Genomic DNA, 51,758 nt, shown 5'->3' with positions numbered 1-51,758 from the left:
CAGCATTTCCTTGCCGCCGATCGGCGAGGTGTCCACGATCCGCGCCGCGACCGCATTGAGGATCGAGCTTGCCTGCGGCGGTTGGCGCGCCAGGCTGACGTCGCTGGCTGCGATCCGCACCCGCCGTCTTTCGCCGAGCGAGACCGGCGGCGACGGCACCAGCAGCCGCGCGCCCGCGATCCGCAGCGTCACCAGGCCGTATTCGGTGTCGTAGCTCTCGACCGCCGCGTCGAAATTCACCGCAGCATCGCGCGCGACCGCCAGCGGCAGCTTCGGATCGCTCTGCAGCTCGGTGAGCGGGCCGACCGCCATGACCTTGCCGGACTGCATCAGCACCAGATGATCGGCGAGCCGTTCGATTTCAGTGATGTCGTGGCTGACATAGATCACCGGCAGCGACAGCCGTGCGTGCAGCCGCTCCAGGAACGGCAGGATCTCGTCCTTGGTCAACCGATCGAGCGCCGACAGCGGTTCGTCCATCAGCAGCAGTTTCGGCTGCGACAGCAGCGCCCGCCCGATCGCGACGCGCTGGCGCTCGCCGCCGGACAGATTGCGCGGCGACCGTTCGAGCAGCTTCGCCAGGCCGAGCAGCTCGATCACCTCGTCGAAGCCGACCGCGCCGACGTGAGCTTTGCCGAATTCCGGCGGCGCGCCGTAGAGCAGATTGGCCTTGACAGACAGATGCTGAAACAGGCTGGCTTCCTGAAACACGTAGCCGATCGGCCGGTGATGCGGCTTCAGGAAGGTCGCCTCGTCCTGCCACACTTCGCCGCCGACTTCGCAGCGACTGCCGGGCAGATGCTGCAGCCCGGCCAGACAGCGCAGCACGCTGGATTTGCCGCAGCCGGACGGCCCGAACAGTCCGGTGATTCCGGTGGCCGGCACCGTGAAGGCGGCATCCAGCGTGAAGCCGCCGAGCTGGCCGTGAAACGCCGCCCGAATGCTGGGAGGTGACAGCGCCCTCATCCTCTGATCCGTGCGGTTCGCTTTTCCAGCGTCATCATGGTGAGAATCACCACGAAGGCAAACGCCGCCATACCGCCGGCCAGGATGTTGGCCTCGCGCCACTGCGAAGTCTCGACGTAATCGTAGATCGCCACCGACAGCACCTTGGTGCTGCCCGGGATGTTGCCGCCGATCATCAGCACGATACCGAACTCTCCGACGGTGTGGGCGAAGCCGAGCACGGCGCCGGCCAGAAAGCCCGGCCGGGCCAGCGGCACCGCCACCGTCCAGAACGCCTTCAGCGGCGAGGCCCGCAGCGTCGCGGCGACTTCGAGCGGACGATCGCCGATCGCATCGAACGCGTTGCGGATCGGCTGCACGACGAACGGCATCGAATAGATCACCGAGCCGAACACCAGACCGCCGAAAGTGAACGCCAGGGTGCGGCCGCCCCACAGCGACGCCAGCGCGCCGCCGGGACCGTCGGGGCCCATCAGCACCAACAGATAGAAGCCGAGCACGGTCGGCGGCAGCACCAACGGCAGCGCCACCACCGCGGCGACGCCTTCCTTCCACCACACCTTGGAGCGCGCCAGCCACCATGCGATCGGCGTGCCGACGATCAGCAGGATCACCGTGGTGATCGCCGCCAGCTCGATGGTGAGCCACACCGGCTGCCAGATATCGGGGGGAAGATTGGTCATGGCCTATCCAACCGTCATTGCGAGGAGCGAAGCGACGAAGCAATCCAGCCCCGTGCTTGGAGCTGGATTGCTTCGCTGCGCTCGCAATGACGGGAGAGAGCGCATTGCGAACGTCAGCTCGCCTTCGGCGTGGTGACTTCGTAGCCGAACTTCTCGATGATCGTCCGCGCTTCGGGGCCCTTCAGAAAGTCGAGGAACGCCTTGGCGGCGGCGCTGTTTTCGCCCTTCTTCAGCAGCACAGCGTCCTGGGTAATCGGCTTGTACAGATTCTGCGGCACCATCCAGCGCGAGCCGTCCTTGTCATTGATCACCTGCGACAGCGCCACGAAGCCGATCTCGGCGTTACCGGTCTGCACGAACTGATAGGCCTGGGTGATGTTGGCGCCTTCGACCAGCTTCGGCTTCAGCTCGTCGTACAGCTTCAGTGCCTGCATGGTCTCGACCGCGGCGGCGCCGTAGGGCGCGGCGGTGGGATTGCAGATCGACACCTTGGCGATCGTCGCCTGCTTGAGGGTTTCTTCGCCCTTCACCACGCCCGGCGACTTGCTCCACAGCACCAGCTTGCCGACCGCATAGGTGAACACGGTGTCCTTCACGCCGAAGCCTTCGTCGGCGAGCTTCTTCGGCCGCGCCGAATCCGCCGACAGGAACACTTCGAACGGCGCGTCCTGGGTGATCTGGGTGTAGAACTGGCCGCTGGCGCCGAACGACAGCACCAGCTCGTGGCCGGTCTTGGCCTTGAACGCAGCGGCGATCTCCTTCACCGGCTCGGTGAAGTTCGCGGCGACCGCCACCTTGGCGGAATCGGCGAACGCCGGAGCAGATGCGAGGCCGGCGGCGAAAGCTGCGCCGAACAGGGCGAGCCTGAGAGTGACGATGGTCTTCAAGGGATGACTCCTATTAGTTGCTCAATTGGTTTTCTTCATTGCGAACACCCGGATCGGCGCTTCGCGCCGTCGTCGGCTTTCGCCTCCTCGCAATGATGCCGGATAGATCATGCGCGCGCTCAGTCGATGGCGACGATGACGTGCGCGGCGTCGAACACCGCGCACGCCGGATCACCGGGGGCCAGCTTGAGGTCGCCGGCGCTGCGCGCGGTGACCGAGGCCGCGAGCGTCTTGTCGCCTCCGATGTCGAGCACGATCTCGGCATTGACGGCCGAGACGTCGGCGCGGCGGACGATGCCGCACACGCAATTGCGCGCCGACACCAGGGGCGGCTGGTGACCGGGCGCGATCATCACGAATGGCGCCTTGATCAGCACGATCGCTTCGCGGCCGACCACGAGGCCGAGGCTACGCACGCTCTCTGCGGTCAGAAGTGCATAGATCGTAGTGTCGGGCGACACCGTTACGGCGACTTCGGCGCTGAGCGTATCGGCCTTGATGTCCGAGATGACGCCGCGGAGGGCGTTGCGGGCGCTGGTCTTCATGAAGAATCCGGAGACGAGATTGATCGGGGTGATGCCGCTGCCGGCGAGTTCGGGTTCGAGGTTGCGGAACACCCGGGTCATCTCGGCTTCGAGCCGCCCGAACGCTTCGATCACCTTGATGCCGGTCGGCGTGAGCTGGGCGCCGCCGCCGGCCTTGCCGCCGGTGCGGGTTTCCAGCAGCGGACGACCGAACAGGTTGGTCATCGCGTCGAGCGCATCCCAGGCCGCCTTGTAGCTGAGACCCGCCGCCTTCGCGCCAGCCGTGATGCTGCCCTCGCGGGCGACGGCCTGGAGTAGCCGAATACGGTCGCGCCCGACTCCGGAGATCTCCTTCGTCTTCAGGGTGACAGTGGCCTCGATCGACATTCCAAACGCCCTCGTCATTTCGTCGAGCTAGTCGTCATGTGTCAGAACTATATAACGGTAAAACTGATCCGGCCAACCTCAACTAAGGAGACCACAGCTATGAAAATCAGCGCCCGCAATCAGCTCAAGGGCACCATCGTCGACGTCGTGAAGGGTGCGACCACTTCGCATGTCCGCATCGACATCGGCGGCGGCGCGATCGTAACGGCTTCGATCACCAATGAATCCGCCGACGAACTGAAGCTCGCCAAGGGTCAGGCGGCGGTGGCGGTGATCAAGGCTTCGGACGTCCTAGTCGCCGTCGACTGACGCGTTCAGGGGCGACCACAGCGACATCACGTCGCGCCCGCCTCTCATTTCAGCGCCTCGCAGACGCTGACAGGGGGGCGGGCTCCGCGCCGCAAGCCGCGGCCGTGCAGCTTCTCCCACCAGAGATCGAGCGCACGCCGATCGCAGCGCAGCCGCACGCTCATGCCGTCGGCGAACCTGATCCAGGCGTCGAAGCGATGGCTCGGCACCGCGATCACCAGCGGGATGTCGGCGCTGAGCGCCTCGACAATCAGGTGCAACAGCCCTTTGCCTTCGCTTTCCTGCTGGCCGAACCGATTGATGATCAGCAGATCGGCGCCGCCGGCCATCGCGCCCGCCACGCGCGCGCCCGCATCCAGCAGCCGCCCGGGATCGAGCCGGCAACCCTGCGCCAGCGGCCCGAGATCCTGATACAACGTCACTTGCTCGCCGGAATGCACAAGCCGTGCGGACAGCCCGCGGGTGTCGTCCCCGCGCGGCCCGATCTGGACCAGACCGACTGCGCGGTATCCCCGCGAATTGAGATCGGCGGCGAATTCGCCTAGCACCCGATCCGGGTCCTCGCCGCGCTCATAGACCAGAGCAGCCAGATCGCATTGAGAGTCGAAGGTCATCGGCCCATCGCCGCAGTCTGGCGGCGCTCCGCTGTCGAGTGAGCACGAGCGGCGGGCAGACACCTCTGCGCTCCGCTATCGTTGTATATGACAGTATACAACGAGCCCGCGCCAGCAGAAATTCTGCTTTCGGACCAATGGAGAGGATGCGATCGAAGATCGTATGCAAAAGCAACTAGCGCCGCCTACTCTTTGAGCGATGCGTAATTTTATTGCTCGTTGATCCATATTTTTTGCGCTTTGATGCGCGTCAAATCAGGGGTTCCCCCTGCGTGCTACTGCACCGCACACAACGCAACGTCTCTGCCGGCGAGGCCCCCGATACCTCGCGAGCAGTCAATCTAAAGGCCACGAGGAGGTTCTGCCCGGCCGCTGCTCAGCAGCCGCCCGGCATCGACACACCTTTCCCCAGACATGGCCACACAACACGGCGGGTTCGCTCCGCCGATCCAACGCAGACACGCAAGAACGGACGGACCCCATGAACGCAAAATATCCTGGCATTCCCTCAGTGATCCACGGCAACGGCGCGGTGGCGCAGGTGATGGGGCATGTCTGCGGCGGCGTCATCGGCTACCCGATCACGCCTTCGACCGAGATCTCGGAAATCTATGAGGCGTTCCGCTCGTCCGGCGGCTGCAACGTCTGGGGTAAACACCCGTTCTTCTTCGAGCCGGAAGGCGAGCACTCGGCGCAGTCCGGCGCCCTCGGCGCGGCGCTGACCGGCGGCAAGTTCGTCTCCAACGCTTCCTCAAGCCAGGGCATCCTGTACGGCCTGGAATCGCACTACGTTACCGTCGGCAAGAAGGTCGGCGGCTTCGTGCTGCAGGTCGCCGCGCGCGTTGTGTCGAAGCATTCGCTGAACGTGATGGCCGGCCACGACGACGTCTATGCGCTGCTGTCGTCGGGCTACACCATCCTGTTCGGCTCCAATCCGCAGGAAGCCGCCGACCTCGCGGCGATCTCTTATAAGGTCGCCGCCACCTCGCTGATCCCGGTCGCCAACGCGATGGACGGCTTTGCCACCTCGCACATGCTGTCCGAAGCGCTGATGCCGGAGCCGGAGCTGCTGCGCGAATTCCTCGGCGACCCGGCCGGCCGCATCAAATGCCCGACCGTGGCGCAGGAGATGCTGTTCGGCGCCAAGGGCCGCGTGTTCCAGCTCAAGCAGTATCTACTGCGGCACGAGGCCGACTTCATGCCGACCGACCTCGCTTCGCTCAGGAAATTCCTCGACGACAACGCCGACACGATCGAGACCGATAACGCCGGTACCATCGTGGCAGAGACGCTCGCCTACGTGCCGGAAGAGCTGCGCGGCCAGTGGAAGCGGCAGTGGATCAACGCGCCCGAAAAGGGCACCCGGCAGCTCGTGCCGGCGCTGGTCGATATCGACAATCCGGGCCTGACCGGCGGCGTGCAGAACCAGCCCGACTTCCAGGCCGGCGCTGTCGATCACCGCACCCACTTCGCCAATGCGGTGCCGCGCTTCGTCACCGAAGCGATGGCCGAATACGCCGCGCTGACCGGGCGCGAATACAAGCCCGTGATGACCTATATGTGCGACGACGCCGAGCACGTCGTGGTCGGCCTCGGCTCGGTCACCGACGACGCCGAAGCGGTCGCGGCTTATCTGCGCTCGCAGGGCAAGAAGGTCGGCGTGGTGTCGATCAAGATGCTGCAGCCGTTCCCGGAAGCCGAACTGGTCGAGGCGCTGGCCGGCAAGACCGCCGTCACCGTGCTGGAGCGCTCCGACGTTACCGCGCTGACTCAGTTGGTCACCCAGGCGCTGTGCAAGGCGCGCGAAAACGGCGACGCCGGCATGCGTCATGCCGGCATCCCGGCGCTCGCCAAGCTGCCGAAGATCACCACCGCGATCTTCGGCCTCGGCGGCCACGACCTGCAGCCGCGCGACCTGATCGCCTGCTACGCCAATATGGAGAAGCAGGACTCGGCGCCGTTCGTGTATCTCGGCACCAAGTTTTTCACCGAGAACCCGTCGCCGCGGATGGAAGCGCTGCAGAACCGGCTGAAGGCGGCGTATCCGGAAACCCAGTTCATGGCGCTGCCGACGGGGCAGAACCCGAACCTGCTGCCGCCCTCCGCGTTCCGCATCCGCTTCCACTCGATCGGCGGCTACGGCACCATCGCGTCGGGCAAGCTGCTCACCGACATCCTGGCCGGCGCGCTCGACATGCATTCGAAGTCGGCGCCGAAATACGGCTCGGAAAAGAGCGGCGCGCCGACCAACTACTACATCACCTTGTCGCCGGAGCCGGTGAAAATCACCAACGCCGAGCTGGAAGACGTCGAGATCGTGATCTCGCCGGACCACAAGGTGTTCGTGCACACCAACCCGCTGCGCGGGCTGGTCGAGGGCGGCACCTTCATTCTGCAGACCAACCTGACGCCGCTCGAAGCCTGGCGTGATCTGCCGGCGAAGGCCCGCCAGACCATCCGTGACAAGAAGATCAAGTTCTATGTGATCGACGCCTTCGCGGTGGCCAAGCGCCACGCCCCGACCGCCGAACTCGAAACCCGGATGATGGGCATCGCCTTCATTGGCGCGGTCTGCGGCAATGTCGACCGCGTGGTCGCCGACGCCTCGCAGGAGGCGATGCTGAACAAGATCCGCCAGCAGATCAGCAAGAAGTTCGGCGCCAAGGGCGGCGACATCGTCGAAGGCAACATGGCGGTGATCCGCGAGGGTCTGGAGGCCACCCACCAGGTCGATGTCGACGCTCCGGAATTCAGCGAGGACGCCATCAAGGCCGCCCCGAAGGCCAAGCGCGACGCTTCGATCTCGGCATCGATGTGCCGCGCCGCCGCGCCGGCCTCGGCGTCCGGCTTCCTCGATCCGCAGTACTACGACGACGTGCTGGCCGGCCCGTTCCGCGACGGCACCATTGCGGAAGCGCCGGTGCTGCCGGGCATGGGCATGTTCATGCCGGCCGGCTCCGCCGCCGCCAAGGACAAGGGCCTGTTCCGCCGCAACGTGCCGGAGTTCAAGGCCGACCTGTGCACCGGCTGCATGGAATGCGCGCTGGTCTGCCCCGATGCCGCGATCCCGAACGCGGTGCACGACATCCATGAACTGCTGCTGACCGCGATCAAGCAACTCGACATCGCGCCGGCGCAAGCTGACGCGTTGAGCGAAAAGGTGCCGGCGCTGACCGAGGCGATCCGCGAAGTCTATCGCGGCGGCAAGGACGACAAGCCGTTCGCTGACATCGTCGCGCAGGCCGCGGAGGCGCTGCAGCTCGACAACGCGACGCTGAACCGCAACTTCGGCAAGCTGTCGGCGGCGCTGTCGGTGTATCCGGTGGCCCGCACCCGGCCGTTCTTCGACGCGATGGAGAAGAGCCAGCCGGGCACCGGCGGCCTGTATTCGGTGAGCGTCGACCCGTGGAAGTGCTCGGGCTGTCTCGAATGTATCGACGTCTGCGGCCCCGGCGCGCTGATCGATCGTGAGCAGGACGAACCGATGCTGGAGCAGCTCCAGGCGCGGTTCGAATTCCTCAGCCGCACCCCGAACACCCCGGCGCGGTTCACCGAAAGCGCGACCAAGCCGGAAGGCGAGACCAAGCGCCTGATGCTCGATCGCGCCAATTACTACGCGACCACCGGCGGCCACGGCGCCTGCCGCGGCTGCGGCGAAGTCACCGCGATCCGTCTGGTCACCTCGACCAACCACGCCATCCACGACAAGCGCCGCAAGGACCACATCCGCGAGCTGGAGACCCTGATCGATCAGCTCAACGCCAAGCGGGCGCTGGTCGCCGGCGACGATGCCCGCGCCGCCCGGATCGACCAGACCCTGAAGACGCTGGAGAAGCGGCTGTATCTCTATGAGAGCGGCCCGACCGGCAACGGCCCGTCCGGCATGGTGATCGCCAACGCCACCGGCTGCTCGAGCGTCTATGCGTCGACCTTCCCCTTCAACCCCTACACCGACCCGTGGGTGAACAGCCTGTTCCAGGACACCCCTGCGGTGGCCAAGGGCATCTTCGAAGGTCTCACCGCCAAGGCCTCGGAGGACTTCCGGGCGCTGCGCGTCGCCAAGCTCGAACTGGCCGACGCCTATGATGCGGCCAAGCACGACGGCTACTTCCGCTATTTCGGCTGGAGCGAATTCACGCCGGAAGAGCGGGCGATGCTGCCGACCGTGCTGAGCATGGGCGGCGACGGCGCCACCTACGACATCGGCTTCGGCGCGCTGTCGCGTCTGCTCGCCACCAAGACCCCGATCAAGGTCGTGGTGCTGAACACCGGCGCCTATTCCAACACCGGCGGCCAGACCTCGACGGCGAGCCTCACCGGCCAGGACAGCGACCTGTCGCGGTTCGGCATCGCCCAGCACGGCAAGCAGGAATCCCGCAAGGAACTCGGCCTGATCGCCTCGTTCCATCCGAGCGTGTTCGTGGTGCAGACCGCGACCGCGCTGCAGGGCCACTTCCTGAAGAACGTGATGGAGTTCCTGAACCACACCTCGTCGCCGGCGGTGCTCGACGTCTACACGCCGTGCCAGGCCGAGCACGGCATCGGCGACGCCGTCGCCAACCGCCAGGCGCGTCTTGCGGTCGAAAGCCGGATGAATCCGGTGTTCGTCCACGACCCGCGCAAGGTCGGCAAATTGGAACGCGCCTTCAATCTTGACGGCAACCCCGAGGCCGATCAGGACTGGGCGACCAAGACGATCGAATATGTCGACGAGGGCGGCAAGCTGCAGCTTCTGAAGGCCAAGCTAACGCCGGCCGACTTCGCCCATACCGAAGTCCGCTTCCGCAAGCAGTTCAAGCCGCTGAAGAAGGATGCGGACGCGCTGCCGATCGACGAATACGTCGCGCTCGATCCGGCCGCGCGAGCCGGCAAGACGCCGTTCATCTACGCCACCGATGCCGACAAGAAGCTGATCAAGCTGTCGGTCGGCGAGACCGTGGTGGCGCTGGTCGAGGAACGGCGCAAGTACTGGCGCACCCTGCAGGTGCTGGCCGGATTCGACGTCCGTGCGCTCGACGACAGCCACCGCGCCGAACTCGAGGCGCTGCAGCACCAGTACGACGAACAGGTCAAGGCTCGCGAAAGCTCGCTCGATCAGATCGCGCGCGGCATGAGCGAACTGGCGGCCTCGTCGAATGCGCCGGCGGCCGGCGGCTTCGGCGCGCTGATGAACGGCTTTGCGGCGGCTCCGGCGGCTGCAGCACCGACCAACGGCGCAAAGGCGGCAGGCGGCAACGGCGCCGAGCCGATCCACATCGACGATGCGGACCTCGGCAAGTGCACCAACTGCAAGAGCTGCTACCAGGACGTGCCGGAAGTGTTCGAACTCACCAAGATCGTCGTCGACGGCGCCCCGAAGGACGTCGCCCACGTCATCCCGGGCGTGTTCAGCAAGCTCAAGGTCACGCCTGAACTGTCGGCCAAACTGAGCCGCGCAGCGGCCAATTGCGATGCGGAGATCATTCGATGAGCGAGGTCACCGGAACGGTCTCCAGCGACGTGCTGCGCTACCAGCAGGCGCGCAGCACGCTGGAAAGCTCCAAGAGCGAACTGGAAGAGCTGCAGAACAGCGAGGCTGTCGGCGTCTTCCAGAAGCAGCTCGCACTGCTGCAGAAGCGCCTGGTCAACGATCCGGCGTCGCTGCGCAACATGTTCATCGCCGATGGCACCCAGGCCATCGTCTGGGAATTCCAGCAGCCGGAGCTGGGTGAAGCCTTCACCACCACGCTGTGGAATCTGCTCGCCCGCGGCGACGACATGTCGACGATCCTGCAGCGCTTCATCTGGGCGCTGCCGCTGAAGTTCAAGCGCAAGTTCATCAAGGCGATCGACGTGCATCTGCGCGGTCGCTACCCGATGTTCGAGAACCTGTCGGAAGGCTGGCCGGGCGAGGCGTTCATCCCGCCCTACATCCGTCCGGCGGAAGAGCGCGCGATCGACTTCGAACTCGTGAACCAGGGCTATCTCGGCTACCAGTCGATCGGCTACAGCCTGCGCGAGTGCGAGCTGTTCGTCTGGCTCGAGGTGATGCGCGACAAGCAGTGCGACGACAAGCCGTGCGAACTCGGCGTGCTGATCCAGGGCAAGAAGGAGCCGAAGGGCGGCTGCCCGGTGAAGATCCACATCCCCGAGATGCTGGACCTGCTCGGCAACGGCAAGCATCGCGAAGCCCTGGAGCTGATCGAGAGCTGCAACCCGCTGCCGAACGTCACCGGCCGCGTCTGCCCGCAAGAACTGCAGTGCCAAGGCGTCTGCACCCATACCAAGCGGCCGATCGAAATCGGCCAGCTCGAATGGTACCTGCCCGAGCATCAGAAGCTCACCAACCCGAACGCCAATGAGCGGTTCGCCGGCCGGATTTCGCCGTGGGCCGCTGCCGTGAAGCCGCCGATCGCGGTGGTCGGCTCCGGTCCGTCGGGACTGATCAACGCGTACTTGCTGGCGGTCGAAGGCTTCCCGGTCACGATCTTCGAGGCATTCCACGACCTCGGCGGCGTGCTGCGCTACGGCATTCCGGAATTCCGCCTGCCCAACACGCTGATCGACGACGTCGTCGAAAAGATCATCCTGCTCGGCGGCCGCTTCGTGAAGAATTTCGTGGTCGGCAAGACTGCGACGCTCGAAGACCTCAAGGCCGAAGGCTTCTGGAAGATCTTCGTCGGCACCGGCGCAGGCCTGCCGACCTTCATGAACGTGCCCGGCGAGCATCTGCTCGGCGTGATGTCGGCCAACGAGTTCCTGACCCGCGTCAACCTGATGCGCGGGCTGGACGACCGTTACGAGACGCCGTTGCCTGAGGTGAAGGGCAAGAACGTGTTCGTGATCGGCGGCGGCAACACCGCGATGGATGCGGCGCGCACCGCCAAGCGGCTCGGCGGCAACGTCACCATCGTGTATCGCCGCACCAAGAGCGAGATGCCGGCCCGCGTCGAGGAACTGCATCACGCGCTGGAAGAAGAGATCAATCTCGCGGTGCTGCGCGCGCCGCGCGAATTCATCGGCGACGACCACACCCACTTCGTCACCCACGCGCTGCTCGACGTCAACGAGCTCGGCGAACCGGACAAGTCCGGCCGCCGCAGCCCGAAGCCGACCGGGCAGATCGAGCGGGTGCCGGTCGACCTCGTGATCATGGCGCTGGGCAACACCGCCAACCCGATCATGAAGGACGCCGAGCCCGGCCTGAAGACCAACAAATGGGGCACCATCGAGGTCGAAGAAGGCTCGCAGCGAACCTCGATCAAGGACGTCTACACCGGCGGCGACGCCGCCCGCGGCGGCTCCACCGCGATCCGCGCGGCCGGCGACGGCCAGGCGGCGGCGCGCGAAATCGTCGGCGAGATTCCGTTCACGCCGGCCGAGATCAAGGACCGCGTCGAACGCGCCGCGAAGTACACCGAGCTCGGCCAGGTGGCGCAGACCATCGTCAACAAGGTGCCGCTCGCCGGCGGCATCGTCGAGTTCACCGTGCGGGCCCCGATGGTGGCGCGCTCGGCCCAGGCCGGACAATTTGTCCGCGTGCTGCCGTGGGAGAAGGGCGAACTGATCCCGCTGACGCTGGCCGATTGGGACGCCGAGAAAGGCACCATCGACCTGGTGGTGCAGGGCATGGGCACCTCGTCGCTGGAGATCAACCGGATGGCGATCGGCGATGCGTTCTCCGGCATCGCCGGCCCGCTCGGCCGCGCCAGCGAGCTGCACCGCTACGAGGGCAACCAGACCGTGGTGTTCTGCGCCGGCGGCGTCGGCCTGCCGCCGGTGTATCCGATCATGCGCGAGCACCTGCGGCTCGGCAACCACGTGACGCTGATCTCCGGCTTCCGCGCCAAGGAGTTCCTGTTCTGGACCGGAGACGACGAGCGCGTCGGCAAGCTCAAGCAGGAGTTCGGCGACCAGCTCTCGCTGATCTACACCACCAATGACGGCTCCTACGGCGTCAAAGGCTTCGTCACCGGACCGCTCGAGGAGATGATGAAGGCCAACCAGGAAGGCAAAGGCCGCAGCATCGCCGAGGTGGTGGCGATCGGCCCGCCGCTGATGATGCGGGCGGTCTCCGACCTCACCAAGCCGTATGGCGTCAAGACCGTGGCGAGCCTCAACTCGATCATGGTGGATGCGACGGGGATGTGCGGCGCCTGCATGGTGCCGGTCACCATCGACGGCAAGATGGTCCGCAAGCACGCCTGTATCGACGGCCCGGAAATCGACGCCCACATCATCGACTGGGACAAGTTCCTGCCCCGCTTCAACCAGTTCAAGGCGCAGGAGCTGGAGAGCAAGAAGAAGCACGGCTTCGCTTAAGCGCGAAGTCGCAGCCAATCGTCACGACCATCCGGACCGGCGCCCCGCGCCGTCCGGGCACACACTCAGCGAAGCAATCCAGTCTCTCATCGCGCCTGGATTGCTTCGTCGCTTCGCTCCTCGCTAGGACGGCGACAGAGCGATTGGACTACATGGCTGCGGATCGCCGCCGAGCTACTCGCCCGCTCCTACAAAAACCTCGCATCGTCGCGAAGTAACAGGTCACGGATGCGAGCCGGGACGGGGAAGCCGTATCCGCTGTACCCCTCCTTCCAAGTCAGAAGTCCCGAACGATGCTCTTGGGACGTATAGAGCTCTGAGCCGACCATCTGCATGGCGTGCAGGAGGGCTTGCACGCTGTCGACGCCATGAGCCGAGTTCGCGCGCGTTCGATCGGGCCATTTGATCTGCCATGCACATTCCCAGGACGATTTGCCCGCTTTGGGCGGGAATATCTGGACATCAACTCTCTGGCTGTTGTCCTTCGCTTGGACCATCAGCGTGCGGGCCATGAATTCTTCCATGTCAAAACCTCAACTGAGGGATCGGTCGGCCGCTCAAGCACGCACTGTATCGCTCCATCGCCTGAGCCCAACAAAGCGGTGTTTTCACAAGATTACAGATCATCGTGTCCTTCGAATATTGAAGGTCACAATCCGCCTCCAGCCTGCGTTTAGCGGCACTGAAATCGGTGCTGCCGCCCGCCGCGATTGCCCATCGGCCGTGGTAATCGCGCGGCTGCAGCCAGTAGAAATTCTTCAAAGCAACCTGACGGCGCCTCAGTGTTTCCCTGAGCGTAGCCACTTCAGATTTTAGGAGAACAAGGTCTTCTCCTAACTGTTCTAGCAAACCAGCCATGGACCTTTCCCTCTTCCGACGGGTCAAGATTACGGATTTTTTTCCTAATGTCAATCCTGGACGTAATGTTGAAATTTACCCCAGCTCCCCCACGAAGGGGTGCCAAACGCCTCCGGACGCCCTAAGTTGCGGCCATGCCGAAAACGACCAAGTCCGCCGCTGCGACGCCTGCCGCTTCCTCTGCCACGCCCCCTGCCCCGGCCGGCGTCAAGCCGCCCGGCAAGGGCGACCATGTGTTCCTGGTCGACGGCTCGTCGTACATCTTCCGCGCCTATCACGCGCTGCCGCCGCTGAACCGCAAATCCGACGGGCTGCAGGTCAATGCCGTGCTCGGCTTCTGCAACATGCTGTGGAAGCTGCTCCGCGACATGCCGCCGGAGAACCGGCCGACGCATCTGGCCATCATCTTCGACAAATCCGAAGTCACCTTCCGCAACGCGCTCTACCCCGAATACAAGGCGCACCGGCCGCCGGCGCCGGACGATCTGATCCCCCAATTCGCCCTGATCCGCGAAGCGGTGCGGGCGTTCGATCTGCCGTGCCTGGAACAGTCCGGCTTCGAGGCCGACGATCTGATCGCCACTTACGTGCGCGAGGCCTGCGAGGCCGGGGCCACGGCGACGATCGTGTCGTCGGACAAGGACCTGATGCAGCTCGTGACCGACTGCGTGGTGATGTACGATACCATGAAGGACCGCCGCATCGGCGTGCCCGAGGTGATCGAGAAATTCGGCGTGCCCCCCAACAAGGTCGTCGAGGTGCAGGCGCTGGCCGGCGACAGTGTCGACAACGTGCCGGGGGTGCCGGGCATCGGCATCAAGACCGCAGCGCAACTGATCAACGAATATGGCGACCTCGAAACCCTGCTCGCCCGCGCACCTGAGATCAAGCAGCCGAAGCGGCGCGAAGCGCTGATCGAGAATGCCGAGAAAGCGCGGATCTCGCGCAAGCTGGTGCTGCTCGACGACCATGTAAAGTTAGAGGTGCCGCTGGAAGAGCTGGCGGTGCACGAGCCCGACGCGCGCAAGTTGGTGGCGTTCCTCAAGGCGATGGAGTTCACCACGCTGACGCGGCGCGTCGCTGAGTATGCGCAGATTGATCCGTCGGACGTGGAGGCGGAGACGGCGTTGAAGTCGGCCGTTCCGCCGCTGGCGAAAAGCGTCGCGGGCCCGAGCGACGATTTGTTTGCGGGGCAAGAGCCCTCACCCCACCCCTCTCCCGCAAGCGGGAGAGGGGGCGCGCCGACCTCGGGGCCGCTGAATGCGGGCCGCGGACGCGACGGCAAGCCGGGCGTCGTGCTGTCGCCGGAGGCGCTGGTTGCGTCGCGAGCCGAGGCTGCGCGCAAGGTCCCGGTCGACCGCACGGCCTACAAGACGCTGCGCACGCTGGACCAGCTGCACGCTGTCATCGCCCGCATCCACGACACCGGGGTGGTGGCACTGGAGGCAGTCGCGACCTCGATCGATCCGATGCAGGCGGAGCTGACCGGCGTTGCGCTGGCGCTCGGCCCGAACGACGCCTGCTACATCCCGCTGGCCCACAAGCAGGCCGGCGATGGCGACGGCCTGTTCGCCGCCGGCCTCGCGCCCGATCAGCTCGGCACCCGCGACGCACTCGATGCGCTGAAGCCGATCCTGGAATCCGCCGGTATCGCCAAGGTCGGCTTCGCGATCAAATTTGCCGCAGTGCTGCTGGCGCAGCATGGCCTGACCTTGCGCAACATCGACGATCCGCAACTGATGTCCTACGCGCTCGATGCCGGCCGCGGCAGCCATGGGCTCGACGCGCTGTCCGAGAGCAATCTCGGCCATACGCTGCACACGCTGACTGAGCTGACCGGCACCGGCAAAAACAAGATCGGCCTCGATCAGGTCGGAATCGACCGCGCCACCGCCTATGCGGCCGAGCGCGCCGACGTGAGCTTGCGGCTGGCGCGCGTGCTGAAGCCGCGCCTTGTCGCCGGCAGCATGACCGCGGTGTATGAGACGCTCGAACGCCCGCTGGTCGGCGTGCTGGCGCGGATGGAGCGGCGCGGCATCTCGATCGACCGGCAGGTGCTGTCGCGGCTGTCATCCGATTTCGCCCAGACCGCGGCGCGGATCGAGGCCGAGATCCGCGAGCTTGCGGGCGAGGACATCAACATCGGCAGCCCGAAGCAGCTCGGCGACATCCTGTTCGGCAAGATGGGCCTGCCGGGCGGCAGCAAGACCAAGACCGGCGCGTGGTCGACTTCGGCGCAGGTGCTCGACGAGCTCGCCGAGCAGGGCCACGAATTCCCGAAGAAGATTCTGGAGTGGCGGCAGGTCAGCAAGCTGCGCTCGACCTACACCGATGCGCTGCCGAATTACGTGCATCCGCAGACCCACCGCGTCCACACGACGTATGCGCTCGCCGCCACCACGACGGGGCGGCTGTCGTCGAACGAGCCGAACCTGCAGAACATCCCGGTGCGGACCGAGGACGGGCGAAAAATCCGCCGCGCCTTCGTGGCGACGCCGGGACACAAACTGGTGTCGGCGGACTACTCGCAGATCGAACTGCGCCTGCTCTCCGAAGTCGCCGACGTCCCGGCTTTGCGAAAAGCGTTTCAGGACGGCATCGATATTCACGCGATGACCGCGTCGGAGATGTTCGGCGTCCCGGTCGAAGGCATGCCGTCGGAAATCCGCCGCCGCGCCAAAGCGATCAATTTCGGCATCATCTACGGCATCTCGGCGTTCGGCCTCGCCAATCAGCTCGGCATCCCGCGCGAGGAAGCCGGCGCCTACATCAAGCGCTACTTCGAACGCTTCCCGGGCATCCGCGCCTATATGGACGAGACCCGCGACTTCTGCCGGACCCACGGCTACGTCACCACGCTGTTCGGCCGCAAATGCCACTACCCGGACATCAAGGCCTCGAACCCGTCGATCCGCGCGTTCAACGAACGCGCCGCGATCAACGCCCGGCTGCAGGGCTCCGCCGCCGACATCATCCGCCGCGCCATGGTGCGGATGGAGGACGCGCTGGCTGAGAAGAAGCTCAGCGCCCAGATGCTGCTGCAGGTCCACGACGAACTGATCTTCGAAGTGCCGGAAGCCGAGGTCGAAGCGACGCTGCCGGTCGTGCGCAGCGTGATGCAGGACGCGCCGTTCCCGGCAGTGATCCTCAACGTCCCGCTGCAAGTCGACGCCCGCGCCGCCGACAATTGGGACGAGGCGCACTGAGCGATCGATAATACCATCACCGCACCGCTGGAATCGCAGCGGTGAGGCGATTAGATTGCAGCAACTTCCGACAGCCAGAGAGTTCGCCCGTGTCCAAATCCGCGTCCCGCGCCCGCCTTGCCGACATCATCCGCACCCGTTCGTTCGGCCGGGGCGAGATCACGCTCGCGTCGGGGCGCAAGAGCGACTTCTATTTCAACCTGAAGCCGACGATGCTCGATCCCGAGGGTGCGGCCCTGCTCGCCGAATTGACCTACGAGGCGCTGCGCGGCGAGAAGGTCGACTATGTCGGCGGGCTGGAGATGGGCGCGGTGCCGCTGGCCGGCGCGATCGCGCAGCTATCATGGCTGAAGAACCATCCGATCGCGGCGTTCTTCGTGCGCAAGAAGCCGAAAGAGCACGGCGCGCGGCTGTCGGTCGAAGGTCTGGCCAAGGGCGAGAGCCTGGCCGGCAAGCGCTGCGTCATCGTCGAGGACGTCACCACCACCGGCGGCTCGGCCATCAAGGCGGTCGAGGCGGTGAAGGAATCCGGCGCCGAGATCGTGCTGGTGCTGACCATGGTGGACCGCGAGGAAGGCGCCACCGAAGCTTTCGCCGAGGCCGGGCTGCCGTTCCGGTCGCTGTACAAGGCCAGCGAGTTCCTCAACACCTGAGCGCCGCGGACGCCGCCGGAAACCCGGCGTTTACCATCCCATCCTAAAGTCGCGACCAACAGCGGGCTTGCCGCGGGTGGTTGCGTCGGTGGAGTGGGCGTTTTGCGTCAATTGCTTACCAGTTCACGCCTGCGGCGCCGCGTTCTCGCTCTCGGCGCGGCGCTTGCGCTGCCGCTACTCGCCGCTCCTGAGATCGCCTCGGCGCAGAATCTGCTGGAGTTCCTGTTCGGCGGCGCCGGCCCACAACGGCCGCAGCACGGAGCCCCGGCCCAGGCCAACTTTTTCGCCGACCCGTTCGGCCTCAATCAGCAAAACCAGCCGCCGCAACCGCAGCGCCAGGCCTCTGCCGGCGGCGGTCCGGCGTTCTGCGTGCGCAGCTGCGACGGCAAGTACTTCCCGCTGCAGCTCCGCGCCGGCGCCAGCCCGGCGCAGATGTGCCAGGCGTTCTGCCCGGCCGGCAACGCCAAGGTTTACTACGGCAGCCAGATCGACGGTGCCCGCTCGGCGAGCGGCGAGCGCTATGCCGACTCGCCGAATGCGTTCGCCTATCGCAAGGCACTGAAGCCGGACTGCACCTGCAACGGCCGCGACCCGGCGGGCCTCGCGCAGATCGACCTGTCCCAGGACGTCTCGCTGCGTGCCGGCGACATCGTCGCCACCGCCGACGGTCTCGTCGCCTATACGGGCGTGCGTCTCGGCGTCGAGCAGACGCCGGACTTCACCCCGGTTGCCGACTATCCGGGCCTGACCCCGAGCCTGCGCGCCCGCCTCGGCGAGATGAAGGTCGCCCCGGTCAACGAGCAGATCGCCGAACAGGCGCCCCCGGCGCTCGGCCGCGACGTCTCACTGCCGGTCGAGACCCCGAAGCCACTCCCCCACGGCCGCCGCGCCGGCATCGAGTGAGCCTCTCTCAAGCACCCGCCGTTCTGACGCCCCACCGTCATTCCGGGGCGCGCGAAAGCGCGAACCCGGAATCCGGAGATTCGGGGCACCTCGGAGCGCAGATCGGGGAGACTTCTCGGCCAAATAACTTCGGGATTCCGGGTTCGCGAGCTGTCGCTCGCGCCCCGGAATGACATCTTGGGGCTTGAGGGATTCGCGCGCCGGAGAGACTCGGACGACGAGGAGCCTCGATGCCTACCTGCCGACGATCACCCCGATCACATTCGGGGCGGCGCGGTAGGATTCTTCGAGGTGGGCGCGGGCGGCGGCGCGGTTTTCGGCGGTCAGCAGACCGCGGGCTTCGGCCAGGATCATCCAGCAATAGCCCCACCAGTCGCTGAGCATGCCGGTGTCGTCGACCAGGTCATAGCCGTGCTCGGCCGCGAAGATCCGCGCGGTGCCCTCATCGAGGGTGTCGAGCCAAGTCAGATCAGCAGGATCGAACATCTCGTCGACCAGATCGTCCGGGCAGTAACCCCAGATCGACACGCACACCGCGTTGAACTCGCGGTCGAGCTGATCGTCATCGACCCATTGCCGGCGGGCGAGCTGATGCAGCCGCGACAGGGAGCGGGCGAAATCGGCGATCCGGGTGAGCGCCGTCTGATCGAAGGCGATGGTGGACATCTCGTCCTCGGAAGCTTGCTGAGACCATAGATATAGACGGCGCACCGCGCCGAATCGCGATGATAACTCAAGACCTTGCAGAATGTTCTAAATTTGTTCTTATCGCGCGGCGCGTTGGGGCGCAACCTTGGCCCCGCCCTCTGGTTCATCGAGCGTGTTCCCGCCTTGAAACCTGCACCACGCCTGCAGAGCAGGCAGCCCGAGTCGCGGGATTTTGCACAAAAGCCGGGCATCCCGCCGCAACGATGCCCTCGTCATGGGTTTCGATCCGGGACTATTGTTTGTATGGTCGTGGTCTCATCCGCTTGGAATGGTCACTTGCCCGTGCAGTCGTTGCCAGAAAAAAATTCCTCCCAGCCGGCACATCTGGATGAGCTGGCGCTCGCCGAGATCAAGAGCGCGATCCTCGCCAAGCTGACGCTGGCGATCGGCAAGGAGGCGGCGCACGCCACCAAGCACGACTGGTACAAGGCGTCGGCGCTGGCGCTGCGGGACCGGATCGTGCACCGCTGGCTGGTGTCCGAGAAGGAGAGCTACGACGCCGGCCGCAAGCGGGTGTATTACCTGTCACTCGAATTCCTGATCGGCCGGCTGTTCACCGACTCGCTGAACAACATGGGCCTGCTGGCGCAGTTCGCCGCCGCGCTCGGCGATCTCGGCGTCGGCCTCAACGACTTGCGCAAATGCGAGCCCGACGCCGCGCTCGGCAATGGCGGCCTCGGCCGGCTCGCCGCCTGCTTCATGGAAAGCATGGCGACGCTGGAGATCCCGGCCTACGGCTACGGCATCCGCTACGATTACGGTCTGTTCCGCCAGATCATCAATCACGGCTGGCAGCAGGAATTCCCCGACGAGTGGCTGAGCTTCGGCAACCCGTGGGAATTGCAGCGGCCGGAAGTCGTCTATCAGGTCAAGTTCGGCGGCCATGTCGACCAAGTCACCGATGGCAAAGGCTACACCCGCGCGGTGTGGACGCCGGGCGAGACCGTGCAGGCGATCGCCTACGACACACCGATCGTCGGCTGGCGCGGCGAGCACGTCAACGCGCTGCGGCTGTGGTCGGCGCGGGCGCCGGACCCGCTGCTGATCGACGTGTTCAACACCGGCGACTATCTCGGCGCCACCGCGCACGAGGCGCGCGCCGAGGCGATCTGCAAATTCCTGTATCCGAACGACGAGAGCCCTGCGGGCCGCGAGCTGCGGCTGCGCCAGGAATATTTCTTCGTCTCCGCCTCGCTGCAGGACCTGATCAAGCGGCACCTGGATTCCGACGGCCAGATCCGCAACCTCGCCAAGAAGGCGGCGATCCAGCTCAACGACACCCACCCCAGCCTCGCGGTGGCCGAACTGATGCGGCTCCTGGTCGACGTCCACGGCCTGCGCTGGGACGACGCCTGGCAGATCACCGTGGCGACGCTGAGCTATACCAACCACACGCTGCTGCCCGAGGCGCTGGAGACCTGGCCGCTCGACCTGTTCCAGCGCACGCTGCCGCGCCATCTCGAAATCATCTACCGGATCAACGAGGCGCATCTCGGCCTCGCCGAGGCGCGCAGCCCCGGCGACATCGAGTTCCGCGCCTCGGTGTCGCTGATCGACGAGAAGGCCGGCCGCCGGGTGCGGATGGGGCACCTCGCCTTCATCGGCTCGCACCGCATCAACGGCGTCTCGGCGATGCATTCCGACCTGATGAAGGAGACCGTGTTCCACGATCTCAACTTCCTCTACCCCGGCCGCATCACCAACAAGACCAACGGCATCACCTTCCGGCGCTGGCTGACGCTGGCCAATCCGGGCCTGACCGATCTGGTCCGCTCGGTCGCGGGCGACGAGGTGCTGGACGATCCGACCCGGCTGGAGCGGCTCGAAGCCTTCGCCGGCGACAGCGCGTTCCAGCAGCAATTCCGCTCGGTCAAGCACCGCAACAAGGTGGCGCTGGCGCGGCTGATCGGCGAGCGCAACAACATCCGGATCGATCCCGGCGCGCTGTTCGACGTCCAGATCAAGCGCATTCACGAATACAAGCGGCAACTGCTCAACGTGCTCGAGACCATCGCGCTGTACCAGGCGATCAAGGACGAGCCGAACCGCGACTGGGTGCCGCGGGTCAAGATCTTCGCCGGCAAGGCGGCAGCGAGCTATCGCTACGCCAAATTGATCATCAAGCTGATCAACGACGTCGCCGAAGTGGTGAACAACGACGCCTCGATCGGCGGCAAGCTGAAGGTGGTGTTCCTCGCCGACTACAATGTCAGCCTCGCCGAAGTGATCATTCCGGCCGCCGACCTGTCGGAGCAGATCTCGACTGCCGGCATGGAAGCTTCCGGCACCGGCAACATGAAGCTGGCGCTGAACGGCGCGCTGACGATCGGCACGCTCGACGGCGCCAATATCGAGATCCGCGATCTGGTCGGCCCGGAGAACATCGCGATCTTCGGCATGGAAGCGCTCGAAGTGGTGGCGCGCCGTGCCCAGGGCCTCGACGCCACCGACGTCATCAACCGCTCGCCGCAGCTCGCCAACGCGATCCGCGCGATCGACTCCGGCGTATTCTCGCCCGACGACCGCGCCCGGTTCGCCTCGGTGGCGCACGCGCTGCGCCACCTCGACCACTACATGGTGAGCGCCGACTTCGACAGCTACTACGAGGCCCAGCGCGGCATCGACGCACGCTGGCGCGCCGGCTCCGCCTGGACCCGCGCCGGCATCCTCAACGTCGCCCGGATGGCGTGGTTCTCGTCCGACCGCACCATCCGCGAATACGCCGAAGAGATCTGGAACGTGCCGACCAAGCCGGCGACGCAGCCCTCTCCGGCGCGGCAGGCGGGATAGTCGACGTACTGCGGAGCGCGCGCACTCCGACCCAAGCACGTCATTCCGGGGCGCGAGCGCAGCTCGCGAACCCGGAATCCCGAGCTTGTAGCGAACGTTTTTCCAACACCTGCGAGATTCCGGGTTCGCCGCTGCGCGGCGCCCCGGAATGACGTCCGCGTGGGTCCGCGCGCCGCCGCAGCCCTGCCCTCATCACATGATGACCGACAGCCATTGCGCCCGGCTGCGCCGCGGTGCAAGCTGGCGCCACAACAAGAGCAACAACACGGGAAGCGCACCATGGACGCCAAGGTCGAGCAAACGCCGCATCCATTCGATGCGGCGACGCGCGTGGATTTCGAAGGCGGGCGCTGGCAGGGCGCGACCAGCGACGATTACCACGCCTTCGTCGGCCAGTTCGGCGGCGCCACCGCGGCGACGCTGCTGCGCGCCCTGATGCAGCAGCCGGAGCGCGCCGGCGATCCGCTGGCCTTCACGGTAAATTTCTGCGCGCCGATCAGCGCCGGCCGGTTCGAGCTGACGCCGCGGCTGATCAAGGCGACGCGCTCGACCCAGCATTGGGGCATCGAACTCAGCCAGGGCGACGCCGGCGTCGAAGTGTTCGCCACCGCCGTATTCGCCCAGCGCCGCGAGACCTGGACGCACCGCCCGGCCGAGATGCCGAAGACCGCCGCTTACGATGAGGCTCCAGTGTATGAGCGCGGCGGCGTTGCGGCGTCGTGGATCCGTCAGTTCGAGTTTCGCTTCGTCGAGAACGAGCCGAACTTCGGCGACGGCCCGCTGCCCGAGCCGGCGAGCCCGCACACCAAGGCGTGGATCGGCCACGCGGTGCCGCGCACGCTCGATTTGTTGTCGCTGTCGGCGATCGCGGACGCGTTCTTCGCGCGGATCTTCCACGTCCGCGGCGAATTGCTGCCGATCGGCACGGTGTCGATGACGACGTATTTCCACGTCGACGCCGCCGATCTCGCCGCCGAGCCAATCACCGCGGTGCTCGGTGTCGCCGACGCCAACGTGTTTCACAAGAGCTTCTCCGACCAGACCGGCGAATTGTGGTCGCCGAGCGGACGGCTGCTGGCGACCACGCATCAGATCACCTATTTCAAAGCCTGAGTTGGCGCGGCGCTCCGGCGCGGGTCGCGCGCGCATTTGAAGGGGCGTCATGGCGATGTCGCAGACCGAAGCCGCTCACAGCGAGTCCGCACGGCGCGTCGCGCTGCTCGGCGTGCCGATCGAGATCGGCGCCGGCCTGCGCGGCACGCTGATGGGACCGGCGGCGCTCCGCACCGCCGGCATCGGCCGCGTGGTCGATCAGCTCGGCTTTGCGGTCGAGGACCATGGCGACATGACGCGCCCCGCGGCTGGCGACGGCAACGATCCGGTGCCGGCCAAAGCCAATTACTACGGCGAAGTGCGGAGCTGGGTCGGGACGATCTCGGCGCGCGCCTACGAACTGGCGCAGTCGGGCGCGGTGCCGCTGTTCATGGGCGGCGATCACAGCCTGTCGATGGGCTCGGTCAACGGCGTCGCGCGCTACTGGCAGACCCAGAGCAAGCCGCTGTTCGTGCTGTGGTTCGACGCCCACGCCGACTACAACACGCCGGCCACGACGCTGACCGCCAACATGCACGGCATGTCGGCGGCGTTCCTGTGCGGCGAGCCGGGGCTCGATGATCTGCTCGGCGACGAGCCGCGGGTCTCTGTTCCGCCGAGCCGGCTCGACCTGTTCGGCATCCGCTCGATCGATCCGCTGGAGAAAGAGCTGGTGCGCCAACGCGCGATCCCGGTGGTCGACATGCGGGGAATCGACGAATTCGGCGTCGGCGTGCTGATCCGCCGCGTCATCGACCGCGTCCGTGCCGCCGGCGGGGTGCTGCATCTGTCGTTCGACGTCGACGTGCTCGATCCTTCGGTCGCGCCCGGCGTCGGCACCACCGTGCCGGGCGGCGCGACCTATCGCGAGGCGCATCTGGTAATGGAGCTGCTGCACGACTCGGGGTTGGTCCGCTCGGTCGACATCGTCGAACTCAACCCCTTCCTCGACGAACGCGGCCGCACCGCCCGCGTCGCGGTCGAACTCATCGGCAGCCTGTTCGGCATGCAGATCACCGACCGGGTGACCCCGACCAACGCGGTGCTGCCGGAGGGGTGAGCGCCCTCCCCCGCGTTCGTCATTCCGGGGCGCTTGCGCTAGCAAGCGAACCCGGAATCTTGCAGTTGTGGAACGACAGAATCGCAGAACTCTTCGGGATTCCGGGTTCGCGCAGCTTCGCTGCGCGCCCCGGAATGACCGGCTTGGATTGGCCGTGTCTGGCGCATTGCGTCTGTTTCCGCTAAACGCGCCGCAGCATTTCTCCCCCCGCGTGAGCCCATGATCCGTCTCGACAACATCTCCAAGCAGAACGGCCACCAGATCCTCTACATCGAAGCCTCCGCGACGCTGCTGCGGGGCGAGAAGATCGGGCTGGTCGGGCCGAACGGCTCCGGCAAGACCACGCTGTTCCGGATGATCACCGGCCAGGAACAGCCGGACGAAGGTCAGGTGTCGGTCGATCGCGGCCTGACCATCGGCTATTTCAGCCAGGACGTCGGCGAAATGAGCGGCCGCAGCGCGGTTGCCGAGACCATGGAGGGCGCCGGCCCGGTCAGCGAAGTTGCGGCCGAGCTGAAGGAGCTGGAGCACGCGCTGGCCGATCCGGACCGCGCCGACGAGATGGAGCAGATCCTCGAACGCTACGGCGAGGTGCAGCACCGCTTCGAGGAGCTCGACGGCTATGCGCTCGAAGGCCGCGCCCGCGAGGTGCTGGCCGGCCTGTCGTTCAGCCAGGAGATGATGGACGGCGACGTCGGCAACCTGTCGGGCGGCTGGAAGATGCGCGTGGCGCTGGCCCGCATCCTGTTGATGCGGCCCGACGTGATGCTGCTCGACGAACCGTCGAACCACCTCGACATCGAAAGCCTGATCTGGCTGGAGCAGTTCCTCAAAGGCTTCGAGGGCGCACTGCTGATGACCTCGCACGACCGCGCTTTCATGAACCGGATCGTCAACAAGATCGTCGAGATCGATGCCGGCACGCTGACCAGCTACACCGGCGACTACGAATTCTACGAGGGCCAGCGCGCGCTCACCGACAAGCAGCAGCAGGCGCAGTTCGAGCGGCAGCAGGCGATGCTCGCCAAGGAAGTGGCGTTCATCGAGCGCTTCAAGGCGCGCGCCTCGCACGCCGCCCAGGTGCAGAGCCGGGTCAAGAAGCTGGAGAAGATCGAGAAGGTCGAGCCGCCGCGCCGCCGCCAGATCATCGCGTTCGACTTCCTGCCGGCGCCGCGCTCGGGCGAAGACGTCGCCAGCCTCAGCCATGTCCGCAAGGCCTACGGCAATCACGTGATCTACGAGGATCTGGATTTCGCGATCCGCCGCCGCGAGCGCTGGTGCGTGATGGGGATCAACGGCGCCGGCAAATCGACGCTGCTCAAGCTGGTCGCCGGCGCCACCGCGCCCGACGACGGCAGCGTCACCATCGGCGGCAGCGTCAAGATGGGGTACTTCGCCCAGCACGCGATGGATCTGATCGACGGCGAACTCACCGTATTCCAGTCGCTGGAAGAGTGGTTTCCGCAGGCCGGCCAGGGCTCATTGCGCGCGCTCGCCGGCTGCTTCGGTTTCTCCGGCGACGACGTCGAGAAGCGCTGCCGGGTACTGTCCGGCGGCGAAAAGGCCCGGCTGGTGATGGCCAAGATGCTGTACGACCCGCCGAACTTCCTGGTGCTGGACGAGCCGACCAACCACCTCGACATCGCCACCAAGGAAATGCTGATCAAGGCGCTCGCCGATTTCGAAGGCACCATGCTGTTCGTGTCGCACGACCGCCACTTCCTGGCCGCGCTGTCGAACCGCGTGCTGGAGCTGACCCCCGAAGGCGTCCACAAATACGGCGGCGGCTACACCGAATACGTTGCCCGCACCGGGCACGAGGCGCCGGGGCTGCATTAAGCAGTCGCCCCAACAACGCCGTCATGCGCGGGCTTGACCCGCGCATCCATCAAGCGCCGCGCGCGTCTTCAAACAGTCGTTGCAAAGACGATGGATGGCCGGGTCGCGCCCGGCCATGACGCTTAGCGATATGGAGCCACGTCGCCTCAGAACAGCGGCTTGGTCTGCCCCACCTTCAGCGGGCCGAGCATCACGGCGCCTTCGACGAAGCGCAGCGGGAAGGCGCGGGCGGGACGGCCTTCCAGCGTGGTCTCTTGGCCGAGCGCGTCGATGCCGGCGACGGCCGCGACATTGGCGTTCTTGCGCACCACCTGGCCGAGGCCCGGAATGGCGCGGTCGAGCGCGCCGAGCACATTGTTGACGTCCTTGGCGCGGACGCCGGGCGCCAGCCGGTCGAGCGTCGATTGCGACACGCCCTGCTCCAGCATCTTGTCGATGCCGAGCTTGGGGATCACCTGGTCGAGCCCGGTGGCCACCATCTGCAATTCACCGTCGACATAGCCCTGCGGCGTCAGCCCAAGCGAGCCGGTCGCGACCGCCACCATGTCGCCCTGCTGGATCCGCGCCTGCTCGAACCGGATGCGGCCGCTGGCGGCCTGGATCTCGCGGAAGCGCTGCGGCCACGGCTTGGGGCGGAAATCCTTCAGGCCGCTGAGCAAGAGGCGCAGATGCGCGTCGAACGGATCGGCGAGCAGCGGGTGCAGATCCTGCACCGAAGTGCCGTCGAGCTTGAGATCGACTTCGAGCTGGCGCGGCTCGGCGCCGGCGGCCTCGCGCTGCCGGCCGTGCAGCTCGGCATGACGGGCACGGGCGAGCGGCACGCGGGTGTCGCCGCGGAAACCGTCGAGCGCCGGCTCGTCGAACACCAACGCGACGCGCTCCGGCGTGCCCGGCAGCCCGGCGACGCTGCTGCGGGCGGTCTTCCAGTTCAGTTCCATCGACACCGGCTGACCGCGATCCGCAAAGGTCGCAGGTCCCTTGAACTCGGCGATCAACAGGCTCGGCTGATACAGCGACGACACCACCAGGATTTCGCCGAGCTTCGCGGTCGCCGGGGTCTGGGTCGCGGCCTGCTCGGCGGTCTGCGCGGTCAGTGCAACGCTGGCATTCTCGCAGCGAACTTCGAGCCGGAACGGAAAACCCGCCACCGAGCGCTGGCCGCAATCATAGCTACGGCCGGCCGCCGCCTCGCGCGCGCGCCATTCATCGACGATACGGTCGACCTGGCTCGCCGAAAACAGCCAGAACGCGCTCCAGGCGAGTGCCGCAGCCACCAATACACCGGGGAGCAGCAGCACCGGCCATAGCGGGCGGCGGGGGGACATCGTGGAATTTGCCATCGCGCCTACTTAAGGGGACAAGCCCGAAAAGGGAATCCGCGACCGGCTGCCGCACGCCATGCTGCGGGCGCGGCCGGCCCGCGCGGCAAACCGCTCACACTTCCAAGCCCGATGCGGTAAGGACTGAATTTGTCATTTACACGATAGCCTGCCCCCGCGCCCGATGTCCGCCAAGACGCTCACCGACTCCGACCTGACCCAGGGCGACCTCTGGGTGTTCGGCTATGGCTCGCTGATGTGGAATCCCGGCTTCGACTTCGTCGAGCGGGTGCCGGCGCGGCTGATCGGCGAGCACCGGGCGCTGTGCGTGTATTCGTTCGTGCACCGCGGCACCCCGGAACAGCCCGGCCTGGTGCTCGGGCTCGACCGCGGCGGCGCCTGCCGCGGCATCGCGTTCCGGGTCGCCGACGCGCACCGGATGGCGACGGTGGCGTATTTGCGTGAGCGCGAGCAGGTCACCAGCGTGTATCGCGAAGTCAAGCGCTCGGTTTGGCTGGAAGACGACGCCCGGCGCCGGATCAGCGCGCTGACCTATGTGGTCGACCGCGGCCACGCGCAATATGCCGGGCGGCTGACCCACGCCGAACGGCTGCGCCACGTGCGCCAGGGCCACGGCCGCTCCGGCCCGAACCGCGACTACGTGATCGCCACCGTGAAGGCGCTGGAAGCGCAGGGCTGCCGCGACGTGCCGCTGCACCAGCTCGCCGAGGCGCTGCGCGACGAGGCGCCGGCGCCGCGTTGACGCGGAAGTCGCGCCGATCAGCCGGCCTTGCCGCTTTCCGGCTTGGCCGCAGATTTGACGCGATGCGGCTTAGCGCTCGGCACCCGGCCGAACAGCGCCGCCTGTTCCTTGCGCGCGTCGGCGACCAGACGGTTGGTGGCGGTCTCGACCGCGTCGCTGAGCTGCCTGAGGAATTCGCGGCGGTCGAGCCCGGCCGGGAGCGGGTCGAGGAACTCGACCACGATCGTGCCCGGGTAGCGCATGAACTGGCGCCGCGGCCAGAACAGCCCGGCATTCAGCGCCACCGGCAGGCATGGTACGCCGCAATCGACATAGATCTGGCCGACGCCGGTCTTGTAATTCGGCGGCGCATCCACCGGGGTCCGGGTTCCTTCCGGAAAGATGATCAACTGCCGGCCGCGACGCACTTCCTCGCGGGCGCGGCGCGCCATTTCGACCAGCGTCTTGACGCCCGCCGCGCGGTTGATCGCGATCATGCCGCCGCGCAGCAGCAACTGGCCGAACACAGGAATCCAGGTCAGCTCGCGCTTGAGGATGTACAGCGGCTGGTCGAAGAACTGCAGCAGCGCGAACGTCTCCCACATCGACTGATGCTTGGGCGCGACGATCAGCGGTCCCTCCGGGATCTTCTCCAGTCCGCGAAACTCCACCTTGGTGCCGCAGATCACCCTCATCAGCCAGATGCTGTTCTGGCCCCACAGCTTGGCGACCTTGACCACAGCCCGGCCGGAAAACAGCGCCGCCGCCGTGGCGGCCAGCACCCAGCCGACCAGCACCACGTAGAACAGCACGTTGAAGATCAACGAACGCAGGAAAATCACGAACATCGGGCTGGTCCGATCAATTGACGAGGGCGGTCGCCGGTTTGCGGGCGCCGGTCGGGTCGGCCTGTTCGGCCGGTTCGGGCATCAGCTCGATGCCGAGCTTCGACAGGCGCACCCGCAGCTCGACCGCGAGATATTTGGCGTATTCGGATAGCAAGAGCCGCAGCGTTCCGCCACTGGTCCACCACGGCTCGTCGCGCCACTTGTCGCCGATCACCGCGAACGGAATCAATTCGACATCCGGCATGGCATCGGACATTTCGGCGATCGCCCGCGGCATGTGGTAATTCGACGTGACCACGATCAGCGAGCGGAAGCCGCGCTCCCGCACCCAGCGCCGGGTTTCGGCGGCGTTGCTGCGGGTGTCGACCGCCGAACGATCGAGGTCGACGCAGCAACTGAACCAGTCGCTGCTCTCCGGCACCGAGCGCGAGATGTCACGGGCTCCGTTGGTGCGGTGGACGCCGGAAATCAACAGCCGCCGGCCATAGCCCGCCGCCAGCAATTCGACCGCGTCCGACACCCGCGACGAGCCGCCGGTCAACACCACGATGCCCTCGGCATTGCGGCGGGGCTGCAGCTCGGCACTGTGGAGCTGCGCCAGAAACGCCACGAACCCGCCCGCCACAGCCACGAAGCCGAGCGCCAGCACCGCTACGATGGTGGCGCGCAGCCGTCCGCGGCGTCGGACCGGACGGTCCGGCGACGGGGAGATCGGGCTGCGATCGGAAGACGACTCCATAGGACTGCGATTGACCTCGATTGACGTGCCTTCCGCCGTCGGCAGCGGCGGCGGAAGACGCCCCGGACTCTAATGCGATTTCGGGCGAAAGGGAGTCCGCCGGATGGTCGAACGCCCTGCGCGGTGCGGAGGTAACGCTCCGGTCATGTGCGGCTCATTCGATCGAGTTCAGCGTGCTGAACAGGGTGCGGCGCGACGCCAGCGCGGTGATGCCAGCGATCAGCACCGCCATGCCGGCGAGCGCCAGATAGCCGGTCGGGCGCAGCGAAAAGGTGCCGAGCAGCGCCGCGAACTGGTCGCCGACCGGCGTGCCGGAAAACCACATCGCCACCGATTCCGAAAAGCCGAACACGAAGATCGCCGCGCCGCCGCCGATCAGGCCGCCCTGCAGGCCGAGCAGCAGGAAGTGCCGGAAGAAATGGTTGGCGATGTAGCGGTCGCTGGCGCCGACGAAATGCAGCACCTCGACGATCGGCCGGTTCGCCGCCATCGCGCCGCGGGTGGCGAACGACACCGAAATGATGGTGGCGACGATCACCAGGGCCAACACGCCGATGCCGGCCACCACGGTGGCGCCGGTCATCGACCGCATCCGTTCGATCCAGGCCCGATGGTCGTCGACCGTCGCGCTCGGCACGGCCTCGGTGACGCGGCGGCGCAGCTCGCCGAGGTCGAGCCCACGTCCGGGCGCGCTGCGCGCCACGATCACCCGCGGCACCGGCAGATCGTCGAGCGACAGCGCGGTGCCGAGCCACGGCTCCAGCAGCCGCGCCGATTCCTCCTTGGTGAAAGTCCGGACCTCGACGATGCCGGGCTGGCTGTTCACCACCTCGGCGACCCGGTCGGCATCGCGATCGAGGTCGCGGCCGCGGCCGGCGCGCACCTGCACGGTCAGCTCGCTGGACACCTCGGACTGCCACTCCGCCGCCGATGCGCTGACCAGCATCACCACGCCGGTGGTCATCGCTGCCAGAAACGTCATGATCGCCACCACGGCGACCAGCGCGCGACCGGAGATCGATGCCCGCGGCACGATCGGCGAGGCGTTGCGCGCCTTCGGCGGCACCTGCGGGCGTTCGTGCCCGAGGTCGACCATGACGTCGCGTTCGTCGGCTCTGCGCAACGGCCCCTGCCTATTCATAAACGTGCAGCCGTCCCTGGTGCAGCACCAGCCGGCGCGCTTCGTATTGATCCATCAGGTTGATGTCGTGGGTCGCGATCACCACCGCGGTCCCGGATTTGTTGAGTTCGATGAACAACCGAAGCAGCCGGCGTCCGAGCGTCGGATCGACATTGCCGGTCGGCTCGTCGGCGAGCAGCAAATGCGGCCGGCCGATCACCGCCCGGGCGATCGCTGCGCGCTGCTTCTCGCCGCCCGACAGCACCGGCGGCAGCGCGTCCATCCGGTCGCCGAGCCCGACCCACTTTAGTAGGTCGATCACCTCTTTGCGATAGCTCGACTCGTCGCGCCCGGTGACCCGGAACGGCAGCGCCACATTTTCATAGGTGGTCATGTGGTCGAGCAGGCGGAAGTCCTGCAGCACGATTCCGATGCGCTGCCGCAGCGCCGCGATCTCCTCTTTGCCGAGCAGCGAGACGTCGTTGCCGAACAGATTGACCAGGCCGCGGGTCGGCCGCAGCGACAGGAACAGCAGCCTGAGCAGCGAGGTTTTGCCTGCGCCGGACGGGCCGGTGAGAAACTGGAACGAATGCGCCGGAATTGCAAAATTGAGGTCGCGGAGGATCTCCGGACCGAGCCCGTAGCGCAGGCCGACATTTTCGAAGCGGACCACGTTCAGCTCCGATTTCGATCGGCGCGGGGAGAAAGGGCACGCCACGCCATCTGCCCGTGCCGCCGTTGTGAGGCGGCTATGGTTTCCGATTCGTTAACGGACGGACGGTACGATCGGACGAACCTTCTAGTCAGCGATTCGCCATGCATATCGTCTGCCCGCATTGTACGACATCCTATGCGATCGATCCGGCCAAACTGGGAGATTCCGGCCGGACGGTGCGCTGTTCCCGCTGCAAGGAAGTCTGGCTCGCCCGGCCCGAAGACGTGCAGAGCGACGTCCGCGTCGCGGCGATGACGGTCGAGGAACAGCCGGCCGGTAGCGATCTCGCCAACGATCCAGGCTGGGGCGTCACCGAGGACGAACAGGACACGCCGGTCGTCGAGAGCCCGCCGATCACCGCCGACCTGCCGGGACAAGGCGACCACGATCCGTTCGCACGCGCGCTCGCGGCCGAACCCGAGCCCGGAGAAGATGTCGAACTGCCGCCACGGCGCAAGCGCAAGACTTCGTTCGGTGCCCGGCGGCGGCGGCCGAGCTTCAAGGAACGGCTGGCGGCGCTGCGCCAGGATCCGATCAAGACCGTCAAGTCGCTGCTGACCGCCCAAATGGCCGTCGCGGTGTTCGGCTCGGTGGCACTCGGCCTGCTGATCTGGCGTGCCGAGATCGTCCGGCTGATGCCGCAGACCGCCGCGTTCTACCGGACGATCGGATTTGACGTGAACCTGCGGGGGCTGGCGATCCGGAACGTCAAGCTCATGCGCGAGACCGTCGATGCGAAGCCGGTCCTGGTGATCGAGGGCGTCGTGGTCGGTGAAGTCAACCGAGCCGTGGACTTGCCGCGGCTGCGGTTTTCGCTACGCGACGGCAGCGGCACCGAGATCTACGCCTGGAACGCCGTGCTGGAACAGCAGGTGCTGCGGCTCGGGGAAGCCGCCTGGTTCCGGACGCGACTGGCCTCGCCTCCGGCGGAGGCGCGCGCGATCGACGTGCGCTTCTTCAACCGGCGCGACATTGCCGCCGGTGGTGCCTGAAGCCATGATGATTGCGGCCGGACGCGGCCCGGCGCCAGCCGCGACGAGGGAAGTGAGACGATGGCGCGCATCCTGATCGCCGACGACGAAGAATCGATGCGCCTTCTGGTGGCGCGCGCCATCGGCCTGGACGGCCACGAGACCGTCACGGCCGAAGACGGCAGCGAAGCGTTGGAGATCCTCACCAGCCAGAACGGCAAGTTCGACCTGCTACTGACCGACATCAAGATGCCGATCATGGACGGCATTGCGCTGGCGCTGGCGGTCGCGCGCGACTTCCCCGAGCTGACGATCCTGTTGATGACCGGCTTCGCCGATCAGCGCGAACGCGCTTTCGGCCTCGACGCCATCGTCCACGACGTCGTCACCAAGCCGTTCTCGGTCGCCGACATCCGCACCGCCGTCGCGGACGCGCTGTCGGCGAAGAAGAGTAGTAGTTGACCCCCTTCGCGACGGAAGATCGACGCCTGCCCCAAGACGCTGCGCGCCCCCTCTCCCGCCTGCGGGAGAGGGCTGGGGTGAGGGCGACACGGGTAGTGAGTTAGCTCCTCGCTGATAGGAGTGCCCTCACCCGCCGCGCTACGCGCGTCGACCTCTCCCGCAGGCGGGCGAGGTTGCGCTGTGCTCGGCGTTAGCTAATCGCCTCAATAGTCCTTCAGCAGCCGCTCGATGTAGTCGAGTTCGAGCTGCGGCCGGGCCGAATCGCCGAGGCGGCGGCGAAGTTCCTCGAGGATCCGGCGGACGCGCTGGACATCGATTTCGCCGGGGATCTTCACGGTGAGATCGTCGCCGAGATCGCGGCCGCGCAACGGGCGGCCGAGCGGATCGGTCTGGTTGGCGCCGCTCTGCTGACGGCCGGGACGGTTGCCCTGGCCATCGCCTTCGCCATCGCCCTGCTGCATCGCCTCGGCGAGTTTCTGCGCGCCCTGGCGCAGCGCCTCCAGCGCACGGCCCTGCGAATCCACCGCGCCGTCGGCATTGCCCTCGCCGAGACGGCCTTCGGCATCGCCCATCGCCGAATCGGCCCGATCGAGGCCGCCCTCGCCCTGCTGGCCTTGCTGGCCCTGCTGCCCGTTTTCGCCGCGCGGGCTCTGGCCGAGGCCGCGCTTGGCGAGTTCTTGCTGGAGCTTGCGCAGCCGGTCGTGCAGGCTCTGCTGATCCTGCTGCAGATCGCCGAGATTCGGCTCGCCGTCGTCGCCGCGCATCCGGTCGCGGCGCTGATCCTGGCCCTGCTTGAAGGTCTTGTCGCGGAGCTGCTGCTGCTTGCGGATCATGTCGCCTAGCTCGTTGAGCGCCTGCTCCATGTCGTTGTCGCCGCCGCCCTGGCCGGGCTGCGCCATCTGCAGGTTCTCGAGCATCTGCGCGAGCTGATCGAGCAGTTGCTTGGCGGCATCCTTGTCGCCGGAGCGCGACAGCCGCTCCATCCGCTGGATCATCGCCTCGAGATCCTGCTGGCGCATCACCTTGGTGTTCGGATCGAGCGGGCGGGCGAGCTGCTGCGGATTGTTGCGAAGCTGCTGGGCGAGCTGGCGCATATAGGCGTCGAGCGCCGCGCGCAGCTTGTCGGTGAGCTGCTTGATCTCGTCGTCGGACGCGCCGCGCTCCAGCGCATCCTTCAGCGCGTCCTGCGCGGCGCGCAGCGCCTTCTCGGCGTCGGACGCGTCGCCGTCTTCGATCGATACCGCGAGCGACCACAGATTGCCGACCACCTCGCGCAGCGCCTCGTCGGTGCGGGCGCGTTCGAGCTGATCGGCGACGGTGTACAGACCGAGATACTGCCCGGCGTCGGGCGCGAACACTTCGGGGGCGATCAGCAGCGCGTCGAGTGCGGTGTGGACCTGCTTGTTGGCGCCGGCATCGAGCGCCAGAATGCGGCGCTGCTCGATCAGGGCCCGCGCCAGCGGCTTGGTGAACAGCCGTTCCGGCAGCCGCATCGCGAACGGCTCGCTGCGGCCCTCGTTGCCGGCCTCGTCTTTGGCGGTCAGCGTCAGCGTCACCTCGGCGCCCGCATAAGGATCCTCGCTGAAGTCCTTGACGGTCTGGCCGACGCCGGCACGGGTACGGGCATTCGGCAGCACCAGCTTGACCTGCGGCGGCTCGAACAACGGTCGCGGCGCCTCCGCGGCGGCGGCGCCGGGCTTGGCGGCGGGAACCGCGGCGAACTGCGCTTCGGCCTCGGTCACCCCGTAATCGTCTTCGAGCTTGTAGGACAGTTGCAGCGAGCCGCGCGCCTGACGCTGCGGCTCCTTGGCGAGGGCGATGCCCGGTGGCCGGTCCGGCGTCGCGGTGAAGCTCCACGGCGCCCCGCTGGACGGCGCCCGCACCCGCGCGGTGCCGTCGGCGGTGATGCGGAAATGCCGTTCGCTGGTGCCGCTCGGGGCTTCGCTGTCCGGCTTGATCTCGACCAGACCGCCGCCGACCGTGACGTCGAGCTCGCCGCCGCTGGAGCGCACCAGCAGGGTCGAGCCGACCGGCACAGGCAGCGCACCGCTGCCCGGGGTGCCGAGATCCCGGTTGTTGGCGGCGGTGAGAATGATCGGCGGCTTGTTGGTGTAGAGCGGCGGCGTCACCCAGGCATCGACCCGGACATTGGAGGGCGCCATCGCGCCGTTCCAGTCGAACGCCGCCATCACCCGCGGGGTGCGCTCCTCGCCGGCGGCGATGAAGGTCGCGACCAACAGGATCGCCACCAGCGCCCGCAACGCCCAGGGATCGTGGATCGGCAGCCGCGGCGACGGCAGTCCGGGCTTCAGCCCGCGGATCGTCGCCAGGGTGCGCTCGCGCTGCGCCTGCCACAACGCCCGGGCGACCGGATCGCTGGAAGCCAGGGTGTCGCCGAGCGCCGTGGCGGGGCGGTGCTTCTGGCCGGTATTGCGGTCGAGCCGCGCCAGCGCATCGTCGCGGCTCGGCCAACGGAACCGGACGGCTGGGATCAGCGCGGCGAGCGCCAGCGCGGCGAACGCCATCAGGCCGACGATCCGCCCCGAAAACGGCAGCGCCAGCCAAAGCCCCGCCCAGGACAGCGCCAGGAACAGCCCGACGACACTGATAACGCGGGCCAGATGCGGCCACGCCCGTTCCCAGCCGATCGCCAGCGCCGCGCGCCGGATCGCCTTGTCCAGGTGCAGCCGCGCGACCGCCTCTTCATCGAGCGGGGCCTGCGACGGATCGGGAATGCTGCGGCTCAACCGTCTCTCCGGGTTGCTGCTCACAGCAGCGTAGCACAGCGGCGGCAATGAGGCACCGCCCTGGCGTGGCGCGGCGCGCATCACGCTGCGACACGAACGCGTGACGGCGATGGCCACTGCCCGTAGTGTTCCGGCGAACTTCCCAGCAGAGGACGCGCAATGGACAAGACGACGCACGACAAGGGCCTGGAGATCCGCAAGGCGGTACTGGGCGAGGCCTATGTCGAGAACGCGCTGAACAACGCCGACGACTTCAACAAGCCGTTCCAGGAACTCGTCACCGAATATTGCTGGGGCGCGATCTGGGGGCGCGACGGGCTGCCGAAGAAGACCCGCAGCATGCTGAACCTGGCTATGATCGCGATCCTCAACCGCCCGCACGAGCTGCGCGCCCACATCAAAGGCGCGATCACCAACGGCGTAACCAAGGACGAGATCCGCGAGATCTTCATGCAGGTCGCCTGCTACGCCGGAATTCCGGCGGGCGTCGACAGCTTCCGGATCGCCCGCGAAGTATTCGCAGAGATCGACAAGGGTTGAGCCGGATAATTGGTACTCGCCAACCGGCGCGGCGGCGCGGATCGCCGCGTTAAGGTTGAGTGGTTAGGTTAAAAAACAGTTCAAATTGCTCGAATTCACCGGATCGCTACGGTCGACCCGTCGCGCGCGTCGGTCGGTGAAGCCGCATGTTCACCGCCGCGGATTTCAAGCGCGATCGGGACCGCCAGGATATTTTTGTACGCCGCGTCTGGCGGTCCCACCCCTCTCTCCGGCGAGAGGCCAACTCACAGCCAAGGTGCCGGCTGGTCCATCGCGATCAGTTGCTCAACCGTGAAGCGCGGACGCACCACCGCGACCTGATCGTCCTTCACCAGCACTTCCGGCACCAGCGGACGGGTGTTGTAAGTACACGCCTGCACCGCGCCATAGGCGCCCGAGGTCATGATGGCGATCAGATCGCCGGCCTTCAGCTCCGGCAGCTTGCGGTCGAGCGCAAGGTAATCGCCGGTCTCGCACACCGGGCCGACGACATCCGCCACCATGCTGGCTGCGCCGGGCGCCGGCTGCTGCACGGCGACGATCTCGTGATACGCCTCGTACAATGTGGGGCGGATCAGGTCGTTCATCGCCGCATCGATGATCACGAAGGTCTTGCCGTCGCCGTGCTTCACGTAGATCACGCGTGCGACCAGGATGCCGGCGTTGCCGACGATCATCCGCCCCGGCTCGAACAGCAGCGCGCAGCCGAGATTGTGGGTGACGCGCTTGACCATCTCCGCATAGGCGAACGGCTCCGGCGGCGCGTCGCGGTCCTCGTAGTAAGGGATGCCGAGCCCGCCGCCGAAATCGACGTGGCTGACGGTGTGGCCGTCGCCGCGCAGCACGTGAACGAATTCGGCGACCTTGCGGAACGCCGCTTCCATCGGCGCCAGATCGATGATCTGGCTGCCGATATGGACATCGACGCCGGTGACCTGGATGCCCGGCAGCCTGGCGGCGCGGGCGTAGACTTCGCGGGCGTGGCGGATCGGGATGCCGAACTTGTTCTCGGACTTGCCGGTCGAGATCTTGGCGTGGGTGCCGGAGTCGACGTCCGGATTGACCCGCAGCGAAATCCGCGCGGTGCGGCCGGTCTCGACCGCGAGCCGCGACAGCAGTTCGAGCTCGGGTTCGGATTCGACGTTGAGGCACTTGATGTCGTGGGCGAGCGCGGCGCGCAGCTCGGCCTCGGTCTTGCCGACGCCGGAGAACACGATCTTGCCCGGCGGAATCCCGGCAGCCAGCGCGCGCTGCAATTCGCCGCCCGACACCACATCGGCGCCGGCGCCGAGCCTCGCCAGCGTGCGCAGCACCGACTGATTGGAATTGGCCTTCATGGCGTAGCACACCAGCGCATCGAGGCCGGCGAAGGCCTCGGTGAACACCCGGTAGTGTCGCTCCAGCGTGGCGGTGGAGTAGCAATAGAACGGCGTGCCGACGTCCTTGGCGATCGACGCAAGGCTGACGCCTTCGGCGTGCAGCACGCCGTCGCGATAGTCGAAATGACGCATCTTGGCGCTTAGTCCAGCAGCGGATCGAGAATGGTGCTTCGCTTCCGCCCCTTGGCGGCGGACGGCGGCGCGTTGGTGCCGTAGGACGAGTCGAACACGTCGCCCTTGGCCTCCGGCGTGCTCGCCGGCGCCGCCGACGGGGTGTCGGCCGCGCCCGGCGGCAGATCGAGGCCGCCTTTACGGCCGCAGCCCGACAATGCCAGCGTCGCCGCCACAATCACCAGAAGCGCCCATCGCGATGGGCTGGTCACGCGATTCACGTCGAATATCCCCAATTGGCGCGGCACCATACCGAGATTGCGCCGCGCTGGCGAGCCCCCGAAAAACCGCCGGACGACGGGCCGCCTCAGCGAGATTTACGGCCCTTGGCGAGCCGCTTGAGCCAGGCGTTGGCCTGGCTGCGGACGTTCTTCGGCGCGGTGCCGCCGTAGGAGGTGCGGCTCTTGACCGAGGATTCGACGCTGAGCACCGCCAGCACGTCCTTGGTGATGCGCTTTTCGATCCCCTGCATCTCGGCGAGCGGCAGTTCGTGCAGCGCCACCCCCTTCTTGGCGGCGAGGCCGACGATCCGGCCGGTGACGTGGTGCGCCTCGCGGAACGGCATCTTCAGCGTCCGCACCAGCCAGTCGGCCAGATCGGTGGCGGTGGCATAGCCCTCGCCCGCGGCCGCCTTCATCCGCTCCGGTTCCGGCTCGAGGTCGCGAACCATGCCGGTGATCGCGCGGATCGCCAGCGACAGCGCCGCGAAGCCTTCCATCGCGCCCAGTTTGTCTTCCTGCATGTCCTTCTGATAGGCGAGCGGCAGGCCCTTCATCACGATCAACAGGCCGTTCAGCGCGCCGATCACCCGGCCGGTCTTGGCGCGGACCAGCTCGGCAGCGTCCGGATTGCGCTTCTGCGGCATGATCGACGAGCCGGTGGTGAACTTGTCCGACAGCCGGATCAGGCCGACCAGCGGCGAGGTCCAGATCACGATCTCTTCGGCGAAGCGCGACAGATGCACGGCGCAGATCGACGCCGCCGACAACGTCTCCAGCACGAAGTCGCGGTCCGACACCGCATCGAGCGAATTGGCCATCGGCCGGTCGAAGCCGAGCCTGGCGGCGGTGGCGTGGCGGTCGATCGGGAACGAGGTGCCGGCCAGCGCGGCGGCGCCGAGCGGGCTTTCGTTGAGCCGCTTGCGGGCATCCTGGAACCGGCCGCGGTCGCGCGCCACCATCTCGACATAGGCCATCAGATGATGACCGAAGGTCACCGGCTGCGCGGTCTGCAGATGGGTGAAGCCGGGCATCACCGTATCGGCCTGCTCGAGCGCCCGCTCCGCCAGCGCCTGCTGCAGCGCCGCCAGCGCCGCATCGGTCTCGTCCAGCACATCGCGGACGTACAGCCGGAAATCGGTCGCGACCTGGTCGTTGCGCGAGCGCGCGGTGTGCAAGCGCCCGGCGGCCGGGCCGATCAGCTCGGCGAGCCGGCTCTCGACATTCATATGAATGTCCTCGAGCGCACGCTTGAAGGTGAATTTGCCGGCACCGATCTCTGACAAGATCGTGTCTAGACCCTTGCCGATATTTTTCGCATCGTTCGCGGTGATGATGCCCTGCGCGGCCAGCATGGCCGCATGCGCCTTGGACGCAGCGATGTCCTGGGCGTAGAGATGGCGGTCGACGTCGATCGAGACGTTGATCTCTTCCATGATCGCGTCGGGGCGATCGGTGAACCGGCCGCCCCACATTTTGTTGCTCATCTGTCGCCGCTCACGATCATGCTCGCGTCTCAATCACATTTCATCACCAGCAGCCGCCCGCGAACCTGCGCGGCCTGCCGATCCCAGATTGTTCGATGACCGAATCCCAGCCGAATTCCGCCCCGCCGCGCCGTGCCGGCCGCCTGACCATCCTGCTGGCCACGATTGCCGTGCTCGTCGTCGCTGGCGCCGCCGGGATATACGGGATTGGCGGGCTGCAGCGCAATGCGGGCGGCGATCCGGTGTGCCGGCCGGCGGTGGCACTGGCGCAGCAGCTCAAGCCGCTGGTGCGCGGCGAGGTGGCGGCGGTGACGATGGCGTCGTCGCCGCTGCGACTGCCGGACCTCGCCTTCACCGACAGCGCCGGCGAGCCCAAGAGACTGTCGGATTTCCGCGGCCGGACCGTGCTGGTGAACCTGTGGGCGACCTGGTGCGTGCCGTGCCGCAAGGAGATGCCGGCGCTCGACAATCTGCAGGCGCAGCTCGGCAGCGACCGGTTCGAGGTGGTGGCGATCAACATCGACACCCGCGATCCCGCCAAGCCGAAGAAATTTCTCGACGAGGAGAAGCTGACCCGGCTGAGCTATTTCGCCGACGCCACCGCCAAGGTGTTTCAGGATCTCAAATCGGTCGGGCGCGCGCTCGGCATGCCGACCTCGGTGCTGGTCGACGGCAACGGCTGCGAGATCGGCACCATTGCCGGTCCGGCCGAATGGGACAGCGCCGACGCACTGGCGCTGGTGAAGGGCGCGCTGCCCAAATAGCCGCCGCGACAAATGGACCCGTCGCCGGATGTCGGCGCGCGAACCGCTCGACCGTCCTCCGGAAAGCCGCATGATGTGCCGGCCGATCAACGGGGGAGACGACGGATGTCCTATGTCGATGGATTCGTGGTGCCGGTGCCCAAGGCCAGGCTCGCCGACTACCTCAAGCTGGCGCGCAAGGCCGACAAGGTGTTTCGCGAGCACGGCGCCGTCGATTATCGCGAGTGGGTCGCCGACGACGTCGCGCCCGGGAAGCGGACCTCGTTTCCGCGCAGCGTGAAGCTGAAGCCCGACGAGGTCGTGGTGTTCGCCTACATCGTCTACAAATCGCGCAAGCAGCGCGACAAGGTGATGGCGAAGGCGATGCAGGACCCGCGACTGAACGGCATGGACCCCAAGACGATGCCGTTCGACACCAAGCGGATGTTCTACGGCGGGTTCAAGAAGCTGGTGTAGCGGCGGGCCGGCGATCAGGCGCTGATGTTGAGATTGCCGCCGACGCCGGGGCCGACATTGGCGAGCGACGGCGAGCCGCCCTGTCCGGTGCCGAGCAGCGTCTGCACCGTGTCGCGCTCCATGCGCGAAGCCGACGCCTGAATCGTCGTCGCGATCTGCATCTGCGTGCTGCTGGCCTGCATGGCGAGCGCCGCGCTGATCATGCTCATGTCCATCGCCGCAGTCTGGCAGCAAACCGTTAACAATCCGGAGCAAGGCGGGGCGCATTCGATGAAATAGCATCGATCGCAACGCCGCCTGTGAGAGCCGCCGTCGAGACAGACGGCGGCGTTTAAACCCTGGAGCCCGCAGCGTCGCTGAGATGGACCGCAAAGCCGGTTCCGTTCGGATCGCCGAGTTCCGGCCGCAGCTCCATCGCCGGGATCAGGTAGTCGCCGCCGTTTTGGCGCCGATACGGGATCGGCGGCGTCTCGGCGAGCGTTCGCATCCGAGCCCGGAGCCGCTCGGCCTCCGCTTCGAACCCGGCCGAATCGAGCCGGCCGGCCTGATAGAGCACATAAGGCGGCAGCACCTCGCAGCCCGGATAGAACAGAATGCCGTGATGGATCGGAAACAGCAGGTCGTCGATCGGCCCGTTGATGCCACGGGGGCCGTAGTGCTGCTCCCAGCCGCCGGTGGTCACGATCAGCATCGCGCGCTTGCCGGCCAGACGGCCCTCGCCGTAGCGATCGCCCCAGCGCTTGTCGCTGTGCTCGCCGACCCCATAGGCGAAGCCGCAGGCGAACACCCGCTCGACCCAGCCTTTCAGGATCGCCGGCATGGTGAACCACCACAGCGGGAATTGCAGGATCACGGCGTCGGCCCAGAGCAGCTTGTCGATCTCGTCGCGGACATCCTGGGTCAGCTCTCCTGCGTCGAACGCCACCTTGGATGCGACCGAAGGCAGCAGCCGCTCGGCGGGCGCGAGACCCGGGAAATCGGCGCGGTCGACCGCAGACTTCCAGCCCTGGGCGTAGAGGTCGGAGACCTGGACCTCGTGGCCGAGGCGTCGCAGTTCCGCGACCGCGACGTCGCGCAGCGCCCCGTTCAGCGAGCGCGGCTCGGGATGGGCGAATACCAGAAGGACTTTCACGGTCGGGCTCCCTGAAATGGATCAGAGTCTTCTGCTATCCCTGCCCCGATTATTCCGGTAGACATCGATCTTCGATATGATTGTTCTGTAGAATGGATAGATCAGCAGTCACGATCGAACGCATCCGGACCTTCGTGCGTATCGCCGAGCGAGGCAGCCTGTCGGCGGTTGCGCGCGATCTCAATGTCGGCCAGTCCACCGTCACCCGCCAGTTGCAGGAGCTCGAGACCGCGATCGGCGCGCCGCTGCTGAGCCGCACCACCCGCCGGGTGACCCTGACCGCGGAAGGCAGCCGCTACTACGCGCGCTGCGTGCAGATCCTGCGGCTGCTCGACCAGGCCGGTGACGAAGCGCTGGGCGCCTCCGGGGCTCCCGCCGGCACCATCCGAATCTCCTGCACCGCCTCGTTCGGCGTGCTGCACGCCAGCCGGCTGATGTTCGCGTTTCAGGATCGCTATCCGGAGATCGGAATCGACTTCGGCCTCACTGATCAGCGGATCGATCTGGTGCGCGAGGGCGTGGACCTGGCGCTGCGGCTGGCTCCACTGACCGACAGTTCACTGAAGCTGCGACCGCTCGGCCACAGCCAGCGCCTGCTGGTGGCCTCGCCGGACTATCTATCCGTGCACGGCAGGCCGGCGGTCCCGCAGGATCTGGCGAGCCATCAGGGTATCCGCATGGTCAATGTGGCGGGCAGCGACATGCTGATGCTCCAGGGACCGGATCAGCAAACCCACCGCGTCCCGTTCGGCGGCCGGCTCAGGGTCGATCATGGGCTGGCAGCACGCGAGGCGATGATCGCCGGCCGCGGCATCGCCGCAGCCCATCGCTGGCTGGTCGACGATCTGCTGGCCGCCGGCAGGCTCGAAATCATTCTGCCGGAGTACCGGCTGTCGCCGGTGCCGCTCAATCTGTTGATCGTGCCGGAGCGCGCCGGGATCGCGCGCGTGCGGCTGCTGATCGATTTTTTGGCGGAGCAGATCCGGACCGTGCCGGGGATCGAATGAGAACGGTCGAGCGATCAAATCAGCGGGTCGGGACCGGCTTGTCGCCGCGGTAGTCGTAGAAACCGCGCTGGGTCTTGCGGCCGAGCCAGCCGGCTTCGACATATTTCACCAGCAGCGGGCACGGCCGGTACTTGGAGTCGGCGAGGCCTTCGTGCAGCACCTGCATGATCGACAGACAGGTGTCGAGGCCGATGAAATCGGCCAGCTCCAGCGGGCCCATCGGATGATGCGCGCCGAGCTTCATCGCCATGTCGATGGCCTCGACGTTGCCGACGCCTTCGTACAGCGTGTAGATCGCCTCGTTGATCATCGGCAACAGGATGCGGTTGACGATGAACGCCGGGAAATCCTCGGACACCGCGATCTGCTTGCCGAGCTTGGTGACGAACGCCTTGGCGGTCTCGAAGGTGGCGTCGTCGGTGGCGATGCCGCGGATCAGCTCGACCAGCTCCATCACCGGCACCGGATTCATGAAATGAATGCCGATGAAGCGTTCCGGCCGGTCGGTCGAGGCGGCCAGACGGGTGATCGAGATCGACGAGGTATTGGAGGCGATGATCGCCTCCGGCTTCAAGGAAGCGCACAGCTCGTTGAAGATCTTGCGCTTGGTCTCTTCCTTTTCGACCGCGGTCTCGATCACGAGGTCGCAGTCGGACAGTCCGTCCAGCTTCTCGGTCGCGGTGATCCGCGCCAGCGCAGCCTTGCGGGCGTCCTCAGTGATGATCTTCTTGGCGATCTGCCGCGAGAGATTGCCGTTGATGGTGGCCATCGCCGACTTCAGCCGGTCGGCGGAGAGATCGTTCAGGACCACGTCGATCCCGCCGAGAGCGATCACATGGGCGATGCCGTTGCCCATCTGCCCCGCGCCGATTACGCCGACTTTCTTGATTGCTGCCGCCATCTCTCATCTCGTTCGGAGCACAGCCGCGTCGCGCGGCCGGTGCATCTTCGCACATTCCCGCGCCGCTGTCCGTGTCCGGCGCCCGGACAGTTAGCCGGTGAACGCTTAAGGCTTCTGCAACGAACCCGGCCCTCGGGCCGGGTTCGTCCGCCCGCGAAGGCGTTTACTTGCCGAGCTTGCCCAGCTCTTCGGTCAACTCCGGCACCGCCTGGTAGAGGTCGGCGACCAGACCGTAATCCGCAACCTGGAAGATCGGCGCGTCTTCGTCCTTGTTGATCGCGACGATCACCTTGGAGTCCTTCATGCCGGCAAGATGCTGGATCGCGCCGGAAATGCCGATCGCGACGTACAGCTCCGGGGCCACAACCTTGCCGGTCTGGCCGACCTGCCAGTCGTTCGGGGCGTAGCCGGCATCGACCGCGGCGCGCGAGGCGCCGACACCGGCGCCGAGCTTGTCGGCAAGCGGCTCGATGTACTTGGTGAAGTTCTCGCGGCTCTGCATCGCACGGCCGCCCGACACGATGATCTTGGCGGAGGCTAGTTCGGGACGGTCGCTCTTGGCGACTTCCTCGCCGACGAAGCTCGACAGGCCGGGATCGGCCGCCGCAGCGACGGTCTCGATCGCAGCGCTGCCGCCCTCGCCCGGGGCCGCCTGGAAGGTCGAGGTCCGGACGGTGATGACCTTCTTGGCGTCCTTGGACTTCACGGTCTGGATCGCGTTGCCGGCATAGATCGGACGCTCGAAGGTGTCGGGCGCCACCACCTTGATGATCTCCGACACCTGCATCACGTCGAGCAGCGCGGCGACGCGCGGCATCACGTTCTTGAACCGCGAGGTGGCCGGAGCGACGATCGCGTCGTAGCTGCCGGCGAGCGAGACGATCAGCGCGGCCAGCGGCTCGGCGAGATCGTGCTCATAGGCCGGCGCTTCGGCGAGCAGCACCTTGGCGGCGCCCTGCAGCTTGGCGGCGGCATCGGCCGCGGCCTTGCAGCCCTGGCCGGCGACGAGCACGTGCACCTCGCCGCCGAGCGCGGCGGCGGCGGTCATCGCCTTGTTGGTCGCGTCCTTGAGCTGAGAGTTGTCGTGTTCGGCAATCAGCAGCGTGGCCATCAGATAACACCCGCTTCGTTCTTGAGTTTGGAGACCAGTTCGGCGACGTCCTTGACCTTGACGCCGGCCTTGCGGCCGCCCGGCTCGACGGTCTTCAGAACTTCGAGGCGCGGCGAAACGTCGACGCCGTAGTCGGCCGCGGTCTTCTCCGCGATCGGCTTCTTCTTGGCCTTCATGATGTTCGGCAGGCTGGCGTAGCGCGGCTCGTTGAGCCGCAGATCGGTGGTGACGATCGCCGGGCCCTTGAGCTTGACGGTCTGCGAACCGCCGTCGACTTCACGCGCAACGGTGAAGTCGGAGCCGTCGACCTCGAGCTTGGAGGCGAAGGTCGCCTGCGCCCAGCCGAGCAGCGCGGCCAGCATCTGGCCGGTCTGGTTGCTGTCGTCGTCGATCGCCTGTTTGCCGAGAATGATCAGTCCCGGCTTCTCCTCGTCGGCGATGCCCTTGAGGATCTTGGCGACCGCCAGCGGCTCGACCACGCCGTCGGCCTTGACCAGAATGCCGCGGTCGGCGCCCATGGCAAGGCCGGTGCGCAGGGTTTCCGACGCCTGCGCCGGTCCGATCGAGACCACGACGACTTCGGTCGCCTTGCCGGCCTCCTTGAGGCGCAGCGCTTCTTCGACGGCGATCTCGTCGAACGGATTCATCGACATCTTGACGTTGGCGAGTTCAACGCCCGACCCGTCGCTCTTGACGCGGATCTTGACGTTGTAGTCGACCACGCGCTTGACCGGCACCAGAACCTTCATCGATCCTCTTTCGTGTTGCGGTGGGTAATCTTTAGTTGTGGCGGCGGAACCTAAAGCCCCTGCTAACCGGGGTCAACGCGGCAAAGCCAAAAACCGCCCGGTTCCCGGGAGCATTTCCAGTTCTGATCAGATCAGAACCGGAGCTGCGGCTGTTTGTTTCTGACCCGTATTCTCGACGCGAACCGGCTTTCAGTTGGCTCGAAAAGCCCTAGCGGTTCTGGCCGGGCACCCAAAGCACGTCGCCTTGCCCGCCGTCGTTTACCGTGCGGGCGGCGACAAACAGGAAGTCGGACAGACGGTTGACGTACTGGACGGCCGCCGGAGTGACCTTCTCGTGCGGGCGGGCGGCGAGTTCCACCATCGCGCGTTCCGCACGGCGGCATATTGTCCGCGCCACATGCAGGTAAGCGGCTGCTGGCTTGCCGCCAGGCAGCACGAACGAGGTCAGCGGCGCGAGGCGGTCGTTGAGCTGATCGATCTCGCGCTCGAGGCGCTCGACCTGGCTCGACAGCACCCGCAGCCGCTCGGCCTTACCGTCGCGCTCCGGCACCGCGAGATCGGCGCCGAGGTCGAACAGATCATTCTGAATCCGGCCGATCATGGCGTCGAGATCCGGCAGCTCGGACAGATGCAGCCGCACCACGCCGAGCGCCGCGTTGGTTTCGTCGATACTGCCGTAAGCCGCGATCCGCAGATCTGATTTCGGCCGCCGCTCGCCGGTGCCGAGGGCGGTGGTGCCGTCGTCACCGCTGCGGGTGTAGATTCGATTGAGAACGACCATCGCGCGGGATTCCTGCGGCGGAAAGATCAGGTGAAATCGGGCTTTTTGGCAGCTAACGACCCAGCGCCCAGATCGCAAGCATGGTGATGACGATGGCGACGAATTGCAGCAACACCCGCCAGCGCATCAGGGAGCAGCCCGGGCATCAGCACAACAGCGACGGCGCAGAGCGCGACCGGCAGGGCGATTGAACTGAGGAAGGTTGCCATCTAGGTTTCATAGCACCGCTGCTGATCCCGCGCTATCCCCGTGGCGGCGCCCGGCGCAACGAACCCGGGTGGAGCCGGTTAGTAGCGGATGCTATGGTTCCACCGTGCCGTCGGCAGCAACTCGTGACAAGGTGACCCGTGAGGCAGATCCGCACCGCCTATGCGGTCGCAGTCGACGCGTTCTATACGTTCCTGGCGGACGATGGATGGGCGATCGCCAGCCATATCGCGCTGTCGACGCTGATGGCGCTGTTTCCGTTCCTGATCGTGCTGACGTCGCTGGCCGGTTTCATCGGCTCGCGCGAGCTGGCCGACCAGGCCGCCGAGTTGCTGCTCGACGTCTGGCCGGCCCAGGTCGCCAGCACGTTGTCGGGTGAAATCCACGACGTGCTGACCACCACCCGGGGCGGCGTGCTGACGATCGGCCTGCTGCTGGCCCTGTATTTCGCCTCCAACGGCGTCGAGAGTCTGCGGGTCGGCCTCAACCGCGCTTACGCGGTGGTCGAGCCGCGGCCGTGGTACCTGCTGCGGCTGGAGTCGATCGGCTACACCCTGGTGGCGGCGTTTACCGCGCTGGCGATGGGGTTCCTGATCGTGCTCGGACCGCTGATCCTGGCCACGGCCCGACACTACGTGCCGGTGCTGGTCCAGAACAACGAGCCGCTGCTGACGATCGCCCGCTACGGCATCGCCATCACGGCGTTGACCGTGGCGCTGTTCCTGCTGCACGCCTATCTGCCGGCGGGGCGGCGTTCGTTCAAGCAGATCCTGCCCGGCATCGTCTTCACCATCGCGGCCTCGCTGATTTCGGGCGTCGCGTTCGGCATGTATCTGGCGCGCTTCGCAAACAACTACGTGACGATGTATGCGGGGCTGGGCTCGGTGATCATCGCCCTGGTGTTTCTGTACTTCATCGCCGCGATCTTCGTTTACGGCGGCGAACTCAACGCCGCGATCATCAAGTCGCGGCTGCCCGAGGGGACGACGCTGCAAGAAGCGCAGTTGCGAGCGCCCGGGGCGAAACCGGCTTGAGCAGGAAGGCGTCGGCTCCCGCTTTGCGCGCCGCCGGCTCATCCTGATCGCGTCCCGACACGCCGATAACCGGGATCTTGCCGAGCGGCCGCGGCAGCGCCCGAATCCGCCGGATCGCCTCGACCCCGCTGATCCCGGGCAGCACCATGTCCATCAGCACCGCGTCGAACTCGGCCTTGGCCAGCCGCTCCGCAACCGCCTCGCCGCTGCCGACGAAATCGCACTGATGGCCGAGTTCGGTGAGGATGGCGTTGAGCACCACACGCCCGAACGGATTGTCCTCGACGCTGAGGATCCGCAGCCGCCCGCCGCCGGTGGCGCGCACCGCGCCGTCCGACGTCGCCATCTGCGGCGGCTTGGCCCGCTCCAGCGTCACCGTCAGGGTGAACACCGTGCCGCCGCGCGGCCGCTGCGCTACCGTGACGTCCCCGCCCAGCGCCCGGGCGATCTGACGCACCGACGACAATCCGAGCCCGGCGCCGCCGAACCGCGACGCGATGCTGACATTGGCCTGGGAGAACGGCCGGAACAGCCGCTTGATCTCGGCGAGCGACAGACCGATGCCGCTGTCGGACACCGCAAACGACACCTGCGCCTTGCCGCGGCCTGCGGCCGCGGCGGCGACCTTCAGCGAAACGTCGCCGCGTTCGGTGAATTTCACAGCGTTGTCGATCAGGTTCTCCAGCGCGGCGCGCAGCCGCACCGCATCGCCGATCGCAAACCCCGGCAGCCGCGGCGAGATCGTCACCGTGGCCTGCAGCCCCTTGGCGGCGGCCCGGCCGGACAGCGAGTCTCCGGCATGGCGGGCCAGCGCCCGCAGATCGAAGAATTCCGAGCGCAGCCCGAGCCCGGTGGTGCCGAGCCGCGCAGCGTCGACGAACAGGGTGGCGAGGCCGGACAGGTGCTCGGCGCCGGCCTTGATGGTGTCGACCCAGCGCCGCTCGCGCTCGCCGAGGTCGGAGGTCGCCAGCAATTCGCTGACAGCCAGGATACCGGTGAGCGGGGTGCGAACCTCGTGCGCGAAGGTCGCCAGCACGGTCTCGATCATGCCCGGCGTGGCCGGCTTCTTGCGACGGACGCGTTTCGGCAGCGTCCGCTTGACCTGCGTCCGCCCGCTGCGCAACGCGCGCGATTTCACCGCCATGTGTCCCCCGAGCCGTCCGGTCCACATTGCCACGCCCGAGGCGACCGAGTCACGCCGGGAAGCCCCGCGGCCGTAGCAAAAACCCCTGCATCAAGCAGCGCTCAGAGCGCGGAGCCAAGCCCCACCATCGTTCGGATGTCGACCGGCGACACCCCCGCGGCCCGCAGCTCGCGCAGGCCGGTCGAGCCGGTCGATTTCGACAGCTTGCGGCCCTCCGCGTCCCGCAGGAGCGCATGGTGCCGATACACCGGCGCCGGCAGGCCGAGCAGGTGCTGCAGCAGCCTATGCACCGAGGTCGACCAGAACAGGTCGGCGCCGCGCACCACCTCGGTGATGCCTTGCAGCGCATCGTCGATCACCACCGACAGGTGATAGCTGGTCGGGGTTTCCTTGCGCGCGATGATCACGTCGCCCCACGCCTCCGGGCGCGCCGCGATGGAGCCGGTCTCACCGTCCGGGCCGCTGCCGAGTTCCTGCCAGCTCAGCTCGCCGGCCAGCGCAATCGCCGCCGTCATGTCGAGCCGCAGCGCATACGGCACGCCGGCGGCGATCAGGTCGGCGCGTTTCGTCGCGGAAAGCTGCTTGCCGAGCCCCGGATACAGCGGCGCCCCGTCGGGATCGCGTGGCCAAGGCGCCGCGGTTTCCTTCACGGCGACCAGCCGGGCGATTTCGGCGCGGCTTTCGAACGCCGGATAGATCAGCCCCAGCGCGGACAGCCGCTCGACCGCGCCGTGGTAGAGCGCGAGATGGTCCGACTGCCGCCGCACCTCGCCGTCCCAGGCGAGGCCGAGCCAGGACAGATCTTCGTAGATCGCCTGTTCGAACGCCGGCCGGCATCGGGTGCGATCGATGTCCTCGATGCGCAGCAGCAGCTTGCCGCCGCTCGCCCGCGCCAGATCGGCGTTCAGCAGCGCCGAATAGGCGTGGCCGAGATGCAGATAGCCGTTGGGGCTCGGGGCAAATCGGAAAACGGGTGGCGGCATTGAACCCCTGACGTCATTGCCGCACTTGATCCGGCAATCCATCGGATGAGAGACTCTCTTACGATAGCGGATGGATGCGCGGGTCAAGCCCGCGCATGACGCCGGAAAGCCGAACCACCCGATGACCATTCATCTCGACAGCCAGGCCGACCTCGAGGACGCCATCACCGCGCTGGTGAAACAGGATCCGCGGCTGAAGCCGGTGCTTGAGGTGGCCGGGATGCCGGCGCTGCGCCGGCGCGAGCCGGGCTTTGCCGGACTCGCCGCGATCGTCTGCGGCCAGCAGCTCTCGACCGCGTCGGCCGCGGCGATCTGGGGCCGGGTCTCGGCGGCATTCGAGCCGTTCGAGCACGGCGCGATTAAGCGGGCACGGGCCGACCGGCTGGCCCGGCTCGGGCTGTCGACCGCGAAGATCAAGACGCTGAAGGCGCTCGCCAAGGAGCTCGCCGCCGAACGGCTCAACCTCGACGTGCTGGCCGAAGAGGAAGCAGACGCCGCCCACGCCACGCTGACGGCGCTGCACGGCATCGGGCCGTGGACCGCCGACATCTATCTGTTGTTCTGCCTCGGCCACGGCGATGCCTGGCCGGCCGGCGACCTCGCGGTGCAGGAGGCGATGCGGATCGGCCTCGGCCTGAAAGCGCGCCCGACCGTGAAACAGATGGCGCCGCTCGCCGAACCCTGGCGCCCGCTGCGCGGCGCGGCCGCGCATCTGTGGTGGGCCTACTACCACGCGGTGAAGCGGCGCGAGGGCGTGATCGGCGACGACAAGGCGGCGAAAGTCGTGACGAAGAAAGCCGCGGCAAAGACGCCTCGCGTTCGGAAGTCACCCTCGCGCTGAAGGTTTCCGTCATTGCGAGCCGAAGGCGAAGCAATGACGTTGAACGCCTTCCTGTCGTAGCGAGCTTTCGGCCCGCTTTCAGATCACGAGTCGTGCTCGTGAGGATGCTCTCGATCCTCTGCCGGCGGCTCCGCCGGGATCGTCACCAACCTTCCATAGCGGACGCCGCGTTCGGCGAAGATGTGGTCGGCGAAGTGTTGCAGCTCGCTGGCGTTGCCGTCGAGGATCGTCACTTCAAGACATTGATCGTGGTCGAGATGCACGTGCATCGTGGCCCGCGACAGATCGTGATGATGGTGGAAACTCTGCGTCAGCTTGCGCGGCAGGTCGCGCTTGGCGTGATCGTAGGTGTAGACCATCGCGCCGACGCAATGCCCGCTGGTGGTCTCCGCCGCGGTCTGCTGGATGCCGATCCGCGCCAGATCGCGGATCGCCTCGGAGCGGTTCTGGTAGCCGCGCGCCGCGATGATCGCGTCGAGCTTCTCCATCAGATCGTCGTCGAGCGTGATGGTGACGCGGTGCATCGAAAGCCCTCTTGCTGGTTACCGGGTTGTCAGTATGAAGTTTGATTGACTTCATCATACTCACCGGGCACGCTGCGATGGTTGGCGCTCTGCCGGGACCGCCTGCGATAACAGATTCAGGGTGGACGCGTCTTGCAGCGATGCAGGACACGAGGGGGTGTGCGTGACGAGTGTCCGGCGAGAGGTGATGCGCGGCTGTGCGGCCGGCTGCATCGTGTTGAATTTTGTTGCGGTCATCGGGACGGCGCGGGCCGAGCAGGCGCTGCCGCAGGTCACGATCGATGCCCCGGCGCAGGCAAAGCCGAAGCCGCATCACAGCCGCGAGGCGAGCTCCCGTCAGGGCCGGGCAGTCCCGGCGCCGGCACCTGACGCCTCCTCGCCCTCAACTGCACCGAGCGCGAGCCCGTCCGCGGCCGCGATGAGCGCGCCGCAGAACCAGACCGCGAGCAGCCGCGTCATCACCGGCGCCGAGATCAACGCACTGCCGTTCATGCGGCCCGGCGAGGCGCTGGAAGCCGCACCCGGGCTGGTGGTCACCCAGCATTCCGGCGAAGGCAAGGCCAATCAGTATTTCCTGCGCGGCTTCAACCTCGACCACGGCACGGATCTGGCCATCACCATCGACGGCATGCCGGTGAACATGCCGACCCACGGCCACGGCCAGGGCTACGCCGACGTCAACTTCCTGATTCCCGAGCTGATCAGCACCATGACGGTGCGCAAGGGGCCGTATTTCGCCGACGTCGGCGACTTCGGCTCGGCCGGCGCGCTCGGCATCGAGTACTTGCGGGCGATGCCCCAGAACCTCGCTCAGGTAACCGTCGGCAGCTTCGGCTATCGGCGGCTGCTCGGCCCCGGCCCCACCCGCGTCGGCGTCGGCACCTGG

46 protein-coding genes and 1 pseudogene are annotated in these 51,758 nt (G+C 66.8%); 20 read left to right on the top strand and 27 right to left on the bottom strand.

The features are described from left to right. From modC to DU475_RS06645, 4 genes are all read right to left on the bottom strand, one after another. The coding region (modC, locus tag DU475_RS06660) for a molybdenum ABC transporter ATP-binding protein (RefSeq protein WP_164631390.1) at positions 1-966 on the bottom strand (966 nt) is incomplete at its 3' end. After that, a complete protein-coding gene (gene modB / locus DU475_RS06655; protein WP_013504524.1) occupies positions 963-1,649 on the bottom strand; it encodes a molybdate ABC transporter permease subunit in 687 nt (228 codons plus the stop codon). The genes modB and modC, both read right to left, overlap by 4 nt. Positions 1,650-1,762: 113 nt before the next feature. Next, the gene (gene modA, locus DU475_RS06650) at positions 1,763-2,536 is read right to left on the bottom strand and encodes a molybdate ABC transporter substrate-binding protein (RefSeq protein WP_164631388.1); all 774 of its coding nucleotides are present in this window, start codon (positions 2,534-2,536) and stop codon (positions 1,763-1,765) included. Positions 2,537-2,655: 119 nt separating this feature from the next. Next, positions 2,656-3,447 carry a TOBE domain-containing protein gene (locus DU475_RS06645; protein WP_013504526.1) on the bottom strand — a complete coding sequence of 264 codons (792 nt, stop codon included), beginning with the start codon at positions 3,445-3,447 and terminating at the stop codon, positions 2,656-2,658. A gap of 99 nt (positions 3,448-3,546) precedes the next feature. Here DU475_RS06645 and DU475_RS06640 point away from each other — a divergent pair, with 99 nt between their 5' ends. Beyond that, the gene (locus DU475_RS06640) at positions 3,547-3,756 is read left to right on the top strand and encodes a TOBE domain-containing protein (RefSeq protein WP_013504527.1); all 210 of its coding nucleotides are present in this window, start codon (positions 3,547-3,549) and stop codon (positions 3,754-3,756) included. A gap of 44 nt (positions 3,757-3,800) precedes the next feature. Here the strand turns inward: DU475_RS06640 and DU475_RS06635 are convergent, their stop codons facing one another. Then, on the bottom strand, positions 3,801-4,370 hold the full coding sequence (locus DU475_RS06635; protein WP_013504528.1) for a DUF2478 domain-containing protein: 570 nt from the start codon (positions 4,368-4,370) through the stop codon (positions 3,801-3,803). Positions 4,371-4,851: 481 nt separating this feature from the next. Between DU475_RS06635 and DU475_RS06630 the strand changes: the two genes are divergently transcribed. Together DU475_RS06630 and DU475_RS06625 are read left to right on the top strand one after the other, a co-directional pair. Next, positions 4,852-9,840, top strand: a complete 4,989-nt coding sequence (locus DU475_RS06630) for a 2-oxoacid:acceptor oxidoreductase family protein (protein ID WP_164631386.1) — start codon at positions 4,852-4,854, stop codon at positions 9,838-9,840. Then, positions 9,837-12,671: a sulfide/dihydroorotate dehydrogenase-like FAD/NAD-binding protein gene (locus DU475_RS06625; protein WP_164631384.1), complete on the top strand. Its 2,835-nt coding sequence runs from the start codon at positions 9,837-9,839 to the stop codon at positions 12,669-12,671. Before DU475_RS06630 ends, DU475_RS06625 begins: the two co-directional genes overlap by 4 nt. Positions 12,672-12,859: 188 nt before the next feature. Here the strand turns inward: DU475_RS06625 and DU475_RS06620 are convergent, their stop codons facing one another. Both DU475_RS06620 and DU475_RS06615 read right to left on the bottom strand, forming a co-directional pair. Then, complete coding sequence (locus DU475_RS06620; protein ID WP_013504531.1) at positions 12,860-13,195, bottom strand: DUF6968 family protein; 336 nt, start codon at positions 13,193-13,195, stop codon at positions 12,860-12,862. Between the two features lies 1 nt (position 13,196). Continuing rightward, on the bottom strand, positions 13,197-13,529 hold the full coding sequence (locus tag DU475_RS06615; RefSeq protein ID WP_150105243.1) for a hypothetical protein: 333 nt from the start codon (positions 13,527-13,529) through the stop codon (positions 13,197-13,199). Positions 13,530-13,663: 134 nt separating this feature from the next. On the opposite strand from DU475_RS06615, the gene polA reads away from it, so the two are divergent. The 3 genes from polA to DU475_RS06600 all read left to right on the top strand — a co-directional run bounded on the left by polA (position 13,664) and on the right by DU475_RS06600 (position 18,291). Then, positions 13,664-16,735: a DNA polymerase I gene (gene polA / locus DU475_RS06610; protein ID WP_047308881.1), complete on the top strand. Its 3,072-nt coding sequence runs from the start codon at positions 13,664-13,666 to the stop codon at positions 16,733-16,735. A gap of 89 nt (positions 16,736-16,824) precedes the next feature. Beyond that, positions 16,825-17,388: an orotate phosphoribosyltransferase gene (gene pyrE / locus DU475_RS06605; protein WP_047308882.1), complete on the top strand. Its 564-nt coding sequence runs from the start codon at positions 16,825-16,827 to the stop codon at positions 17,386-17,388. Positions 17,389-17,490: 102 nt separating this feature from the next. Continuing rightward, a complete protein-coding gene (locus DU475_RS06600; RefSeq protein ID WP_164631382.1) occupies positions 17,491-18,291 on the top strand; it encodes a DUF2865 domain-containing protein in 801 nt (266 codons plus the stop codon). A 234-nt stretch (positions 18,292-18,525) separates the two neighbouring features. On the opposite strand, the gene DU475_RS06595 is transcribed toward DU475_RS06600, so the two are convergent. After that, positions 18,526-18,957 carry a hypothetical protein gene (locus tag DU475_RS06595; protein WP_107346259.1) on the bottom strand — a complete coding sequence of 144 codons (432 nt, stop codon included), beginning with the start codon at positions 18,955-18,957 and terminating at the stop codon, positions 18,526-18,528. Positions 18,958-19,242: 285 nt separating this feature from the next. On the opposite strand from DU475_RS06595, the gene DU475_RS06590 reads away from it, so the two are divergent. From DU475_RS06590 to DU475_RS06575, 4 genes are all read left to right on the top strand, one after another. Further along, complete coding sequence (locus DU475_RS06590) at positions 19,243-21,789, top strand: glycogen/starch/alpha-glucan phosphorylase (RefSeq protein WP_164631380.1); 2,547 nt, start codon at positions 19,243-19,245, stop codon at positions 21,787-21,789. Positions 21,790-22,068: 279 nt separating this feature from the next. Continuing rightward, positions 22,069-22,902 carry an acyl-CoA thioesterase gene (locus DU475_RS06585; protein WP_164631378.1) on the top strand — a complete coding sequence of 278 codons (834 nt, stop codon included), beginning with the start codon at positions 22,069-22,071 and terminating at the stop codon, positions 22,900-22,902. Between the two features lie 55 nt (positions 22,903-22,957). Beyond that, positions 22,958-23,941 carry an arginase gene (gene rocF, locus DU475_RS06580; RefSeq protein ID WP_164631392.1) on the top strand — a complete coding sequence of 328 codons (984 nt, stop codon included), beginning with the start codon at positions 22,958-22,960 and terminating at the stop codon, positions 23,939-23,941. Positions 23,942-24,160: 219 nt separating this feature from the next. Beyond that, a complete protein-coding gene (locus DU475_RS06575; RefSeq protein WP_164631376.1) occupies positions 24,161-25,780 on the top strand; it encodes an ABC-F family ATP-binding cassette domain-containing protein in 1,620 nt (539 codons plus the stop codon). Positions 25,781-25,926: 146 nt separating this feature from the next. On the opposite strand, the gene DU475_RS06570 is transcribed toward DU475_RS06575, so the two are convergent. Continuing rightward, complete coding sequence (locus DU475_RS06570) at positions 25,927-27,120, bottom strand: DUF2125 domain-containing protein (protein WP_164631374.1); 1,194 nt, start codon at positions 27,118-27,120, stop codon at positions 25,927-25,929. 163 nt (positions 27,121-27,283) lie between these two features. Between DU475_RS06570 and DU475_RS06565 the strand changes: the two genes are divergently transcribed. Continuing rightward, positions 27,284-27,862: a gamma-glutamylcyclotransferase gene (locus DU475_RS06565; RefSeq protein WP_047308302.1), complete on the top strand. Its 579-nt coding sequence runs from the start codon at positions 27,284-27,286 to the stop codon at positions 27,860-27,862. 17 nt (positions 27,863-27,879) lie between these two features. Here the strand turns inward: DU475_RS06565 and DU475_RS06560 are convergent, their stop codons facing one another. The 4 genes from DU475_RS06560 to ftsE form a co-directional block, all read right to left on the bottom strand. After that, on the bottom strand, positions 27,880-28,689 hold the full coding sequence (locus tag DU475_RS06560) for a lysophospholipid acyltransferase family protein (protein ID WP_164631372.1): 810 nt from the start codon (positions 28,687-28,689) through the stop codon (positions 27,880-27,882). Between the two features lie 13 nt (positions 28,690-28,702). Beyond that, positions 28,703-29,428 (bottom strand): YdcF family protein, encoded by a 726-nt coding sequence (locus DU475_RS06555; protein WP_013504543.1) that lies wholly within the window; start codon positions 29,426-29,428, stop codon positions 28,703-28,705. Between the two features lie 154 nt (positions 29,429-29,582). After that, the gene (locus DU475_RS06550; protein ID WP_013504544.1) at positions 29,583-30,569 is read right to left on the bottom strand and encodes a cell division protein FtsX; all 987 of its coding nucleotides are present in this window, start codon (positions 30,567-30,569) and stop codon (positions 29,583-29,585) included. Continuing rightward, positions 30,562-31,221, bottom strand: coding sequence for a cell division ATP-binding protein FtsE (gene ftsE / locus DU475_RS06545; RefSeq protein ID WP_013504545.1), 660 nt, complete (start codon positions 31,219-31,221; stop codon positions 30,562-30,564). Before ftsE ends, DU475_RS06550 begins: the two co-directional genes overlap by 8 nt. 143 nt (positions 31,222-31,364) lie before the next feature. On the opposite strand from ftsE, the gene DU475_RS06540 reads away from it, so the two are divergent. After that, complete coding sequence (locus tag DU475_RS06540; protein WP_013504546.1) at positions 31,365-32,255, top strand: MJ0042-type zinc finger domain-containing protein; 891 nt, start codon at positions 31,365-31,367, stop codon at positions 32,253-32,255. A 60-nt stretch (positions 32,256-32,315) separates the two neighbouring features. Beyond that, on the top strand, positions 32,316-32,696 hold the full coding sequence (locus tag DU475_RS06535) for a response regulator (protein WP_142883677.1): 381 nt from the start codon (positions 32,316-32,318) through the stop codon (positions 32,694-32,696). A gap of 203 nt (positions 32,697-32,899) precedes the next feature. On the opposite strand, the gene DU475_RS06530 is transcribed toward DU475_RS06535, so the two are convergent. Beyond that, positions 32,900-35,443: a TIGR02302 family protein gene (locus tag DU475_RS06530; RefSeq protein ID WP_164631370.1), complete on the bottom strand. Its 2,544-nt coding sequence runs from the start codon at positions 35,441-35,443 to the stop codon at positions 32,900-32,902. Positions 35,444-35,602: 159 nt separating this feature from the next. Between DU475_RS06530 and DU475_RS06525 the strand changes: the two genes are divergently transcribed. After that, positions 35,603-35,983, top strand: a complete 381-nt coding sequence (locus DU475_RS06525; RefSeq protein WP_013504549.1) for a carboxymuconolactone decarboxylase family protein — start codon at positions 35,603-35,605, stop codon at positions 35,981-35,983. A 245-nt stretch (positions 35,984-36,228) separates the two neighbouring features. Here the strand turns inward: DU475_RS06525 and lysA are convergent, their stop codons facing one another. From lysA to argH, 3 genes are read right to left on the bottom strand one after another with little or no spacing between them, the layout of a single operon-like run. Beyond that, the gene (gene lysA, locus DU475_RS06520; RefSeq protein ID WP_013504550.1) at positions 36,229-37,494 is read right to left on the bottom strand and encodes a diaminopimelate decarboxylase; all 1,266 of its coding nucleotides are present in this window, start codon (positions 37,492-37,494) and stop codon (positions 36,229-36,231) included. Between the two features lie 8 nt (positions 37,495-37,502). After that, positions 37,503-37,784 carry an LPS translocon maturation chaperone LptM gene (gene lptM / locus DU475_RS06515; RefSeq protein WP_013504551.1) on the bottom strand — a complete coding sequence of 94 codons (282 nt, stop codon included), beginning with the start codon at positions 37,782-37,784 and terminating at the stop codon, positions 37,503-37,505. 56 nt (positions 37,785-37,840) lie between these two features. After that, complete coding sequence (gene argH, locus DU475_RS06510; RefSeq protein WP_164631368.1) at positions 37,841-39,238, bottom strand: argininosuccinate lyase; 1,398 nt, start codon at positions 39,236-39,238, stop codon at positions 37,841-37,843. A gap of 95 nt (positions 39,239-39,333) precedes the next feature. On the opposite strand from argH, the gene tlpA reads away from it, so the two are divergent. Beyond that, a complete protein-coding gene (gene tlpA, locus DU475_RS06505; protein WP_013504553.1) occupies positions 39,334-40,002 on the top strand; it encodes a thiol:disulfide interchange protein TlpA in 669 nt (222 codons plus the stop codon). Between the two features lie 105 nt (positions 40,003-40,107). After that, positions 40,108-40,458: a DUF1428 domain-containing protein gene (locus tag DU475_RS06500; RefSeq protein ID WP_047308952.1), complete on the top strand. Its 351-nt coding sequence runs from the start codon at positions 40,108-40,110 to the stop codon at positions 40,456-40,458. A 14-nt stretch (positions 40,459-40,472) separates the two neighbouring features. Here the strand turns inward: DU475_RS06500 and DU475_RS06495 are convergent, their stop codons facing one another. Together DU475_RS06495 and DU475_RS06490 are read right to left on the bottom strand one after the other, a co-directional pair. Further along, positions 40,473-40,673 carry a hypothetical protein gene (locus DU475_RS06495; RefSeq protein WP_041807573.1) on the bottom strand — a complete coding sequence of 67 codons (201 nt, stop codon included), beginning with the start codon at positions 40,671-40,673 and terminating at the stop codon, positions 40,473-40,475. A 116-nt stretch (positions 40,674-40,789) separates the two neighbouring features. Then, positions 40,790-41,590, bottom strand: coding sequence for an NAD(P)H-dependent oxidoreductase (locus tag DU475_RS06490; protein WP_047308953.1), 801 nt, complete (start codon positions 41,588-41,590; stop codon positions 40,790-40,792). A 92-nt stretch (positions 41,591-41,682) separates the two neighbouring features. On the opposite strand from DU475_RS06490, the gene DU475_RS06485 reads away from it, so the two are divergent. Next, positions 41,683-42,597 (top strand): LysR family transcriptional regulator, encoded by a 915-nt coding sequence (locus DU475_RS06485; RefSeq protein WP_164631366.1) that lies wholly within the window; start codon positions 41,683-41,685, stop codon positions 42,595-42,597. A gap of 19 nt (positions 42,598-42,616) precedes the next feature. Here DU475_RS06485 and DU475_RS06480 read toward each other — a convergent pair whose 3' ends face one another. The 5 genes and pseudogenes from DU475_RS06480 to DU475_RS06460 all read right to left on the bottom strand — a co-directional run bounded on the left by DU475_RS06480 (position 42,617) and on the right by DU475_RS06460 (position 46,348). Beyond that, positions 42,617-43,498: a 3-hydroxybutyryl-CoA dehydrogenase gene (locus tag DU475_RS06480; protein ID WP_013504558.1), complete on the bottom strand. Its 882-nt coding sequence runs from the start codon at positions 43,496-43,498 to the stop codon at positions 42,617-42,619. 163 nt (positions 43,499-43,661) lie between these two features. Continuing rightward, positions 43,662-44,609 (bottom strand): electron transfer flavoprotein subunit alpha/FixB family protein, encoded by a 948-nt coding sequence (locus DU475_RS06475; RefSeq protein ID WP_164631364.1) that lies wholly within the window; start codon positions 44,607-44,609, stop codon positions 43,662-43,664. Beyond that, entirely contained in the window at positions 44,609-45,358 is a 750-nt protein-coding gene (locus DU475_RS06470; RefSeq protein ID WP_164631362.1) for an electron transfer flavoprotein subunit beta/FixA family protein, read from the bottom strand. The genes DU475_RS06475 and DU475_RS06470 overlap by 1 nt, the downstream gene beginning before the upstream one ends. Before the next feature lie 208 nt (positions 45,359-45,566). Then, a complete protein-coding gene (locus tag DU475_RS06465) occupies positions 45,567-46,139 on the bottom strand; it encodes a cob(I)yrinic acid a,c-diamide adenosyltransferase (protein WP_013504561.1) in 573 nt (190 codons plus the stop codon). Positions 46,140-46,191: 52 nt separating this feature from the next. Next, a pseudogene (locus DU475_RS06460) lies at positions 46,192-46,348 on the bottom strand (twin transmembrane helix small protein). A 138-nt stretch (positions 46,349-46,486) separates the two neighbouring features. Between DU475_RS06460 and DU475_RS06455 the strand changes: the two are divergent. Continuing rightward, positions 46,487-47,380, top strand: coding sequence for a YihY/virulence factor BrkB family protein (locus tag DU475_RS06455; protein ID WP_013504563.1), 894 nt, complete (start codon positions 46,487-46,489; stop codon positions 47,378-47,380). Here DU475_RS06455 and DU475_RS06450 read toward each other — a convergent pair. After that, a complete protein-coding gene (locus tag DU475_RS06450) occupies positions 47,307-48,524 on the bottom strand; it encodes an ATP-binding protein (protein ID WP_047308956.1) in 1,218 nt (405 codons plus the stop codon). The genes DU475_RS06455 and DU475_RS06450 overlap by 74 nt on opposite strands. 101 nt (positions 48,525-48,625) lie before the next feature. Next, on the bottom strand, positions 48,626-49,507 hold the full coding sequence (gene gluQRS, locus DU475_RS06445; protein WP_164631360.1) for a tRNA glutamyl-Q(34) synthetase GluQRS: 882 nt from the start codon (positions 49,505-49,507) through the stop codon (positions 48,626-48,628). A gap of 70 nt (positions 49,508-49,577) precedes the next feature. Between gluQRS and DU475_RS06440 the strand changes: the two genes are divergently transcribed. Beyond that, the gene (locus DU475_RS06440; RefSeq protein WP_013504566.1) at positions 49,578-50,348 is read left to right on the top strand and encodes a DNA-3-methyladenine glycosylase family protein; all 771 of its coding nucleotides are present in this window, start codon (positions 49,578-49,580) and stop codon (positions 50,346-50,348) included. 83 nt (positions 50,349-50,431) lie between these two features. On the opposite strand, the gene nikR is transcribed toward DU475_RS06440, so the two are convergent. Continuing rightward, positions 50,432-50,872: a nickel-responsive transcriptional regulator NikR gene (gene nikR / locus DU475_RS06435; protein ID WP_013504567.1), complete on the bottom strand. Its 441-nt coding sequence runs from the start codon at positions 50,870-50,872 to the stop codon at positions 50,432-50,434. A gap of 187 nt (positions 50,873-51,059) precedes the next feature. Here nikR and DU475_RS06430 point away from each other — a divergent pair. After that, a partial coding sequence (locus tag DU475_RS06430) for a TonB-dependent receptor plug domain-containing protein (protein WP_205524252.1) occupies positions 51,060-51,758 on the top strand: 699 nt, incomplete at its 3' end.

It is taken from the genome of Rhodopseudomonas sp. WA056 (assembly GCF_010906995.1).
In the GTDB taxonomy this organism is placed as follows: domain Bacteria; phylum Pseudomonadota; class Alphaproteobacteria; order Rhizobiales; family Xanthobacteraceae; genus Rhodopseudomonas; species Rhodopseudomonas palustris_G.
Note: the sequence above shows the minus strand (reverse complement) of the source record. Positions and strands in the feature narration are given on the sequence as shown.

Bases quoted from the DNA above. Each gene is read 5' to 3' on its own strand.
- modB (WP_013504524.1), bottom strand. From the start codon at position 1,649: ATGACCAATCTTCCCCCCGATATCTGGCAGCCGGTGTGGCTCACCATC.
- DU475_RS06645 (WP_013504526.1), bottom strand. From the start codon at position 3,447: ATGTCGATCGAGGCCACTGTCACCCTGAAGACGAAGGAGATCTCCGGA.
- DU475_RS06640 (WP_013504527.1), top strand. From the start codon at position 3,547: ATGAAAATCAGCGCCCGCAATCAGCTCAAGGGCACCATCGTCGACGTC.
- DU475_RS06635 (WP_013504528.1), bottom strand. From the start codon at position 4,370: ATGACCTTCGACTCTCAATGCGATCTGGCTGCTCTGGTCTATGAGCGC.
- DU475_RS06630 (WP_164631386.1), top strand. From the start codon at position 4,852: ATGAACGCAAAATATCCTGGCATTCCCTCAGTGATCCACGGCAACGGC.
- DU475_RS06625 (WP_164631384.1), top strand. From the start codon at position 9,837: ATGAGCGAGGTCACCGGAACGGTCTCCAGCGACGTGCTGCGCTACCAG.
- DU475_RS06620 (WP_013504531.1), bottom strand. From the start codon at position 13,195: ATGGAAGAATTCATGGCCCGCACGCTGATGGTCCAAGCGAAGGACAAC.
- DU475_RS06615 (WP_150105243.1), bottom strand. From the start codon at position 13,529: ATGGCTGGTTTGCTAGAACAGTTAGGAGAAGACCTTGTTCTCCTAAAA.
- polA (WP_047308881.1), top strand. From the start codon at position 13,664: ATGCCGAAAACGACCAAGTCCGCCGCTGCGACGCCTGCCGCTTCCTCT.
- DU475_RS06595 (WP_107346259.1), bottom strand. From the start codon at position 18,957: ATGTCCACCATCGCCTTCGATCAGACGGCGCTCACCCGGATCGCCGAT.
- DU475_RS06590 (WP_164631380.1), top strand. From the start codon at position 19,243: ATGGTCGTGGTCTCATCCGCTTGGAATGGTCACTTGCCCGTGCAGTCG.
- DU475_RS06585 (WP_164631378.1), top strand. From the start codon at position 22,069: ATGGACGCCAAGGTCGAGCAAACGCCGCATCCATTCGATGCGGCGACG.
- rocF (WP_164631392.1), top strand. From the start codon at position 22,958: ATGTCGCAGACCGAAGCCGCTCACAGCGAGTCCGCACGGCGCGTCGCG.
- DU475_RS06575 (WP_164631376.1), top strand. From the start codon at position 24,161: ATGATCCGTCTCGACAACATCTCCAAGCAGAACGGCCACCAGATCCTC.
- DU475_RS06570 (WP_164631374.1), bottom strand. From the start codon at position 27,120: ATGGCAAATTCCACGATGTCCCCCCGCCGCCCGCTATGGCCGGTGCTG.
- DU475_RS06565 (WP_047308302.1), top strand. From the start codon at position 27,284: ATGTCCGCCAAGACGCTCACCGACTCCGACCTGACCCAGGGCGACCTC.
- DU475_RS06560 (WP_164631372.1), bottom strand. From the start codon at position 28,689: ATGTTCGTGATTTTCCTGCGTTCGTTGATCTTCAACGTGCTGTTCTAC.
- DU475_RS06555 (WP_013504543.1), bottom strand. From the start codon at position 29,428: ATGGAGTCGTCTTCCGATCGCAGCCCGATCTCCCCGTCGCCGGACCGT.
- DU475_RS06550 (WP_013504544.1), bottom strand. From the start codon at position 30,569: ATGAATAGGCAGGGGCCGTTGCGCAGAGCCGACGAACGCGACGTCATG.
- DU475_RS06540 (WP_013504546.1), top strand. From the start codon at position 31,365: ATGCATATCGTCTGCCCGCATTGTACGACATCCTATGCGATCGATCCG.
- DU475_RS06535 (WP_142883677.1), top strand. From the start codon at position 32,316: ATGGCGCGCATCCTGATCGCCGACGACGAAGAATCGATGCGCCTTCTG.
- DU475_RS06525 (WP_013504549.1), top strand. From the start codon at position 35,603: ATGGACAAGACGACGCACGACAAGGGCCTGGAGATCCGCAAGGCGGTA.
- lysA (WP_013504550.1), bottom strand. From the start codon at position 37,494: ATGCGTCATTTCGACTATCGCGACGGCGTGCTGCACGCCGAAGGCGTC.
- lptM (WP_013504551.1), bottom strand. From the start codon at position 37,784: ATGGTGCCGCGCCAATTGGGGATATTCGACGTGAATCGCGTGACCAGC.
- argH (WP_164631368.1), bottom strand. From the start codon at position 39,238: ATGAGCAACAAAATGTGGGGCGGCCGGTTCACCGATCGCCCCGACGCG.
- tlpA (WP_013504553.1), top strand. From the start codon at position 39,334: ATGACCGAATCCCAGCCGAATTCCGCCCCGCCGCGCCGTGCCGGCCGC.
- DU475_RS06500 (WP_047308952.1), top strand. From the start codon at position 40,108: ATGTCCTATGTCGATGGATTCGTGGTGCCGGTGCCCAAGGCCAGGCTC.
- DU475_RS06495 (WP_041807573.1), bottom strand. From the start codon at position 40,673: ATGGACATGAGCATGATCAGCGCGGCGCTCGCCATGCAGGCCAGCAGC.
- DU475_RS06485 (WP_164631366.1), top strand. From the start codon at position 41,683: ATGGATAGATCAGCAGTCACGATCGAACGCATCCGGACCTTCGTGCGT.
- DU475_RS06480 (WP_013504558.1), bottom strand. From the start codon at position 43,498: ATGGCGGCAGCAATCAAGAAAGTCGGCGTAATCGGCGCGGGGCAGATG.
- DU475_RS06475 (WP_164631364.1), bottom strand. From the start codon at position 44,609: ATGGCCACGCTGCTGATTGCCGAACACGACAACTCTCAGCTCAAGGAC.
- DU475_RS06470 (WP_164631362.1), bottom strand. From the start codon at position 45,358: ATGAAGGTTCTGGTGCCGGTCAAGCGCGTGGTCGACTACAACGTCAAG.
- DU475_RS06465 (WP_013504561.1), bottom strand. From the start codon at position 46,139: ATGGTCGTTCTCAATCGAATCTACACCCGCAGCGGTGACGACGGCACC.
- DU475_RS06450 (WP_047308956.1), bottom strand. From the start codon at position 48,524: ATGGCGGTGAAATCGCGCGCGTTGCGCAGCGGGCGGACGCAGGTCAAG.
- gluQRS (WP_164631360.1), bottom strand. From the start codon at position 49,507: ATGCCGCCACCCGTTTTCCGATTTGCCCCGAGCCCCAACGGCTATCTG.
- DU475_RS06440 (WP_013504566.1), top strand. From the start codon at position 49,578: ATGGATGCGCGGGTCAAGCCCGCGCATGACGCCGGAAAGCCGAACCAC.
- nikR (WP_013504567.1), bottom strand. From the start codon at position 50,872: ATGCACCGCGTCACCATCACGCTCGACGACGATCTGATGGAGAAGCTC.